Source organism: Halobacterium sp. KA-6, from assembly GCF_021029015.1.
Taxonomy (GTDB): domain Archaea; phylum Halobacteriota; class Halobacteria; order Halobacteriales; family Halobacteriaceae; genus Halobacterium.
This window is the reverse complement of sequence record NZ_JAJJZH010000001.1, coordinates 761,678-817,836: the sequence shown is the minus strand read 5'-3', so window position 1 is coordinate 817,836 and position 56,159 is coordinate 761,678. Positions and strand designations below refer to the sequence as shown.

General features: G+C 67.2%; 55 protein-coding genes (2 of these 55 running past the window's edge). 26 read left to right on the top strand and 29 right to left on the bottom strand.

Annotated features, from left to right (window positions below):
• From LPA46_RS04485 to LPA46_RS04455, 7 genes are all read left to right on the top strand, one after another.
• Positions 1–1,339 carry the 3' portion of a protein kinase gene (locus LPA46_RS04485; RefSeq protein WP_230891567.1) on the top strand. The gene continues 170 nt to the left of window position 1, outside the view, so the window shows 1,339 of its 1,509 coding nt (coding positions 171–1,509); its start codon lies off the left edge, out of view; it ends in the stop codon at positions 1,337–1,339.
• Positions 1,336–2,043, top strand: a complete 708-nt coding sequence (locus tag LPA46_RS04480; RefSeq protein ID WP_230891566.1) for a hypothetical protein — start codon at positions 1,336–1,338, stop codon at positions 2,041–2,043. Before LPA46_RS04485 ends, LPA46_RS04480 begins: the two co-directional genes overlap by 4 nt.
• A 64-nt stretch (positions 2,044–2,107) precedes the next feature.
• Positions 2,108–3,256: an alpha-1 4-glucan-protein synthase gene (locus LPA46_RS04475; RefSeq protein WP_230891565.1), complete on the top strand. Its 1,149-nt coding sequence runs from the start codon at positions 2,108–2,110 to the stop codon at positions 3,254–3,256.
• A 60-nt stretch (positions 3,257–3,316) separates the two neighbouring features.
• Positions 3,317–4,480: an extracellular solute-binding protein gene (locus tag LPA46_RS04470; RefSeq protein ID WP_230891564.1), complete on the top strand. Its 1,164-nt coding sequence runs from the start codon at positions 3,317–3,319 to the stop codon at positions 4,478–4,480.
• Positions 4,481–6,091 (top strand): ABC transporter permease, encoded by a 1,611-nt coding sequence (locus LPA46_RS04465; RefSeq protein ID WP_230891563.1) that lies wholly within the window; start codon positions 4,481–4,483, stop codon positions 6,089–6,091.
• Positions 6,084–7,214: an ABC transporter ATP-binding protein gene (locus LPA46_RS04460; protein WP_230891562.1), complete on the top strand. Its 1,131-nt coding sequence runs from the start codon at positions 6,084–6,086 to the stop codon at positions 7,212–7,214. The genes LPA46_RS04465 and LPA46_RS04460 overlap by 8 nt, the downstream gene beginning before the upstream one ends.
• Complete coding sequence (locus LPA46_RS04455; RefSeq protein WP_230891561.1) at positions 7,211–9,277, top strand: DUF7846 domain-containing protein; 2,067 nt, start codon at positions 7,211–7,213, stop codon at positions 9,275–9,277. Before LPA46_RS04460 ends, LPA46_RS04455 begins: the two co-directional genes overlap by 4 nt.
• A gap of 192 nt (positions 9,278–9,469) precedes the next feature.
• On the opposite strand, the gene LPA46_RS04450 is transcribed toward LPA46_RS04455, so the two are convergent.
• Entirely contained in the window at positions 9,470–10,177 is a 708-nt protein-coding gene (locus tag LPA46_RS04450; RefSeq protein ID WP_230891560.1) for a dolichyl-phosphate hexose transferase, read from the bottom strand.
• A gap of 162 nt (positions 10,178–10,339) precedes the next feature.
• On the opposite strand from LPA46_RS04450, the gene LPA46_RS04445 reads away from it, so the two are divergent.
• Both LPA46_RS04445 and LPA46_RS04440 read left to right on the top strand, forming a co-directional pair.
• Positions 10,340–10,936: a response regulator transcription factor gene (locus LPA46_RS04445; protein ID WP_230891559.1), complete on the top strand. Its 597-nt coding sequence runs from the start codon at positions 10,340–10,342 to the stop codon at positions 10,934–10,936.
• Positions 10,926–13,220 (top strand): GAF domain-containing protein, encoded by a 2,295-nt coding sequence (locus tag LPA46_RS04440; protein WP_230891558.1) that lies wholly within the window; start codon positions 10,926–10,928, stop codon positions 13,218–13,220. The genes LPA46_RS04445 and LPA46_RS04440 overlap by 11 nt, the downstream gene beginning before the upstream one ends.
• Before the next feature lie 71 nt (positions 13,221–13,291).
• On the opposite strand, the gene kynU is transcribed toward LPA46_RS04440, so the two are convergent.
• Positions 13,292–14,563 (bottom strand): kynureninase, encoded by a 1,272-nt coding sequence (gene kynU, locus LPA46_RS04435; RefSeq protein WP_230891557.1) that lies wholly within the window; start codon positions 14,561–14,563, stop codon positions 13,292–13,294.
• 81 nt (positions 14,564–14,644) lie between these two features.
• Here kynU and LPA46_RS04430 point away from each other — a divergent pair, with 81 nt between their 5' ends.
• Entirely contained in the window at positions 14,645–15,568 is a 924-nt protein-coding gene (locus LPA46_RS04430) for an alpha/beta hydrolase (RefSeq protein WP_230891556.1), read from the top strand.
• Positions 15,569–15,618: 50 nt separating this feature from the next.
• Positions 15,619–16,551 (top strand): DMT family transporter, encoded by a 933-nt coding sequence (locus LPA46_RS04425; protein ID WP_230891555.1) that lies wholly within the window; start codon positions 15,619–15,621, stop codon positions 16,549–16,551.
• Here LPA46_RS04425 and LPA46_RS04420 read toward each other — a convergent pair.
• The 9 genes from LPA46_RS04420 to LPA46_RS04380 all read right to left on the bottom strand — a co-directional run bounded on the left by LPA46_RS04420 (position 16,548) and on the right by LPA46_RS04380 (position 26,761).
• Positions 16,548–17,264: a hypothetical protein gene (locus LPA46_RS04420; RefSeq protein ID WP_230891554.1), complete on the bottom strand. Its 717-nt coding sequence runs from the start codon at positions 17,262–17,264 to the stop codon at positions 16,548–16,550. The genes LPA46_RS04425 and LPA46_RS04420 overlap by 4 nt on opposite strands.
• A gap of 70 nt (positions 17,265–17,334) precedes the next feature.
• Complete coding sequence (locus LPA46_RS04415; RefSeq protein WP_230891553.1) at positions 17,335–19,044, bottom strand: cytochrome c oxidase subunit I; 1,710 nt, start codon at positions 19,042–19,044, stop codon at positions 17,335–17,337.
• Between the two features lies 1 nt (position 19,045).
• Positions 19,046–20,023, bottom strand: coding sequence for a plastocyanin/azurin family copper-binding protein (locus LPA46_RS04410; protein WP_230891552.1), 978 nt, complete (start codon positions 20,021–20,023; stop codon positions 19,046–19,048).
• 4 nt (positions 20,024–20,027) lie between these two features.
• Complete coding sequence (locus tag LPA46_RS04405; RefSeq protein WP_230891551.1) at positions 20,028–20,177, bottom strand: hypothetical protein; 150 nt, start codon at positions 20,175–20,177, stop codon at positions 20,028–20,030.
• Between the two features lie 106 nt (positions 20,178–20,283).
• Positions 20,284–20,700 (bottom strand): SRPBCC family protein, encoded by a 417-nt coding sequence (locus tag LPA46_RS04400; RefSeq protein WP_230891550.1) that lies wholly within the window; start codon positions 20,698–20,700, stop codon positions 20,284–20,286.
• A 60-nt stretch (positions 20,701–20,760) separates the two neighbouring features.
• The gene (nasA, locus tag LPA46_RS04395; RefSeq protein WP_330166318.1) at positions 20,761–22,854 is read right to left on the bottom strand and encodes an assimilatory nitrate reductase NasA; all 2,094 of its coding nucleotides are present in this window, start codon (positions 22,852–22,854) and stop codon (positions 20,761–20,763) included.
• 87 nt (positions 22,855–22,941) lie between these two features.
• Complete coding sequence (locus LPA46_RS04390) at positions 22,942–24,714, bottom strand: nitrite/sulfite reductase (protein WP_230891549.1); 1,773 nt, start codon at positions 24,712–24,714, stop codon at positions 22,942–22,944.
• A 176-nt stretch (positions 24,715–24,890) separates the two neighbouring features.
• Positions 24,891–25,472: a molybdenum cofactor guanylyltransferase gene (gene mobA / locus LPA46_RS04385; RefSeq protein WP_230891548.1), complete on the bottom strand. Its 582-nt coding sequence runs from the start codon at positions 25,470–25,472 to the stop codon at positions 24,891–24,893.
• Complete coding sequence (locus LPA46_RS04380) at positions 25,472–26,761, bottom strand: MFS transporter (protein ID WP_230891547.1); 1,290 nt, start codon at positions 26,759–26,761, stop codon at positions 25,472–25,474. The genes mobA and LPA46_RS04380 overlap by 1 nt, the downstream gene beginning before the upstream one ends.
• Positions 26,762–28,279: 1,518 nt before the next feature.
• Here LPA46_RS04380 and LPA46_RS04375 point away from each other — a divergent pair.
• The 3 genes from LPA46_RS04375 (at position 28,280) to LPA46_RS04365 (ending at position 31,218) form a co-directional block, all read left to right on the top strand.
• Positions 28,280–28,657 (top strand): DUF5805 domain-containing protein, encoded by a 378-nt coding sequence (locus LPA46_RS04375; protein ID WP_230891546.1) that lies wholly within the window; start codon positions 28,280–28,282, stop codon positions 28,655–28,657.
• Positions 28,654–29,700, top strand: coding sequence for a tyrosine-type recombinase/integrase (locus LPA46_RS04370; protein ID WP_230891545.1), 1,047 nt, complete (start codon positions 28,654–28,656; stop codon positions 29,698–29,700). Before LPA46_RS04375 ends, LPA46_RS04370 begins: the two co-directional genes overlap by 4 nt.
• A gap of 234 nt (positions 29,701–29,934) precedes the next feature.
• Complete coding sequence (locus LPA46_RS04365) at positions 29,935–31,218, top strand: DUF7405 family protein (protein WP_230891544.1); 1,284 nt, start codon at positions 29,935–29,937, stop codon at positions 31,216–31,218.
• On the opposite strand, the gene LPA46_RS04360 is transcribed toward LPA46_RS04365, so the two are convergent.
• Positions 31,219–31,524, bottom strand: a complete 306-nt coding sequence (locus tag LPA46_RS04360; protein ID WP_230888343.1) for a putative quinol monooxygenase — start codon at positions 31,522–31,524, stop codon at positions 31,219–31,221.
• Between the two features lie 48 nt (positions 31,525–31,572).
• Positions 31,573–32,517 (bottom strand): DUF7282 domain-containing protein, encoded by a 945-nt coding sequence (locus tag LPA46_RS04355; protein ID WP_230891543.1) that lies wholly within the window; start codon positions 32,515–32,517, stop codon positions 31,573–31,575.
• A gap of 85 nt (positions 32,518–32,602) precedes the next feature.
• Between LPA46_RS04355 and LPA46_RS04350 the strand changes: the two genes are divergently transcribed.
• Positions 32,603–33,661 carry a DUF7350 domain-containing protein gene (locus tag LPA46_RS04350; protein ID WP_230891542.1) on the top strand — a complete coding sequence of 353 codons (1,059 nt, stop codon included), beginning with the start codon at positions 32,603–32,605 and terminating at the stop codon, positions 33,659–33,661.
• Between the two features lie 56 nt (positions 33,662–33,717).
• Positions 33,718–33,954 carry a hypothetical protein gene (locus LPA46_RS04345; RefSeq protein ID WP_230888346.1) on the top strand — a complete coding sequence of 79 codons (237 nt, stop codon included), beginning with the start codon at positions 33,718–33,720 and terminating at the stop codon, positions 33,952–33,954.
• Between the two features lies 1 nt (position 33,955).
• On the opposite strand, the gene LPA46_RS04340 is transcribed toward LPA46_RS04345, so the two are convergent.
• From LPA46_RS04340 to LPA46_RS04320, 5 genes are all read right to left on the bottom strand, one after another.
• Positions 33,956–34,945, bottom strand: a complete 990-nt coding sequence (locus LPA46_RS04340) for a CapA family protein (RefSeq protein ID WP_230891541.1) — start codon at positions 34,943–34,945, stop codon at positions 33,956–33,958.
• A gap of 43 nt (positions 34,946–34,988) precedes the next feature.
• Positions 34,989–35,897, bottom strand: a complete 909-nt coding sequence (locus LPA46_RS04335; RefSeq protein WP_230888348.1) for a hypothetical protein — start codon at positions 35,895–35,897, stop codon at positions 34,989–34,991.
• A 66-nt stretch (positions 35,898–35,963) separates the two neighbouring features.
• The gene (locus LPA46_RS04330; protein WP_230888349.1) at positions 35,964–37,316 is read right to left on the bottom strand and encodes a hypothetical protein; all 1,353 of its coding nucleotides are present in this window, start codon (positions 37,314–37,316) and stop codon (positions 35,964–35,966) included.
• A gap of 81 nt (positions 37,317–37,397) precedes the next feature.
• Positions 37,398–38,240 (bottom strand): MBL fold metallo-hydrolase, encoded by an 843-nt coding sequence (locus LPA46_RS04325; protein WP_230891540.1) that lies wholly within the window; start codon positions 38,238–38,240, stop codon positions 37,398–37,400.
• Positions 38,241–38,300: 60 nt separating this feature from the next.
• On the bottom strand, positions 38,301–38,699 hold the full coding sequence (locus LPA46_RS04320; protein ID WP_230891539.1) for a YlbF family regulator: 399 nt from the start codon (positions 38,697–38,699) through the stop codon (positions 38,301–38,303).
• A gap of 101 nt (positions 38,700–38,800) precedes the next feature.
• Here LPA46_RS04320 and dph2 point away from each other — a divergent pair, with 101 nt between their 5' ends.
• Positions 38,801–39,838, top strand: a complete 1,038-nt coding sequence (dph2, locus tag LPA46_RS04315; protein WP_230891538.1) for a diphthamide biosynthesis enzyme Dph2 — start codon at positions 38,801–38,803, stop codon at positions 39,836–39,838.
• A gap of 1 nt (position 39,839) precedes the next feature.
• Here the strand turns inward: dph2 and LPA46_RS04310 are convergent, their stop codons facing one another.
• Positions 39,840–42,053, bottom strand: coding sequence for a PAS domain S-box protein (locus LPA46_RS04310; protein ID WP_230891537.1), 2,214 nt, complete (start codon positions 42,051–42,053; stop codon positions 39,840–39,842).
• A gap of 112 nt (positions 42,054–42,165) precedes the next feature.
• Here LPA46_RS04310 and LPA46_RS04305 point away from each other — a divergent pair, with 112 nt between their 5' ends.
• Both LPA46_RS04305 and LPA46_RS04300 read left to right on the top strand, forming a co-directional pair.
• The gene (locus LPA46_RS04305; RefSeq protein ID WP_230891536.1) at positions 42,166–42,552 is read left to right on the top strand and encodes a hypothetical protein; all 387 of its coding nucleotides are present in this window, start codon (positions 42,166–42,168) and stop codon (positions 42,550–42,552) included.
• 51 nt (positions 42,553–42,603) lie between these two features.
• Positions 42,604–43,224, top strand: coding sequence for an METTL5 family protein (locus LPA46_RS04300; protein ID WP_230891535.1), 621 nt, complete (start codon positions 42,604–42,606; stop codon positions 43,222–43,224).
• On the opposite strand, the gene LPA46_RS04295 is transcribed toward LPA46_RS04300, so the two are convergent.
• The gene (locus LPA46_RS04295) at positions 43,215–44,984 is read right to left on the bottom strand and encodes a rhomboid family intramembrane serine protease (protein ID WP_230891534.1); all 1,770 of its coding nucleotides are present in this window, start codon (positions 44,982–44,984) and stop codon (positions 43,215–43,217) included. The two genes, LPA46_RS04300 and LPA46_RS04295, sit on opposite strands and share 10 nt — an antisense overlap.
• Before the next feature lie 92 nt (positions 44,985–45,076).
• Between LPA46_RS04295 and LPA46_RS04290 the strand changes: the two genes are divergently transcribed.
• Positions 45,077–45,361: a DNA-directed RNA polymerase subunit L gene (locus tag LPA46_RS04290; RefSeq protein ID WP_230888357.1), complete on the top strand. Its 285-nt coding sequence runs from the start codon at positions 45,077–45,079 to the stop codon at positions 45,359–45,361.
• Here the strand turns inward: LPA46_RS04290 and LPA46_RS04285 are convergent.
• The gene (locus LPA46_RS04285; protein WP_230891533.1) at positions 45,358–45,762 is read right to left on the bottom strand and encodes a hypothetical protein; all 405 of its coding nucleotides are present in this window, start codon (positions 45,760–45,762) and stop codon (positions 45,358–45,360) included. The two genes, LPA46_RS04290 and LPA46_RS04285, sit on opposite strands and share 4 nt — an antisense overlap.
• Positions 45,763–45,839: 77 nt before the next feature.
• Positions 45,840–46,649 (bottom strand): imidazole glycerol phosphate synthase subunit HisF, encoded by an 810-nt coding sequence (gene hisF / locus LPA46_RS04280; protein WP_230888359.1) that lies wholly within the window; start codon positions 46,647–46,649, stop codon positions 45,840–45,842.
• 74 nt (positions 46,650–46,723) lie between these two features.
• Between hisF and LPA46_RS04275 the strand changes: the two genes are divergently transcribed.
• Both LPA46_RS04275 and LPA46_RS04270 read left to right on the top strand, forming a co-directional pair.
• Positions 46,724–47,161, top strand: coding sequence for a universal stress protein (locus tag LPA46_RS04275; RefSeq protein ID WP_230891532.1), 438 nt, complete (start codon positions 46,724–46,726; stop codon positions 47,159–47,161).
• 48 nt (positions 47,162–47,209) lie between these two features.
• On the top strand, positions 47,210–47,350 hold the full coding sequence (locus LPA46_RS04270) for a DUF7550 family protein (protein ID WP_230888361.1): 141 nt from the start codon (positions 47,210–47,212) through the stop codon (positions 47,348–47,350).
• Here the strand turns inward: LPA46_RS04270 and purL are convergent.
• Positions 47,347–49,461, bottom strand: a complete 2,115-nt coding sequence (gene purL / locus LPA46_RS04265) for a phosphoribosylformylglycinamidine synthase subunit PurL (RefSeq protein ID WP_230891531.1) — start codon at positions 49,459–49,461, stop codon at positions 47,347–47,349. The genes LPA46_RS04270 and purL overlap by 4 nt on opposite strands.
• A gap of 130 nt (positions 49,462–49,591) precedes the next feature.
• Between purL and LPA46_RS04260 the strand changes: the two genes are divergently transcribed.
• Positions 49,592–50,275, top strand: coding sequence for a PHP domain-containing protein (locus tag LPA46_RS04260; RefSeq protein ID WP_230891530.1), 684 nt, complete (start codon positions 49,592–49,594; stop codon positions 50,273–50,275).
• A 3-nt stretch (positions 50,276–50,278) separates the two neighbouring features.
• The gene (locus LPA46_RS04255; protein WP_230891529.1) at positions 50,279–51,343 is read left to right on the top strand and encodes an asparagine synthase C-terminal domain-containing protein; all 1,065 of its coding nucleotides are present in this window, start codon (positions 50,279–50,281) and stop codon (positions 51,341–51,343) included.
• Here the strand turns inward: LPA46_RS04255 and LPA46_RS04250 are convergent, their stop codons facing one another.
• Both LPA46_RS04250 and LPA46_RS04245 read right to left on the bottom strand, forming a co-directional pair.
• Positions 51,344–51,814: an NUDIX hydrolase gene (locus tag LPA46_RS04250; protein ID WP_230891528.1), complete on the bottom strand. Its 471-nt coding sequence runs from the start codon at positions 51,812–51,814 to the stop codon at positions 51,344–51,346.
• A gap of 46 nt (positions 51,815–51,860) precedes the next feature.
• A complete protein-coding gene (locus LPA46_RS04245; RefSeq protein WP_230891527.1) occupies positions 51,861–52,850 on the bottom strand; it encodes a transcription initiation factor IIB in 990 nt (329 codons plus the stop codon).
• A 154-nt stretch (positions 52,851–53,004) separates the two neighbouring features.
• Between LPA46_RS04245 and gatC the strand changes: the two genes are divergently transcribed.
• The gene (gene gatC / locus LPA46_RS04240) at positions 53,005–53,280 is read left to right on the top strand and encodes an Asp-tRNA(Asn)/Glu-tRNA(Gln) amidotransferase subunit GatC (protein WP_230891526.1); all 276 of its coding nucleotides are present in this window, start codon (positions 53,005–53,007) and stop codon (positions 53,278–53,280) included.
• The gene (gene gatA, locus LPA46_RS04235) at positions 53,280–54,551 is read left to right on the top strand and encodes an Asp-tRNA(Asn)/Glu-tRNA(Gln) amidotransferase subunit GatA (RefSeq protein WP_230888369.1); all 1,272 of its coding nucleotides are present in this window, start codon (positions 53,280–53,282) and stop codon (positions 54,549–54,551) included. Before gatC ends, gatA begins: the two co-directional genes overlap by 1 nt.
• Before the next feature lie 156 nt (positions 54,552–54,707).
• On the opposite strand, the gene LPA46_RS04230 is transcribed toward gatA, so the two are convergent.
• The 4 genes from LPA46_RS04230 to LPA46_RS04215 form a co-directional block, all read right to left on the bottom strand.
• Positions 54,708–55,157, bottom strand: coding sequence for a hypothetical protein (locus LPA46_RS04230; RefSeq protein ID WP_230891525.1), 450 nt, complete (start codon positions 55,155–55,157; stop codon positions 54,708–54,710).
• A 48-nt stretch (positions 55,158–55,205) separates the two neighbouring features.
• Positions 55,206–55,511, bottom strand: a complete 306-nt coding sequence (locus tag LPA46_RS04225; RefSeq protein ID WP_230888371.1) for a hypothetical protein — start codon at positions 55,509–55,511, stop codon at positions 55,206–55,208.
• A gap of 15 nt (positions 55,512–55,526) precedes the next feature.
• Positions 55,527–55,718, bottom strand: coding sequence for a hypothetical protein (locus LPA46_RS04220; RefSeq protein WP_230888372.1), 192 nt, complete (start codon positions 55,716–55,718; stop codon positions 55,527–55,529).
• Positions 55,719–55,928: 210 nt separating this feature from the next.
• Positions 55,929–56,159, bottom strand: partial view of an acyl-CoA thioesterase gene (locus tag LPA46_RS04215; RefSeq protein ID WP_230891524.1) — the 3' portion only. Its footprint extends 225 nt past the window's final position; 231 of the gene's 456 nt are visible here — the last part of the coding sequence; its start codon lies beyond the right edge, outside the window; it ends in the stop codon at positions 55,929–55,931.

Sequence of the window (56,159 nt, the reverse complement as noted above, 5' to 3'; positions counted from 1 at the left end):
CGAGGTCCGCGCCGTCCTCGACGACATCCGCGACGCGGTTGAGGACGACGACGTGTGGGTGCGACGGGGCGCGACGTGGGTGCTCGCGGAACTCGCCGATCGCCAGCCCGACGCGCTCTCCGTGGAGTTCTCCGACCTCGTCTCGCTGACGCGAGCAGACGACCCGCTCGTCCGGCAGAACGGCGTGGTCGCGCTCGTAGGCGTCACGAAGTCCTACCCGGCGCGGGCGTCGACGGGCCTGTCGGCGATTGCGCCGCTCACGCAGTCCGAGGACGCGCTCGTGCAGCGGTACGCGAAGCAGGCGGTCGCCGAGGTGACCGCGGCCATCGCGGAGCGCGCGGAGGACGCCGGCTACCCGATGGTCGTGCGCTCGCACCCGGCGTACGCGGACCTGTTCCCCGACGGCGTCTCCGTAGTTACGGTGAACGCCGACGACGACCGCTCGCGACCGATTCACGTCTCCTTCGGGCAGAACGCGCCGGTCCGTAGCGAGGAGACCGAGGGCGACGAGCCCGAGGCAGGGCCGCCAGCTGAGATTCCGGACCCGCCGGACGTGACCCTCGACGCGGAGGACGTCTCGCCGAACCTGAAACTCCGCGAGGGCGTGCTGACGACGGACTACCGCGCGGACGTCGACGAGGACGTGCTCGAACACGGGCTGGCCACGGTGCGGCGACTGCACGCCGACGAGAGCGCGGTCACGTCGGCGTTCGCGGACGCCGTCGAACAGTGGGCGGGCGTAGACGACCACGACCACGTGGTCGCCGTGCTCGGCTACGGCGCGCGCTGGCTGGCGACGCGCTACGACGACGGCGAGGCGCTCGACGGCCGCGGCGCCCCGACGACGCTCGCGGAGGCTGTCTGGGACGCCAGCGCCCTCACGCGCGCGGTCAGTCACGCCCACTCGCGGGGCGTCGTCCACGGCGGCATCCACCCGGGCGCGGTGCGGTTCGTGGAGACGGGCGCGCGGACGTGGGACGCGCCGCTGCTCGGCGACTGGGGGTTCGCACACGCCGCCAGCGCAGGCCGGACGCCGCCGATTCCGCCCGCGTTCGCGGCCCCCGAGCACCACGACCCGGAGACGTACGGCCGCTTCGACCAGGCGACGGACGTCTACGGGCTGGGCGCGCTGACGTACTTCCTGCTGACCGGCGAGCCACCGGGTAGCGACGACGGGCGGATTCCGGCGTCCGAACAGAACCCGGCGCTGCCAGAGAGCGCCGACGACCTGTTCGCGCGGGCGCTGGCGCCGGAGAAGCGCGCGCGGTTCGCGACCGTGCTGGACTTCCAGCGCGCGCTCGACGACTTCGCCGCCGGCCTCGACGGGGTGGGCGGATGACCGCGGCGGAGACGTTGTCGGCGGTCGCGTTCGCGGGCTACGGCATCGTCGTCGTCGCCGGGCTGGCGTTCACGTACTACGCCATCCAAAACTACGCTTTCGACCGGCTGGAGGGGTACGACGACTTCTGGGGATACCTCACCTACTTCGGGCTTGCGTTCGCGGCGTTCGGCGTGCTCGGCCTCGTGCTGACCGTGTGGGACGCGAGCGTGGTGCGCGCGTTCGCGGACGTCTCGCTTTTGGTCGGCATCGCGTTCCTCACGTTCGCGCTGCGGGAGGTGTACTTCAACAGCGCGCTCGCGCCGTCGCCCGAGGAGCGCGCGGTCTCGCTGGACCGAGTCAGGCGGCTCGAATTCGGGTTCGTGGTCGTCATCGCCGCGGAGTGGCTGGTCGTGTTGCTCATCGACCAGCCGGCGGTGGCGGCGGGCGTGAAGGCGCTCGGCGCGCTCGGGTTCGCGGCGTACGGCGTGGCCTTCAGCGAGCGCCTGGAGACGCTGGCGCACGGGACCGCGTTGGACAGTCTGCGCCGCCACCTGCTGCTCGTGTTGGTGTGTGCGACCGGCGTGGCGGCCGCCGAGGCGCTGGCGCTGCTCGCGCCCGCTGCGGTCGCAGACGGCGTGTTCCACGTTTTTCTGGTGCTCTTGGGTGGGCTGCTGGTGCCGCCGACGGTGCGCCTCCAGCAGTCGGTCGCCGGCCTCACCTGAGTGTTTAGGACGGCCTAAACATCGACACACATTTTAGGGTGGCCTAAATAGACGCGACCAACCGATGACCCGAGACGTCTGCGTGGTCGTGCCGACGATTCGTGAGTACGAATGCATGCGGGAGTACTTCCAGAACGCCCGCGACCACGGCTTCGACCTGGACCGCCTGTTCGTCGTCCTCGTCACCGAGGACTTCTGTGACACCGACGGAATGCGCGAGATGCTCGACGAGGAGGGCGTCGCCGGCGCCGTCTTCGACGGGAGCGACCGCGAGGCGTGGTTCGACGAGCAGGGCCTCGAACAGTACAGCCACCTGATTCCCGCCGCCAGTCACGCCCAGACCTCGTTCGGCCTGCTGTACCTCTGGGCGAACGACTTCGAGTACGGCGTGTTCATCGACGACGACACGCTCCCTCACGACGAGTGGGACTTCTTCGGTACGCACCTCGACAATCTCGCCTACGAAGGCGAAGTCGAGGAAGTGTCCTCGGACGAGCACTGGGTGAACGTCCTCTACCAGTCCGACTCGGACCTCTACCCGCGCGGGTACCCCTACGCCGCGATGGACGAGGAAATCGAGACCGACACGACCGAGACGGACCACGTGGTCGCCTCGCAGGGGCTCTGGACGAACGTCCCGGACCTCGACGCGGTGCGCATCCTGATGGACGGCGACCTACAGGGGCAGGCTCAGACGCGCACGGACTTCGAGGACTTCGATCGCGACTTCGTCGCCGCCGAGGGCGACTACCTCACGGTGTGCTCGATGAACCTCGCGTTCCGCCGCGAGGTCGTGCCCGCGTTCTACCAGTTCCCGATGGACGACAACGCATGGGAGGTCGGGCGCTTCGACGACATCTGGAGCGGCGTGCTCCTGAAGCGCGCGGCCGACGTGGTGGGCGGCGAAATCTACAACGGTGCGCCGCTGTGCGAGCACAACAAGGCGCCGCGGTCGACGTTCGACGACCTCGCCAACGAGGTCGCGGGCCTCGAACTGAACGAGCACTTCTGGAAGGAGGTCGCGGCCGTTGAGCCCGACGAGGACTCCTACGAGGCAGTCGCCCGTGCGGTCGGCGAGCGCCTCGTAGAGGGCGACTATGAGGAGTACAACAACGGCGCATTCCTCGTGGAGTGCGGGGAGTACCTGCTGGACTGGGTGGACTGCTGTGCGGCGCTGGCGGACCAGCGTACGGCCGCGCCCGCCGACGACTGACCTGGCCGCGGGCACCGGAACCGGTAGTTATAAGAGTTTTAGGCCGACCTAATTCAACACATGAGAGACCGAAAGAGCCAGACGCGCCGGCGCTTCCTCGCGGCGGCAGGCGTAGCTTCGACGACCGCACTCGCAGGCTGTACGGGCATCCTCGGCGACGGGGGGAGCGGCAGCGGCGGTGACGGCGACCAGCCGACACTCGCGGACTTCCGCGGCTCCGGCGAACTCGTCTCTGACCGCCCCGCGCCCGGCGGCACCTCCATCGAAGACCTCCCCGACCTCGAAGGCGAACTCTCTATCTACCTCGGCGGCGGCGAGGGCGGCCGCTACACCACGCTCATCGACCTCCTCAACCAGTACTACGACGGCTTCGAGGCGTCGGCCCAGACGCAGCCGTCCTCGCAGCTCGCAAACGTCATCGTCGACGAGTACGAGAGCGGGACCACGCAGGCGGACGTCTTCTGGTCGGTCGACGCCGGCTCGCTGGCGTACGTCGCGGACAACAGCGCGACCCTCGACCTCTCCAGCGATGCCACCTCGATGGTCGCCGACGACCGATTCGTGACCGACCAGTGGGCCGGCGTCGCCGGCCGGTCGCGTGCGATTCCGTACAACACGAACCAATTCAGCGCGTCCGAGATTCCCACCAGCGTCGACGCGATTGCGACCGAGGACCGATTCACCGACACCATCGGCTGGGCGCCCACGTACGGCGCGTTCCACGGGTTCGTCACCGCGATGCGCCAGCTTCGCGGCGAGGACGGCACGCGCGAGTGGCTGAACAACATGCTCGACCAGAACCCCGCGCGCTATGACAGCGAGTACGCCACCGTCTCGCAGGGCATCACAAACGGCGAAGTCGGCCTCGGGCTGACGAATCACTACTACCCCATGCTCGTGTTCGCCAACACCCCCGACGCTCCCCTCGACCTAGCGTTCACCGAGAACGACGCCGGCGCCCTCGTCAACACCGCCGGCGCGAGCGTTCTCGACGGCGCCAGCGAACCCGACCTCGCGGACCTGTTCGTCCGCCACCTGCTCTCCGCGGAAGCCCAGGAGTTCCTGGCCACCCGCGGCTTCGCGTTCCCGATGATCGAGGGCGTCGAACCCGTCGGCCCGCTCCCCACCATCGAGGAGCTCTCGCCGCCGGACCTCGACCTCCAGTCGCTGTCGGACGTCCAGCCTACCATCCAACTCCTAGAGGACGTCGGCATCCTCTCATAGATGGCAGTTAGCGAGCGCCTCGCACGCCTCCGCGACGCCGTCGGCGGCGACGACGAGCCGGGGCTCTCGCTCGCAGTGCTGGCCGGTGCCGTCGCGGCGTTCGTCTCCCTGCCGCTGATCGGCCTACTCGTCCGCGCGTCGAACTACGGATTCGGCCACCTCGTCGGCCTGCTCACCGAGACCGGCAGCCTCGACGTGCTCGTCAACAGCCTCGTACTCGTGTTCTGGGTGACGCTGGGCTGCGTGCTCGTCGGCGTGCCGCTGGCCGTGCTCACCGTCCAAACCGACCTCCCGGGGCGGCGGTTCTGGACGGTTGTCGCAGCGCTCCCCCTGGTCGTCCCGAGCTATATTGGCGCGTTCACGTTTGTCTCCGCGTTCGGCCCGCAGGGCGACCTCGCGGACGCACTCGCCCCGTTGGGCGTCGAACGCATCCCCGCCATCTACGGGCTCCACGGCACCGCGCTCGTGCTGATTCTGTTCACGTACCCGTACGTCTTCCTCACCACGCGGGCCGCGCTGCTCTCCTTCGACGGCACGCTCGTCGAAGCAGCACGCACCCTCAACCACTCGCGGTGGGAAGCGTTCGAGCGCGTCACCGTCCCCCAGATTCTGCCCGGCGTCACGGCGGGCGCGCTGCTCGCCGCGCTGTACGCGCTCTCGGACTTCGGGACGCCCTCTATCATGCGCTACGAGGTGTTCACGCAGCAGATTTACGTCGCCCAGCGCAGTCTCGGCGTCCCGGAGGGCTACCCCGCGTTGCTCTCGCTCCAACTGCTCGCGGTGGTCGCGGTCGTGCTCGCGTTGGAATCCCGCATCGGGAGCGACGCCAACGCGTCGTACGTCTCCCGGGGCTCCCGCCAGCCCGGCCAAATCACGCTCGGCGCGTGGAAGTGGCCCGCGCTGGCGTTCTGTGCGGGCATCGCCGTGCTCTCGCTGGGCGTGCCGCTGGGCGTGCTCGCGTGGTGGTTCGAGCAGGCCGGCGCCGCGGTCTTCGAGTTCGAGCCAGCGGTCGCGTGGAACTCCCTGAAAGTCGCCGTCGCCGCCGCCGTCGCCGCCTCGCTGCTGGCGCTGCCCGTCGCCGGGTACGCCGCGCGCTCGACATCGCTGTTCTCCACGCTCGCGGACCGCCTCACGTACGTCGGCTACGCGGTTCCGGGCGTCGTCGTCGGCCTCGCGCTGCTGTACCTCTCCACGGAGTTCGCGCAGTCGCTGTACAAGACTGTGCCGCTGCTCGTGTTCGCGTACGTCGTGCGCTTCCTCCCGCAAGCGGTCGGCACCGTGCGCTCCTCGGTTCTACAGGTGGACCCGAAACTCACGGAAGCCGCGCGCACGCTCGGCCGGTCGCCGTTCGGCGCGTTCCGGAAGGTGACGCTACCGCTCATCGCGCCCGGCGTCGCCGCCGGCGCGGCGCTGGTCTTCCTCACGACGATGAAGGAGCTTCCAGCGACGCTAATGCTGAGTCCGATAGGCTTTGAAACCCTCGTCTCGTACATCTGGCTCGTTAGAGGGGCCGGCTCGTACGGCGCGGCCGCGATACCCGCGCTCGTGCTCGTGGGCGTGTCCGCGCTCTCGATGGTCGTCATCCTCGCACAGGAACGATACAATGGCTGACAGCGAACTCACGACGAACGCGGCGGTCGAGCCCGACACAGACGGACCGACCGACGCCGCCGACGCGGTCCTCGAACTCGACGGCGTGACCAAGGAGTACGGCTCCGAGACTGCGGTCACGGACCTCTCGCTGTCCGTCCGCGACGGTGAACTCCTCACACTTCTCGGGCCGTCGGGCTGCGGGAAGACGACGACGCTACGCATGCTCGCCGGCCTCGAACGCCCCAGCGAGGGCGTCATCTCGCTGGCGGACGAGGAAGTCGCCGGGCCGTCAACGTTCATAGAGGCCGAGTCCCGCGGCGTCGGCATCGTCTTCCAGGACTTCGCGCTATTCCCCCACCTCTCGGTCCGGGAGAACGTCGCGTTCGGGCTCACCGACCGCGACGGCGACGCCGCCGACGAGCGCGTCGACGACCTCCTCGACCTCGTGGACATGCCCGGGATGGGCGACCGCTCGCCCGACCAGCTCTCGGGCGGCCAACAGCAGCGTGTCGCACTCGCGCGCAGCCTTGCGCCCGAACCCGACATCCTGCTGCTCGACGAACCGTTCTCGAATCTGGACGTCCGGCTGCGCGTGGAAATGCGTGAGGAAGTCCGGCGCATCCTCAAGGAGGCCGGTGTCACGGCTGTCTCCGTCACCCACGACCAGGAGGAAGCGCTCTCCATCTCGGACCGCGTTGCAGTGCTCAACGACGGCCAACTCGAACAGATCGGCGACCCCGAGGAAGTGTTCGAACACCCCGAGTCGCGCTTCGTCGCGTCGTTCCTTGGACAGGCCGGGTTCCTCTCCGCGCGCGTTGGCAGCGACACCGTCGACACCTCTATAGGGAGCTACGACCGCACCCTCCTGAAGGGGCTCGCGGATGGCTACGCGGGCGCGATGGTTGACGTACTCGTGCGCCCGGACGACCTCCGCGCCGTCCCCGAGAACGAAGCCAACGCCAACGGCACAATCGTCCGCCGACAGTACACCGGCCCCTCGTTCATCTACCACGTCGAACTGGACAACGGCGATCTCGTACGTTGCCTCCACAACCACGCTGAGGACATGACAGTCGGCGAACCCGTCACCGTCGACCTCGTCGCCGACCACTCGCTGGCGTGGTACCCCAAGCAAGGATGACGGGCGGGCGCATCCGCCGACTCGTCGCTTGCGTCCGCGGCAGTCAGTTTCTCGCGCCCGCCGCGCTCGCGGTTGTCGCCGCGCTCGCGGCGTACGCACTCTCCGTTACCGTCTTTCCATACCACTCCACGAACCACGACGAAGCTGTCTACCTCCAGCAGGCAGCGATGCTGCTGGACGGCAAACTGTTCCTCCACCCGCCCGTCGAGGGCTCGTTCCGCCCGTGGTTCTTCGTCGACTCGCCCCGAGGCCTCTACTCGAAGTACTCACCCGTCGTCCCGGTTTTCTACGCGCTCGGCGAAATTGTGGGCGCGTATCGGTACGCGCTCCCCGCCGTCGCCGCCGCCAACGTCGCGCTCCTCTACGGCGTCGTCCGCGAGGCCTTCGACCACCGCACGGGGCTGCTCGCCGCCGTGGTGCTGTTGTGCTCGCCGCTGTTCCTCGTGCAGTCCGCCGTCTTCCTCCCGTACGCGCCCACGACGATGCTGAACCTCGCGTTCGCGCTCGCGTACTTCCGCGCCGAACGCACCGGGAGCACTCGCTGGGCTGCCGTCGCGGGGGCCGCGGTCGGCCTCGCGTTCTTCTCGCGCCCCTACACCGCAGTCCTGTTCGCGACGCCGTTCATCGTCCACGCCGTCTGGACACTCCGCGAACCGCTCCAGAATCGCCACCTCTCCCCGCTATTTCGGCGCCGCGTCGCGACTGCCAGCCTCGGTCTCTGCGGCGTCGCCGTCACGCTCGCGTACAACGCCGTCGTTACGGGTGACCCGCTGATGTTCCCATATCAGGCGTTCGCGCCGCTGGACGGCCTCGGCTTCGGCCGCCGCGAGATACTGAACCACGAAATCCAGTACACCCCCAGGCTCGCGCTGCGCGCGAACGCCAGCGTCCTCGAACAGTTCGTCACGGAGTGGGCGCCACTCGGCGTTCTCGGCGTGCCGCTGGCCGCCGTCGGCGCGCTCGTGACGCAACGGCGTGGGTGGTCGTGGCAGCAGGCCGTGCTCGCGGGCGTCGCCGTCACCGTCGTCGTTGGGAACATCTACTTCTGGGGGAACTTCAACGTCCTCGGAGACGTCGAGGACCCGAACGGCCTGATTACGACGCTCGGGCCGTACTACCACTTCGACCTGCTCGTACCCGTGAGCGCGTTCGCCGCGGCGGGCGTGCTCGCTGCCGCCGACGGTGTTCGCGACGCGGCTACGAACCGACTTTCGACGAGCCGCGCCGTCACAGTCACGCTCGCCGTCCTCCTCGTTTCGAGCGCGGCGCTCGGCGGCGTGGCGGCGTCGGCGACCGCCGAGCAGGTGCGGGACAACGCCGAACTCACCGACCACTACGAGGCCGCCTACGAGCCGTTCGAGCCGCGGCCGCCCGCGAACAGCGTCGTCTTCCTCCCGGACCCGTACGGTGACTGGCTGAACCACCCGTTCCAACCACTCCGCAACGGTCCGGGCTTCGACGGGCGCACTGTTTACGCGCTCGACGAGCGGCCGCTTGACATCGCCGCCGAATATCCGGACCGCGTACTCTACCGGTACGTCTACCGTGGGTCGTGGTCGCCGTACGGCGACGACCCCGTCGACTCCGACCTCCGGCGAATCCACGTCGCATCGGGCGACTCGCTGACCGTGAACGCGGAACTGGGGCTGCCGTCGTGGACGGAGACGGTGACGCTCACGCTATCGGCGGCCGATGAAGAGACGTACGTTACGCTCACGCCACAGAACGCGTCGCGCGCGAACGTCGACCTTGTGGTCGCGGACGGCCGAATGCGACTGTCGGCCGGCGATGAGACCACGTCGATACCGGTCGAGGACGGAGTAAGTGTCGTGCTGGACGCGCACGTCGACGGCGGCTACGGCGCGGGGTTCGCGTACCGCGTCCGGTTCCCCATTGAGCGAGCCGACGGGGAGTACCAGACGTTGACGCCGTACCGCGAACTCTGCACAGACCTGCGGAATTGCGAGGGTGGCGCCGCGTACGTGCCCGGCGTCGGGCCGGACGGCGCCTACGTGAACACGTCGGTGACTCCGAGTCCGTCGAAGTCTGGGGAACTCCCTTGAGGCAAAAACAACCCTGAGAGTCCCTATCTGACCGTGGATAGGAGTCCCCCGGGGGCTTGGCACTCCCAGTACTCCCACCCACTCAGTCCGTGAACCGTCAGTTAGATTCGCACTGACTGGCTGGTCGGTGAGACTGTCAAACCTGGCACTCCCACCGCTCGGGATTCCTCCCCGTGAACGCGGAGGAGGATATCAATGCAGCAGCCCGTGGAGCCGTTCCTCCACACACACTTTCAGAATAGATCCCATGATTTCGGCGCCGCCCGAGAGCGGGTCAAGTTTCGTCTCGCCGAGGCGCTCGTCGTACTCGATGGGGACCTCGATCACGTCGTAGTCCCGGCAGAGCGGTCGAATCAGCAGCTCCGCGGAGAGACCCGTGTTCTGCGTCCAGTCGATGTCCTGGATAACGTCGCGGCGGTACGCGCGCATCCCCGTGGTGGTGTCGTGAACGCGCTCGCCGACGAATAGCGACGCGATGGCGGCGAACGTGGCGTTACCAAGGCGGTTGACGGCGGGCATCTCGTCGGCACCCCAGTAGAGACGGTCGCCGCTGACGACGTCGTACCCCTCGTTGACGTACTCGAGGAAGTCCGGGATGCGCTCCATCGGGTAGGTGTCGTCGCAGTCGGTCGTGATCACGACCTCGGTGTCGGCCTCGTACAGCGCCGAGCGGACGGCGACGCCGTAGCCTAGCGGTTCCTGTTCGACGACGCGAGCGCCGTGATTGCGTGCGATTTCAGGCGTTCGGTCGGACGAGCTGTCGACGCAGACAACGGATGCGCGGCCGTCCGTGACGTTGTCGATGTCTTCGAGGACGGTCGCAATTGCGGCTTCCTCATTGTACGTTCCCATGACGACGGTAACGTCGTCGAGCGTGTACGGCGCCTCTGACTCGGACATGACAGCCGGTAGGACGCCCCGTTATTTTAGGCTTACCAAAAAGTCCGGTCGGCAACAAGCGTTGACATCCTCCCCTCCTTGAACGACGGAGATTTTCAACTTGCAACATCCATAAATAGGTACACGTCGAAGGTTCGCCAGACCCGCGGTACGCGGACAACTATGACAGGGGAAGGTTCGGACGACGCAAGCGCCGACGAAGCCACAGTGCTGGTCGTCGACGACGAGGAAGGACTCGCCGACCTCTACGCCATCTGGCTCCGCGACCGATACACCGTCGAGACCGCCTACGACGGCGAAGCCGCCCTCACCGCCCTCGACGAGGACGTCGACGTGGTCCTACTGGACCGACAGATGCCTGGCGTCTCCGGCGACGACGTCCTCGATACCATCCGTGAGCGCGGCCTCGACTGCCGCGTCGCGATGGTAACCGCCGTCGAGCCCGAACTCGACATCGTCGACCTCGGTTTCGACGACTACCTACGCAAACCCGTCGACCGCGAGACCCTCCGCGAGACCGTCGACCGCCTCCTCCGCCGCTCGGCCTACGACGAGACCGTCCAACGGTACTTCGCCGCCGCCCGGAAACACGCACTACTCACCGAGTCCAACGATCCGAGCGTCACCGAATCGACGGAGTTCGAAACGCTCGAAGACCGCCTCGACGACCTCCGGAGCCGGCTCGACGACGTTGTCGATGAGTTCGACGAGGACGACTACGAAGTCCTGTTCCGCCGGCTCTCAGCCGATGACGAGTGACCGCGACTACCGTAGCGACCTCCTCTCCTACGCCACTGAAGTTGCGAGCGCCGACGACGTGGAAGCGGTCTACGACGCGATGGCCGACGCCGCAGAGGCGGCGTTCGACTTCTCCTCGGCAGTCGTCGAAACCGAGGCCAACGGAATGCTGGCCGTGCGCTCGTGGAGCGGCCACGCGCCAAGCGTCGACGGCATCCCCACCGACGAGGGCATCGCCGGGGAGACTTACCGTACCGGCGAACCCCAGCTAGTCGCGGACATCCACGAGGACCCCCGCATCACGGACCCGCCAGTCGGTACGCCACAGTCCGTCGTCAGCGTCCCCATCGGCGACATCGGCGTCTTCCAAGCGGGCATGGACGAACCCGAGGGCTTCGATGAGGACGACGTCGAACTCGCGGAGCTGCTCGCCTCCCACGCCTATCAGGCCGTCCAGCGCATCCGCTCACAGCGCGACCTCCGTGAGAGCGAAGCGCGCTTCCGCGAACTGTTCGAACAGAACGACGACGCACTCGTACTCTACGATGTCACTGCCGACGGTGACACCGAAGTCCGCCTCGTCAACGACGCCGCGGAGCGCGTCGTCGGCACCGACGAAGCCGACCTCCAGGGGAAGTCGCTGGCCGCGTGCTTCGACGCGCACCCTGAGCAGTTCATCCCCGGAAACGGCGCAAAGACGTTCGAAGCCGGGTTCGCCGGTGACGGCCGCATCTTCGAGGTCACGGTCAAGCAGTTCCTCCACCAGGACGGCCCGGATGCGTTCGCGGTCGTCAGCGACGTCACCGAGCAGCGCCACCGCGAGCACACCCTCACCGGGCTCCACGACGCGACTCGGCGGATGCTCGTAGTGGACGACCGCGACGACATCGCCGCAGTCATCGTGGAGGCCGCCGACGACCTCCTTGAACTCCCGTACGTCGGCGTGTTCTACGCCGCGGCCGACGCCGGTGAACTCCGGCCGGCGTCCGTCTCCGACCCCGTCACCGGCGACACGCCGCCGACGTTCGAGGCCGGCGAGAGCCTCGCGTGGGACGTCTACGAATCCGGGGAACCAAAAACGTTCACGGACGTCCACAGGCAGCCCAACGTCCACAACCCCGAGACGGTCATCCGCGAGGAGATAATCCACCCGCTGGGCGACCACGGCGTCCTGATGATTGGCGCGACCGACGCCGGGAGCTTCGACAGTACCGACCACGACCTCGTGCGCGTGCTCGCAACGAACGCCGAAGCCGCCCTCGACCGCGCCGAGCGCGTCCGCCAACTCCGCCGCCGAGAAGCCGACCTGCGGCGCGAACACAGCCGACTCGCGGCGCTGTTCGAGAACGTCCCCAGCCCCACAGCGAGCTTCGTCGTGGAGAATAACGAACCACTCGTGCGCGCGGTCAACCCCGCCTTCGAGGACGTGTTTGGCTACAGCGAGGACGAGCTCGTCGGCGAGAACATCGACGACTACATTATTCCCGCCGAGGAGCAGGCCGAGGCCGACGAATACAACCAGAAGCTCTTCGACGGCCAGAACATCAACGTCGAAGTCCGCCGCGAGACCGCCGACGGGCCTCGGGACTTCCTACTTGACGTCGTGCCGTTCCGCCTTGACGAGCCAAACATCCACGGCTACGCGATGTACACGGATATCACCGACCGGAAAGAACACGAGCGCGAACTCGAACGCCAGAACGACCGCCTCGAGGAGTTCGCGAGCATCGTCAGTCACGACCTCCGCAACCCCCTCAACGTCGCCCGCGGCTACCTCGAACTTGCCGAGCAGACCGGCGACGACGAGTACTTCGAGCGCATGGACACATCGCTGGATCGCATGCACGAAATCATCGAGAGCGTGCTCGCGCTCGCGCGCCACGGCCGCAGCCTCGACGACGTCCGTGAGCTGTCACTCTCGGAGGCCGCCGACGACGCGTGGGCGAACGTCGACACCGCGGACGCCACCCTCAACGTCGCCGACGACGCCACGCTGGAAGCTGACCCCTCGCGGTTGGGTTCGCTCCTGGAGAACCTGTTTCGGAACGCCATCGAACACGGAGGCCGCGACGTAGCCGTGTCCGTCGGTTGCCTCGACGGCGTCCCAGGCTTCTTTGTCGAGGACGATGGCCGCGGCATCCCGTCCGAGCGCCGCGAGCGCGTCTTCGAAAACGGCGAAACCAGAAACGAGGACGGCACAGGGTTCGGGCTCGCCATCGTGAAGAACATCGCGGAGGCCCATGGCTGGACGGCCAGCGTTACCGACGGCGCGGACGGCGGCGCACGCTTCGAGTTCCGGGTGTAGGCGTAGATTGGTCTGCGATGCCTATCGCTTACATCCACCCCTGAAGAGGTGGGCTTCCGCTAACACCGCTGTCAAGTCACCTGTTCGTCGCCCTCGCCGTACGCGTGGTGGGCGTCCGCATCCAAAATCGCGCGGACTTCGTCAACGGCGTGCCAGATGTCATCGAAGCCGACGTAGTACGGGGAAGGCGCGACGCGGACGACGTTCGGTGGGCGGAAGTCCACAACGACGCCCCGATCACGGAGCGCACGGCTGAGCTTCCCGGCGTCGGGGTGTTCGACGGCGACGTGGCCGCCACGGCGCTCGGCCTCGCGGGGCGTCCCAATTTCACACTCGGGGAGACGTGCATCCACGAGGCTGACGAGGTAGCGCGTCAACTCGACGGAGCGCTCGCGAAGCGAGTCGACGCCCGCAGCCTCGGTGACGTCGAGCGTCCCGAACAGTGGCGCGGCGGCGAAGACAGGCACAGTCCCGATTTGGAACGCAGCAGCGCCGCGTGCGGGGTCGAACTCGGGAGCGAGATCGAACTGCGTCCCGTCCGCATTCCCCCACCAGCCCGCCATCGCAGGCGAGCGGTCGAAGTGGTCCTCGTGGACGTAGAGGCCGCCGATGGCACCGGGGCCGGCGTTGAGGTACTTGTAGCTACACCACACCGCGAAGTCCACGCCGTCGAAGTGGAGGTCGTGGTCGACGACTCCAACCGAGTGCGCGAGGTCGAACCCCGCGAACGCGTCGTGCTCGTGGGCGATGTCGGTGATGGCTTCGACATCGAGCAGTTGGCCGCTACGATAGAGCACCGACGGCATGAACACGATGGCGGTATCGTCGGTCACGGCATCCGCGATTGCGTCCGTCTCGATTATGCGGCCGTCGTCGCTCTCCACGATGACGAGGTGCTCGTCGGGGTCGAGGTGTCGCGCTCGCAGTTGGGAGCGAATCGCGTAGTGGTCGGTCGGGAAGTCCAGTTCGTTGACGACTACCTCGGTGCCATTGGCGGCATCAAGGAACGTCCCGACGAGTGCGTGGATGTTCACGGTGGTGGAGTTTGCGGCGACGCACTCGTCGGGCTTCGCGCCGACCACGTCGGCGAGCCGGTCGCCGAGACGCTCGCCGTACTCGAACCATGGCGGGTCCGCCTGTGTCCACCCCTCGATGCCGTACTCCTTCCACTGCGTGAGGGCGCGCTCCAGGGCAGCCTCGGCGTCCTGGCCGTGGACGCCGAGGCTGTTCCCGTCCATGTAGACGGTGTCCTCGGGCACGGAGAAGCGCTCGCGGAGCCCAGTCAGCGACGACTCGGCGTCCCGCATCCGGGCGGCCGACAGCGACGCGTCGAACTCGTCCATGTCTCGTCATCCCCGCCGAGCGCCGAGAACGTTGTGGACCGCGTCCCGAACGTTCAGGTGCCAGCGACGAGACGCTCACCCGTGACCGCACTCGACCCTGAACTCGCCGCGGCCATCGAGGACGTCGAGGCCGTCGGCGTCCCGGAGTGGCACCAGCTCTCGGTCGCGAACGCGCGCCGCGTCGAGGACGACGTGTTCACGCCCGACCAGCGCCGCGACGTGGCGTTCGTCCGCGACCTCGCGTTCGCCGGGCCGGACGGCGACATTCCGGTTCGCGTCTACCACGACGACCCCGACCGGCCCGCGCCCGTCGTCGTCTTCTACCACGGCGGCGGCTGGACGCTCGGCACGCTCGATTCCATCGGCGGCGTCTGCCGCGAAGTCGCGGCGCGCGCCGGCTGTGTCGTCGTCAGCGTGGACTACCGGCTCGCGCCCGAACACCCGTTCCCCGAGCCGCTTGACGACGCGTACGCGGCGCTGGAGTGGACCATCGAGACCGCCGACGCGTTCGGCGGCGACCCAGAGCGCGTCGCCGTCGCGGGGACGAGCGCGGGCGGGAACCTCGCGGCCGCCGTCGCGCTGCGCGCCCGGGACTTCGACGGCCCCGAAATCACATCCCAGCACCTCCTCTACCCGATGACGGACCGTGATACCACCCGCCCCTCCTACGGGGAACACGGCGACGGCCCGCTGTTGACGCGCGCGGACATCGAGTGGTTCTGGAAGAACCGCTTCCGGAGCCCTGTTGACGCCGCGAACCCGTACGCGAGCGTCCTACGCGCCAACCACGCTGACCTCCCGCCCGCGACGGTCGTCACGGCGGGTCACGACCCACTCCGCGACGAGGGCCGCGCGTACGCCGACGCACTCGACGACGCGGGGACACCAGTCGAACGCCTGCACTTCCCGACGATGGCCCACGGTTTCCTCAGTCTCAGCGACGACGTGGCAGTGGCCGACGACGGGCTCGACACGGTCGCTACGCACATCCGAGCGCTCGGGTGACCCGGTCGGTTCGACGCACATATCCACGTCGGGCGGCGACCTACTCGTGAATGAGTCGCTACCGGACCACGGGCAAGTACCTGCTATTAGCCTCCATCTGGGGGACCGCGTTCATGGCTACGGACGTCGGCCTCGCAGACCTCCCGGCCGTGCCGTTCGCGGCCGTGCGCTTCGACGTCGCCGCCGCGCTGTTGTTTGCAGCCGTCCTCGCCTCTGGCACCGAGTTCCGGCCACGCACCCGCGACGACTACGTCTACGTGCTCGTCGGCGGCGCGCTCATGATTGGCGTCCACCACGCGTTCCTGTTCGCCGGCCAGCAGTATGTCGCCGGCGGCGTCGCTGCCGTCCTCCTCGGCCTCATCCCGGTCGTGACGCCCGCGCTCACGCGAATCGTCTCCACCGACGAGGAGTTCACCGCCGCGACTGCGCTCGGCGTCGTGCTCGGGTTCGCCGGCGTCGTCGTCATCGCGAACCCCGACCCCGCGAACCTCGCGGACGGCGTGCTTGGCGTCGCGCTCGTGCTCGCTTCCGCGCTCGCGTTCGCGCTTGCCGCCGTCCTCACACACAGTCGGTCCCCGTCGCTGCCGTTCCTCGCGACGCAGGCGTGGATGATGGCCGTCGGCGCGCTCGTCCTCCACATCGCCGTGCTCGCGCTCCCCAGCCAGTCGTTCGCGGCCGCGACGTGGACGCCCTCCGCGCTGGGCGCTATCGCATACCTCGCCGTCGTTGCCGGCGCGGGCGGCTTCCTGCTGTACTTCACGCTCCTAGACGACCTCGGCCCCATCGAAATGAGCTTCATCGAGTACGTGATTCCGGTGTTCGCGGCGCTGGCAGGCTGGCTCGTCCTCGGCCAGGAAGTAACCGCCACCACCGCGACCGGCTTCGTGTTCATCCTCGCAGGCTTCCTCGCCGCGAAGTTTCGGGCCATCAGAACCGAACTCCGGCGCTTCGCCGACGGCAGGCCGTCTCAGCCCGCGGACTAGTTCAGCCCGATGGTTGATAACCGGCGCGTGTACTGTCGCACGAGGTTCCCGTTCTCGTCGTAGAGGACGACGCGGAACTGCTCGCGATCCATCGTCGATTGGACGTTCGCCGCCTCGACGGTGAAGTCGTAGGGCGGGTCGTCGACCGCGAGCAACTGCTCGCCCGCGCTCGTGACGACCACGCGGTCCACGCGCCCGGCGTTCGTGACCTCGCAGACAATAGTTTCGCCGCCGGACTCGGTCGTACACGCCAACTCCGGCTGGGCAGCAGTCGCGCTGTCGGAGGTTCCGATTGCCGACCCGAAGTCCACGGTCATTGCACCCGCCGGGAACGTCCCCGCAATCAGGACGACCGCGAGGAACACCGCCAGCATCGCCGTCGGCAAACGCTTCCCGAAACGCTGGCGCAGCCCCGACGACCGCCGCCACCGCAACGCCAGCGGAATCACGACGAGGTGGTGGACCGGCCCGTAGAGCAGCACGACGAACCCGTACGCCATCGTGTAGTCGAGCACGCGCCAGCCGACGTACGACTGGAGGACGTTCGACCCCGCCCAGAGGAAGCAACCGAGGAAGAGGAGCGCGCCGCTCTTCAGCACCCGCCAACTCACCGAATTCGCGTAGTAGACTGTTTTCGCGGTCCGCCAGCCGTTGCGGACGGCACTGGTGACGCCGGCGAGCGAGGACGGCGACGTTTCGGTCGGATTAGCCACGGCGCATCACCTTGAGTAGTGGTTGGCGGTCGCGGCCGGTGGGGGTTGTCCCGAATATATTTGCCTGCGGTCAGGGGCCGATTTCCCAGACCTGCGAGAGCAGGAACCAATTCAACGCGTACAGCACCACGAACACCGCGAAGAACACGAGCACGAGCACGAACGTCCCACGCATGCTCTGCTCGTGTGGCGGCGCGGCGTCCCCGCTGACCGGCGATATGGCACGGTCCTCGACAATTGGGGGTGTGAACGTGCCGCCAGCGAGGAGCGTGCCGACGGCGATGACGACGAACAGCGCGCCGCCGACGACGGAGAGAATGGCCGCGATGCCGAACACCACGAAGAACGGCTCCGACGGCGAGAAGTCGAACGCCGTCCCGGGAATGTCCATCACGGAGGGGTGGCGGCGTGGCACACCGAACAGCAGGCCGAGGTACATCATCATCAGGCAGACGACGGCCATCGCGCCGCCGTAGAAGAACGGCTGAATCGAGGCGATCCGGCTGGCGAACCAGTCGCGGCCGAAGACCAGCCGGAGCACGTAGTACGCCAGTCCCATGAACGCCAGCGTGGTGCCGGTGACGACGGTGGCGTGGAAGTGGCCGGGGACGGCGAGGTTGTTGTGCCAGCTCATGTTGAGTTGCATCTGCCCCATCATGACGCCGGTGATGCCGCCGAGGAAGCCGAAGAGGATGATGGAGAGAACCGTTGAGGAGAACCCGGGGTCCTTCCACGGTGCGGACCACAGCCAGCCGAACAGCCCGCCGCCCGCACCCTTCCGCCGGCGGCCGGCTTCCAGGCCAGCAGGGATGGCGAATGCGTGAATCATCGATGCGACGACCGCGCCGTAGGCGGCGTAGGAGGTGTTCCACATGCGCCACGACGAGGAGAGCGCGGGGTCGGACATCAGGTGGTGGGCGGCGCCGAGGTTGATGAAGAAGAGATAGAGCACGAAAGCGACGCGGGAAATCTTCTCGGAGGCGACTTCGGCGCCGCCGATGACGTGGGTCATGAAGTACCAGACCGTGATCATCGCCAGCAGGTTGATTTGCTGGCTGCCGTGGCCGATGGTCCAGAACATCTGGCGGTACCACGCCGCGTCGAGGTGTTCGAGGAACCCGATGCGCCAGAGGAACGCGGGCGTGAGTGCGGTGATGCCGCCGACGAGCGCCTCCAGCGCGATGACGCCCGTGATGAACGCGCCGAACGTGATGAGCGGTAGCGTTTTGCTGGGGTGTTCGCGCTTCTCGTGCCACAGTGTCACAAAGAACGGGACGGCGGCGACGAGCGCGCCCAAGAGGAAGAGCACGGCGCCCGCGAAGTACGGCGCTGGCGACGGTAGCGGGACGTACGACGTGTAGAATGGCGCCTGGTTCGGGAGGTCGTAGGTCGCGATGCTGAAGACGGCAAGCGCGCCGCCGGCCAGCATGATGCCGTAGCCCGCCCAACCGAGTCGTGGGAGGGAGAGTTTGCGGCCGAGGACGAACGGCCCGCCGACGTAGAGGATGGCGATTTCCATGAACACCATCCAGAATAGAATCATGAACCACGCGTGCAGGCTCGTGAACCGGTAGTACTGCCCGGGGTCGAGGAAGCCGATGGCCTCCCAGCGCGTCAGTGCGACCGTGAGCGCGAACGCGCCGCCAACCGCAAGTGAGACGATGGCGGTCACGCCGAACAGTTTCACGAGGTCTTCGGCCGACTTGTGGACCGTCAGGCCCGTAACGTCGCACTCCCGGAAGCCGTCCTCGTCGTAGTCGAACGTGCTCAAGCCGAACATCTCAGACCACCTCCACAACGCCCTTCATCCCCATGCCGACGTGGGGCTCGCAGTAGTACTCGTAGACGCCCTGCGCGTCGAACGTGAACGAGTGGCTGTACCCCTCATTCTCGAAGGCATCGACGCCCTCCCAGTCCGCGCCATCGGGCTGGGACTCCACGAGGACGTTGTGGTTGTCCGACACCCACTCGAAGGACACCGTCGTCCCCGACGACACCTGGACAGCGGTCGGCGCGAACGCGTACGGGCCGCCGTTGCCGTCCGCGCCGACCTCCACGGTCACCTCGCTCTGGTCGGTGGCGTCCGCCGGCTCGCCGTCGAACTCCGTCTCGCCGCCGCGCGCGTCGCTCGTGAACCAGCCGCCGTAGGCCGCATCGGAGGATTCGCTGCCGCCGCTGCCGGTCTCGACGGGTTCGTGGTCCTGCACGACGAACGTCCCGTGCATCGAGCGGTGGCCGACGCCGCAGAACTCGTTGCAGACGACGTGGTAGGTGCCCGTCTCGTCGAAGGACATCTCCACGACCCACTCGTAGCCCGGGAGAATCTGGAGGGAAATCTGCTTGCTGAGATTCCCCTCCGGGCGCACGCCGAAGCCGTGCTGGACGTCGTAGGAGCCGAGGTGGAAGTTGTACGTCTCGCCCGGCCGCAGGACGACCGGCAGGCCGTCCCACGCCCACTGGAGCGCGCCGACGTAAACGTCGTTGCCGTCCGGCACGAGCAACTCCTCGCCGTCTACTTCGAGCGTGCCCGCCGCCTCCTTGAACGACTGGACCTTCTGCCGGTAGCGCTCCGTGCTCACCTCGTAGGTCTGGCCGGTCTGGTTCTGCTCGCCGACCTGCGTCCAGCCGAGCATCCAGCCGAACATCGACACCGCCCACGCGCCCGAGATGCCCAGCCAGATTGACTCCCGGCGATTGACCGACTGGTTCCACCAGTGGCCCTCCGGCGACTCCAGCGGGGAGTGGTCGTCGTCGCTCATCGTGTCACCCCGCGGGAACCGTGAAAATGTCGATTACACCCCACAAGACGTACGAAACCACGAAGTAGAGGATGGCCGCGCCCGCCAGCAGCCACTCGCTGTCGAGCAGTTGTTGGGGCCACGGCGCGCTCCCGTCGTTCGCGTCACCCGACATAGTGGAGCGTCGTGACGCACCCTCGGAGGAAGTTGTCCCGAACGAGTTCGTCCGGATTCCCAGTAGTTGATAATGCGGCTTCCCCGTTCGGCGTCGGGAACGAAAGTTAGGCCTCTGCTTCCAGCCAGTCCAGTTGCGCGTTCAGTTCTTTGCGGCGCTGGCGCTGGATGACCGTCGCGTCGAGGACGTCGCCGACGAGCGGGACGTCGAGCGCGAACTCCGTGTGCGCCGTGACGTCGGACTCGTCGCCGCCCGCACGCGGTTCGACCGTGTACGTCGTCCACATCGCCTCGAAGATGCCCTCGCGTTGTTCGTGGGCGACGTCCGCGCCCTCGCGTTCGACGGCGACGAGTTCCAGTTCGATTTCCGCGAGACCCACTTGGTTGGCCACGCGAATCGTCTCCCCGTCGACTTCCACGTGGTCGAAGCCCGCGGACTCGACGAACGCTTCCACGTCCGCCATCGCGTCCCGGACGGATTCGGGTGGCGCTGCGACGCGCCGCGTCTCCGTGACTTCGTTCATAGAGTGGCGTTCGCGGCGCTGCCAAAAGCAGATTGCCCACGCTCCCAGCCCGCGGGAACGTCAGTCGTCGGCGGGCGCTTCCGCGTCGCCGAGCGTGCCAGCGGCCGCCTCGTCGGTGGCCGGCCGCACGCGCACCGCGCACTGCTTGAAGTTCGGCTCGTCCGAGCGCGGGTCGGTCTCGGGGAGCGTCAGCGCGTTCGTCTCCGGGTGGTGAATCGGCAGCCAGACGAGGCCCGTCGGCACGGCGTCGTCGACCTCCATGCGCACGGGGACGTTCGCGCGGCGGGACTCGACGACCGCGACGTCGGCGTCCGCCGCGATGTCGGCAGCCTCGACGGTCTCAGGGTTAATGCGTGCGAGCGGATTCGCTGGTGCGTCCTCGCCCCGGGAGCGCACGCCCGTGTTGTAACCGTCCGCCTCGCGAGCGGTCGTCAACGTCAGCGGGTACGTCTCGTTGGTCGGCTCGGGGAGTCCCTCGTGGCGTCCAGTCGAGAACCGAGCTTTCCCGGAGGGCGTCGGGAACGACCAGTCGCCGTCGTCGTAGTAGCGGTAGCCGCCCTCCGAGACGGCGTCCGGCGCGGGCCACCTGACTGCTTGCTGGTCGTCGAGGCGCGCGTAACTGATGCCCGAGAGGTCCGCCAACGTGCCCGCCGTCAGCGCCGCGAGTTCGTCGAAAACATCCCGGGGGTCGGGGTCGCCGAGGAGTCCGGGCACGAGCAGCTCGCCGATGGTCGTGATGATGTCGAGGTCAGTGCGCACGTCCGGCACGAGGTCCGACGCGGGCCGGATGCGGGAGACGCGGCGCTCCATGTTCACCGCCGTCCCCGAGGACTCGCCCCACGTCGCCGCCGGCAACACGATGTCCGCGAGTTCCGTCGTCTCCGTGTGGAAGGCGTCCTGCGCGACGAGGAACGCGTCTTCGAGGTGCTCGCGCGCCGCAGAGGCGTCCGGCAGGCCCGCAGCGGGGTTCGTCGCAACCGTCCAGACCGCCTCCACGGGGCCGTCGTCGATGGCGTTCACGAGGCCGACCGGCCCCGGCCCGGGGTCGTCGGGGAGCCGTTCGACCGGGACGTTCCACGCCTCTGCGACGACGTGGCGCTCGTCCGGGTCCGTGAACGACCGCATCCCCGGCCACGACCCCTTCGAAGAGCACACGCGCGTGCCCATCGAGTTCGCCTGCCCGGTCAGCGAGAACGGGCCCGTACCCGGGCCGAGGTTCCCGGTCGCGAGACAGAGGTCCACGAGCGCGCCCGCCGTCTCCGTCCCCTGCGTGCTCTGGTTGACGCCCATCCCCCAGTAGACGAGCGTCTGCTCCTGGAAGGCGTCCGCGAGTTTGTCTACCGTCTCTATATCGACGTCGGCGGTCGCCGCTGCGTCCTTCGGGTTCGGGAGGTCACCGCGTAACTCCTCGAAGCCCGTCGTCGCCTCCTCGACGAACTCCTCGTCGACGTCGCCGCGCTCGACGACGCGAGCAAGCACGGCCCGCGCGAGCGCGAGGTCCGTCCCCGGTTCGAGCGCGACGTGTTCGTCGGCCCCCTGGGCGGTCTTCGTGCCGACCGGGTCCACGACCACGAGTTCGCTGTCGTCTTCGGTCGCGCTCCCGGAGATCCAGCGGAACATCACCGGGTGGGCGACCGCCGGGTTCGCGCCCCAGACGACGTGCGTCTTCGCGTCCTCGATGTCGTCGTACGTGCACGGCGGCGCGTCGCTGCCGAACGCGTCGTAGTAGGCGGTCACCGCGCTCGCCATGCAGAGTGTCGTGTTGGCGTCGTAGTAGCGCGTGCCGAACCCGCCGCGTGCGAGTTTGCCGAGCGCGTACGCCGCCTCGTTGGTCTGCTGGCCGCTCCCGAGCACGGCGACGCTGTCGTGGTCGCGGTCGAGGGCGTTCCCGAACTCGTTGGCGATGCGCGAGAGCGCCACGTCCCACGTCGTCGGCTGGAGGTCGCCGTCCATCCGGACGAGCGGGCGCGTCAGCCACGTTCCCTCGGGGTCTTTCGTCTCCTCGACGCCGCGCGAGCACGCCAGCCCGCGGTTGACGGGGTGAGTCACGTCGCCGCGCACGGTCCCGATGCCGTAGCCGGCGTCCACGCGGTCGGTGAGGTGGCCGCAGCCGACCGCACACCGCATGCACGTGGTCTGGACCGGCTCACTCACGCGTCGTCCACCTCGGCGGAGCGGTCGGCGTTCGCCGGGAACAGTTCGGGCGCGACGTCCATCGGTGCCGTCGACACCGTCGCGTCGTCAGTCATCGCTCTCGGTGGCCAGCGGCGTGCCGTCGGCGGCGGTCGGTGCCGGGCTGTCCCCCTCCGCGAACGGGTACCACGACTGCTTGGCGTCGTAGAGGCAGGGGTCGGTGTACCCTTCGACCTCCTCGGGTTCCGCGAGTTCGACGATGGTCTCGTGGCCGGTCGCCTCCACCCACTCGCGGAACGTCTGGCCGTCCTCGCGGAGCGCGGCGTACGCCCGCACGAGGTTCGCGATCATCCCCGGGAGTTCGTCGGCGGGCACGCGCTGGCGGACCCAGTCGATGAATGTCGGCTCCTCGCCGACGCCGCCGCCGACGCCGACGTCGACGGCTTCGACCATCTCGCCGTCCTTGCGCGCGCGCATCCCCTGGAGGCCGATGTCCGCGGTCATCGCCTGCCCGCAGTCGGCGGTGCAGCCCGAGAAGTGCATCTTGATGCGGTCGACGTCGTCGGGGACCTCGACGTTGTCCCCGAGCCAGCGCAGCAGCCGCGCCATCCGCGCCTTCGTCTCCGTGAGCGCGAGCGAACAGAACTCCGTGCCAGTACAGGCCATCGCGCCCTGCTCGAAGGGGTTGGGCTCGGGCTGGTGTTTGTCCAGCAGCGGCTCTGCGAGCAGGTCGTCGAGGTCCTCGTCCGCGACGTCCGTGATGATGGGGTTCTGCCGGCGCGTCAGCCGGACTTCCCCGCTGCCGTACTCGTCGGCGAGGGCCGCGAGTTCGATTGCTTCGTCGGCACGCAGCCGCCCGAGGGCGACGCTGATGCCGACGTAGTTCTGCCCGTCTTTCTGATCGTAGACGCCGACGTGGTCGTGCGCGCCGCGCTCGGACGGCTTGCCGGCGTTGTACGTGTACTCTCCGCGGAAGTCCGTGCCCGCGGATTCGAGGTCGAAGTCCAGGCGCTCGTCGAGCGCGTCGCGAATCTCGTCGGTGCCCCACTCGTCGACGAAGAAGCGCCCGCGGTTCTTCGAGCGGTTCTCGCGGTTGCCCTCCTCGTGGTACAGTTCGACGAACGCGCGCACGGTGTCGTAGGCCTGGTCGCGCGTGACGAAGATGTCGAGTGGGCGTGCCGCGCGGGGCTCACGGCCACCGAGCCCGCCGCCGGCGCGGACGTTGAAGCCCTTGACTTCCTCCCTCTCGACGAATTTGTGCGCGGGTTCGAGGCCGATGTCGTTGAGCGCGTCCTGCGCGCAGCCCTCCCGGCAGCCCGTCACCGAGATGTTGAACTTCCGGGGCATGTTCGCGAGGTCGTCGTCCCCGCGGATGCCGTCCTGAATCTCGTCCAGGAGTTCGCGGCTCTCGACGTACTCGTCGGCCTTCCCGGCGACCGGACAGCCGGAGATGTTGCGCATCGTGTCCCCGCCCGCCGAGCGCGAGGAGACACCCACAGATTCGAGTTTCTCCCAGATTTCGGGGATGTCTTCGAGTTTGAGCCAGTGCAGTTGGATGGACTGGCGGGTCGTGAGGTCGATCCACCCGTTCCCGAATTCGGGGTTCTCGGCGGGCCCCTGCGCGTAGTCGCGGGCGACCTCGCCGATGGCCCGGAGTTGGTCGGGTTCGAGGACGCCACCGCAGTTGGTCAGCCGCATCATGAAGTAGCTCTCCTGGCCGCCGCGCTGGTGGAACACCCCCCAGAACTTGAACCGGGAGAACCACTCGTCGTGTTCCTCCTCGGGAATCGCCTCCCAGCCGCGCTCGGCGAACTCCTCGAGCTGTGATCTGACTTCGTCACCGTACTGCTCGGCCTTCCACTCTTCTTTCTTGTGTGGCATTGTGGTTTGTGTTTGGGCTCGTTTTCCGGATATATCCGGACGACCGTCGCGTCTAATACAGTTAGATGGGTCTCTAGTCTAGATAATAAAGGTCAGCGTTGAAAAAGTCGAATTACGGTACGCGTATACAGACGAACGTCAGAATCTAAAGGACCTTATACAGATATATTTGCCACCTACCCGACGAGTATGCCACGTACGACCACTAAATCGTCTTTTGTATTGACGTTCGTGAACGAATCTGCCGAGGCGACGTCGACGACCACTGGGTCGAGGCGCGCGAGCGCATCGGCCAGCCGACGCGACCCGTTCGCGAGCGTCCGGTCGCACGCGAACCGTGCCGCGTGGCGGCCGTAGACGGCGTGTAACGGCTGTAGGTGGCCGTCTGCGCGCGGGACCGCAGCGGTGTCCACCTGCTCGAAGAGCCGCTCGAATAACTCGGGGTCGGCCAGCGGCATGTCGCAGGCGACGACAGCGACCGCGTCGCCACGTGCAACTCGGAGTCCGGTCCGCATTCCCGCGACGGGGCCCTCGTCGGGAATCGGGTCGACTGCTAAACGATAGTCGAGCCCATCGAGGGCCTCTGTAATCGCCACGCGCTGGTCGTCCCGGCAATTCACGACGAGCTCGTCGGTGACACTGTCGACTCGCTCGGCGACGCGGCGCACCATCGGTTGTTCGTCGACGGCGGCGACGGACTTGTCCGCCTCGCCGAAGCGCGTCGAGTGGCCGCCCGCGAGCACGAGCCCCGTCCGCATCAGTCGTCACCCGGCGCTTCGACCGCCGACGGCGTCGAGTCGCCGAAGCCGGCCTCGTTGGCGACGCTCGCGATTCTCGGCTGGAACACCCACGCAGTCAGCACGAGGATGGGAATCATCGACGCCGCGACCACCGAGTAGCCCGTGTGGAGGCTCGGCATGAACTGCGCGGAGTACACCAGCGGGTAGACGATGCCCCCGATGGTGCCGACGCCGCCGACGACACCCGCGACCGCCCCCGAACTGTTCGGGAACATCGCGGGCACCTGCGCGAAGATGGCGCCCTCCGCGAACGCACAGCCCATCCCGACGAGGAACCCCGCGCCGACCGCGAGCAGCACCTCGCCCGACATTCCGGCGAGCGTCATTCCGAACATCGCGACGACGACGAACGACATCGCCGTGAACGTCCACTGCTCCCGGTAGTGGCCCGTGAAGATTGGGAGGATGTTGCGCTCGGCGCGCGCCAGCCGGTCGCTGACGTAGCCACCGATGGGGCGCAGCAGGCCCGCTGCGACGGAGAACGTCGCCGCGAACGTGCTCGCGAGCACGAGGTTGTTTGTGTCGAATCCCTCGCGGTAGTAGGTCGCGAGCCAGCCGTTCATCGACAGTTCGAGGCCGAACGTCATCACGTACGCGAGCGCGAGGACGAGCGTCCCGTACCGCGTGGCGGTGTGCACCCAGCCCGCGAAACTCGCGCTGTCCTTGGTCGCCTGGCGTTTCTCCTTGCTCTTGGCGGCCTCCCCGAGCGTGAAGTACGCCACCCCGAGCAGAATCGAGACGATGCCCGTGTAGAAGAACGCCGCCCGCCAGTTCGTCGAGAACAGCGGGCCGTTCCAGTTCGTCCCGAACACGCGCGGGAGGATGAGCGCGCCACCCGCAGCGCCGGCGTTCCCGACGCCCGCGTAGATGCCCTCGGCGAGCCCGAGGTTCTCCTCCTCGAACCACTCGGCGACGTGCTGGATACCGACGACGAACGTGATGCCCGCGGTCGCGACGATGAGGCGCTCGACGAAGAACACCTCGTAGGACTGCGCGAACGCCGACGCGATGGAGAACACCGACGGCGCGCCGAATTTGTCCGAGAGCCAGCCGGTCAGCGCGCGCCCGAACGGCGCCAGCCAGATGTTCGCGCTCGCGAGCAGGCCGATTTCCGCCAGCGACAGCCCGAACTCGCTGGCCATCGGCTCCGTGAACGGCGCGAACGAGAACCAGATGAGAAACGAGAAGTTGAACCCGATGGTCGCGAGCAACAGCGTCCGGTACTTGGTCATCCGTATCAGCGCCATGCTACCCCCGCAGTTCCATCCGAACGTCCAACAAATTCGATTTCGCTAAACCGGTCGTCCACTGATTTCACGCTATCCTGGATGTGAGGCCACATCGATACGCGAAAATCGAGCACTACCAACTACATTAACCTACGCGTTGACGTTTAGGCGATAATATCGTCTGCGGGCTAGTGTTCGGCCAGTATTAGGATGTATACAACCACATTAAGGATTTTGAACGGGCAGTTGTCGGCGGGAAAAGAGTACGAATGCCGAATAAGTTCGGCGCCCGTGGTTCGGGAACGGACGCGTTTTGGCGAACCGCTGCGTGGTCGCTGCGTGGACGTATCGAGCGCTGATTCGCGAGAACGACTGCGTTAGCGCTCGTACCAACTGGGTTCGGTGGCGTCTACGGGTTGCCGCTGCAGTCGCAATTAATATAGCGAAATAGAATTTATTCGTTCGCCGTGCGAGGGAACGAGAAACCAGCGCGTCGACGAGCGTGCTATCACGTAGCACGATAATCGCCGCTGAATAGACGTGAGGGCGCGTTCGGTCGTCGAAGACGTCACCGTAGCCAGTCATTTCGATAACCTCCGCTAACTCCAGGCTCAGCCGACGAAAGAAGGAGTTCCGGGTGGGCGCGCGTCCGTGCGAACTGGCCTGACGTTCGAGCAGTCGAAGGTATCACACGGCGATTCGAGGTCCCGGATTCCTCCTGCGTAGCTTCAGACCGTGCTTCGGTCTTCAAGGCGCTCGACGAATCTCGTAGGTCTCCGTCTTCGAGCCGCCGTGACGGCGGCTTTTCCATATCGCCAGTGAAATCGTTCCCCCTTACGGTCCCCCATCTCGTGAATCGGGCGACAGAGAAGCATCGAGGTCGCTGCTGGCGTGATGGAGGCTCGTCGTCGCTACTCGATGGGTTGCGCTTCACTCGTCGATGGTACCTTAGCGCGTCGAAAGCGGGATGGCGCGCACTCGTCGCAGGCTACCATCCAGAACGATTCACTCCTCGACCGAGGTTTCGAACGGCTGCACGAGGTTGGTGTAATTCTCGATGTGGGGAACCGAGCTCGTACAGACAGCTATAATCGCAGCAAACCCACGTCCTCGGAATGGTGCTATTCCGTCCTGAGCTAGATCGGATTCGTGACGGGATTCGTTCGGGCGGGTGGAACGGTCGTTCGAGAACGAGTTCCGACAGAGCGAACCGAGTGATTGTGAGCGAGTTCTTCAATCAGCACCGGCTGTATCGAGGCTGTTCGGTTCGACGACACGAGGGAAAACGACACTACTGCGAGCGGATTCGAATCGGTTGCTCGTGAGTGGTTAGAGAACCGATACGACGCTGGATTCTATATCACGGAAAAGGGCACTATCCAACAAAAGTACATATCGTTCTAACTAGTTCTTTGAGTCTACTAATCATTCAAAGTAGTACTGTATTTACCCTCGTTAGAGTGCTGTTTCAGACGATAAAGACCCTTATCAGTGTGTGGAGGAACACTGAAGTTACCAGGCGAAGATGCAGGGAGTATGGCTGGTGACGACCGCGCGGTCGTGAAGACGTACGTGCCGACCGAGCAGAAATCGGCGTGGAGCGAGCACGCCGACGAGCTCGACATGTCCCAGAGCGAGTACCTGCGGACGATGGTGCAAGCCGGGCGAAGAGGGTTTCTGGACGACCACGAGGAAGATGGTTCTGGGGACGCTACCCCTGGGGGGAGCGACCTCGAAGACCGGGTCCTCGAATCGGTGTCTGCGGCGGACGTCGTGTCGTGGGACCAACTCGTCTCGGAGCTCTCGGGTGACTTCGAGGACCGCCTCGACGAAGCGGTGCAGTCGCTGGTCGAGCGCGGGGAGATTCGCCACGACCCGCGGCAGGGCGGCTACGTCCGTCAGGAGGACCGATGAGCGAGCGCGCCGTCGACGCCGGGCGCGGCCACGACGCCGAAGACCCGATCGAGTACTTCCTCGAAGACATGGCCTACCACGGAAAATCCGAGCGTACGCGTGAGGCGTACGGGCGCGTCCTCCGGGAGTTCAAGGCGTTCCTCGCGGAGACGGGCACCGAGCCCGCGGAGGCCGACCGCCGGGACTGCCTCGCGTGGGTGCACGAACTCCGCGGCGACCACGCCGACAGCACAGTCGCGACGTACGCCTCGTATCTCAACCGATTCTACGGCTACATGACCCAGGTCGGAGAGTTCGACGGCAACCCGATGACGCTGGTCACTCAGGAAATGGACGAGGCCATCGACACGGACCCGACTCGCCGCGAGGTCTCGATGCCCCAGATGCGGTCGTTCGTCGACGGAATCACCCACCCGCTGGAGCGGGCAGTCGTCCTCACACTGCTGAAAACCGGGCTGCGCGTCGGCGAACTCTGCAATCTCGATATTCGTGACCTCGCACTGGACGCGCCGGCGGTCGAGTCCGCTTACGACCTCGGAACGCGCGCACAGCTGGACGGGCGGCCAGACACGCTGTTCGTCGACCCGGACGTGAGCCGTGGCGAAATGGCGAACGGCGAGGAACGCACCGCGTCGAACAAGCGCAAGCGCGCAACGCTCGTACCCGTTGATGGGGAGCTGAAGGCCGCATTTGTGCGCTGGCTGGCGATTCGCCCGGACACGCCGTCCTCAGCAGAGCCGCTGTTTGCGAGCACACGAGACGCGTGGGGCGAGCGGCTCACCCCGGAGATGGTGCGGTCGTTCGTCCGCGAACACGCCGAAGAAGCGGGCTGGTACCGTAGTGGCGCCGACGCCGCCGAGAACGTCACGCCCCACTACTTCCGGCACTTCTTCACGACGCACCTCCGGGACCGCACCGGCGACCGCGGCGTCGTGAAGTACCTCCGGGGCGACGTCGCCGACGACATCATCGACACGTACACCCACAACTGGGGGGACAGAGTCCGCGAGGTCTACCTCGCGAACGTGTACTCGCTGACGTGACGTTCGAACGCCAGTGCATAAATTGCATGCTGCTATATTGAATTGTGTCTCGCGACGATGGTCGTCTTCTCGACGAGATTGGGCGAAAGTAGCGCTCTAACGCCTGCTGCTGGAGTTTTCCGCGAACAGTCTATGACCGCCTCAGTTACGCTATCGACTGCCTGAGCCGCGCCTCCAGCTCGAATGCCCAGTAACGACAACACCCAAGCCGCGGCGGACCGAATCCACTGCCGAATGCCGCCCTACGACTGGTCGCGCCGCGACGTGCTGAAGGCCGCCGTCGCCACCGGCACGACAGCTGCTCTCTCTGCGTGTCTTGGCCTCGCACCCGACGACAGGCCACCACACGGCTCTCCCGCCTCGAAGCCGGCTCGTCAACACGCGTGGAACGACCACGTGCGCACCGACGAGTACGGGAACGTCGAACTGCCGCGCCACCAAACCTTGCTGTACCTCTCGCTGGACCGCGGCGGCCAGCCCACGGAATCCGACCGCGAGACCGTCGAGCGTGCGCTCGCCGTTCTTGACGAGGCATACGAGTGGTCGAACGACGGCCTGCTGTTCTCCGTGGCGTACTCGCCGGCGTATTTCGAGCGCTTCGACGCCGCGCCCACGGGCGTCGACCTTCCGCAACCGGAGCCGCTGTCGCCGTTCGAAGACCCGGTCTTCGACACGCAGGACGTGCTCGTCCACCTCGCCAGCGACCGCGCAGACGTGGTACTCGAAACCGAACACGCGCTCACCGGGAGAAGCGACGAAATGAACGGTATCAGTGTCGACGCGGCGCTAACCGACGTGCTGACGGTCGAATCGCGGCGGACGGGCTTCGTCGGCGCGGGGATGCCCGCCGAACGTCAGGACGCCGCCGGCATCCCCGACTCGAAGCCAGTCCCCGAGGAGTCACCGCTGTTCATGGGATTCACCGCCGGCTTCCGCGAGAATCAGGCGACGGAAGACGACGTCACCATCCAGTCGGGGCCGTTCGCGGGCGGCACCACGAAGGTCGTCTCGAACCTCCGCCAGCGCCTCGACGACTGGTACGGCGAACAGAACTACGACGAGCGCGTGATGGAGTTGTTCAGTCCTGGCCACGCTGCCGACGACCTCGTAGAAGGCGTCGGGAATAACCTCGGCTCGAACAGCCGCGTGGACGACTACGTCGACGACATCGAGGAGCACGTCCGCGAGTACGGCCGCGTGGGCCACGCGCAGAAAGCCGCTCGTGCTAATCGGGACAGCGATGGGAACGTACGCGTGCTCCGGCGACACTTCGAGTCCACGGACGACATCGGCTCCGACCGCGCCGTCGCCAGCCTCCACTTCCCGTCGCTGCAGCGCGAGATTTCGACGTTCAAGGACGTGCGTCGCGCGATGAACGGCACAGACGTGACCGAGGTGACGCCGGCGGTTCGCCAGCGCGTCAACAACGGGATTCTGGAGTACATCTTCGTGCGCCGGCGCGGCTACTTCCTCGTGCCGCCACGGGAGTTGCGCGCGCTGCCCGAACCCGACCGGTGACTACAGTTCGAGTTCAGTAGCGTCGCTGACGTCGAACTTCAGGACTTCGGGTTCGCCAGCGAGCAGGTCCGGGAGTTCTGCTTCGAGTCGCTGGAAGTGGTCGCTGTTCTCGTGGGCTTCCAGTGCGGCTTCGTCCTCGTACTGCTCGAAGAATCGAATCCGGTTCTCGTCCTGGACGTCGACAGCCGCGCGGTAGTCGATGACGCCGTCTTCGCGGTTCGACTCCTCGACGAGGTGGTCGGCGAGGTCGAGGGCGTCCTCGCGGCGCGCCGGGTCGATTGGGAAGGTCGCGTGGAGTACAATCATGCGTGCCCGGATAGCGGCCACCAGCCGAAGTAAGTCCGGGTAGCGACACTACCGACGGACGAGAACGATGGCGGCGAGCGCGAGCGCTGTGAGGGCGTGGACGACGCCGTATCCGCAGACCGACGTGCCGGATTCGCTGGTGGCCGCGTCGGCGGTTTCCGTGGGCGTGACGACGCTGTCGTCGTTCGACGGCGTCTGTACGACGAGTCCGCTGGTCGTCGCAGCAACCTCGTCGACCTGCCAGACGAGGAAGTACGTGCTCACGGGGCTGTCGCCGGCGCGCACGAGGCGGTCGCCCTCGGAGAACTCGCCATCCCCGCCGTCGGTGTACAACTGTGCGTACAGCCCGACAGTCGAACGATTCTCGGAGAACACGGACGAGTCGAAGTCGACGCCGACGTCCGCGTGAGCGCCGGCATCGAGTGCTTTCGTGCCGACAATGTGGCCTTCCGTGCCTGACTCCGTGCGGAGCACGAGGAACCCGTCGTCGGGGAGCACAGCGCTGTCGACGACCGCGGTCGCGGACGCCGTCTGCTGGGCCTGCGCGCGCTCGGCGACGACGCTGGCTGGCTGGTCACGTTTGGCGAGCGTCACCGACTGGCTGGTCGTCGCGCCGAACGCCGACGCGCGCTCGTCGACGCCGGGGTCGAACTCGCCATCATCGTCGCGGTCAGCGTGGAACACCACCCACAGCGACCCGTTGTCGGGCCAGTCGGCCCACGCATCGGCGTCCATCTCGACGGGGAGGTTCTGCTGGAAGCCGTCGTCGAAGTCGACGCTTCTGTGGCCGACGGGGTCGCCGATTTCGCCGTCGTCGGTTGCACGGTGGAGGACGACGAAGCCGTCCGTGAGTGGCCGAACGGCCTCTACGACGACCGTGCCGTCAGCGGAGTGCTGGCTGTCGACCTCGACGTGGTTGCCGTGGGCGGCGACGGGGCTGGCGGACGCCACGAGCGCGAGCGCGAGGAGGGCGGCGAGGACGGCGCGGCGCATGCCGGCGTCTACCCGGGACGCGAGGTTAATGCTTCTGGAGCGGGAGACCACAGCGGCTATGGGTTCGCCGACCCCTGTTCGCGGTATGCGCCGCCGACGGTTCCTCGCGCTCGGCTCCGTCTTCGCCGCTTCGACTCTCCTCGCTGGCTGCACGGGCGACGTGAGCACGGACGCGACAGAGACGACGCCCGCGGCAACAACCAACGAGAAGCCCGACGGCGTCTACGTGCAGTCGTTCGAGGAGCGGATGGCGATGCAGGGGACGACGACTGTCGGCGACTACACGGTCGCGCTGATGTTCACGGTACCGCACACGTTCTGGACGCTGACGAACACGGAGCGCTCGAAGACCGCGAAGACGAGTGAGGACTCCATTCACCTGATGGCGGTCGTCTGGGACGACGAAACCGGAGCTGTGCTGCCGGACGCGGGTGTCTCCGTCGAGTTGGAGCGCGGCGAGTTCCTCGCGCAGGAAGTGATGTATCCGATGCTCTCCCAGCCGATGGGGTTCCACTACGGCGGGAACTTCGGGCTCGACGGCGACGGCACGTACACCGCGAACGTCTCCATCGGCGGCATCTCGGCGCACACCACGGGCGCGTTCGAGGGGCGCTTCGAGAGCGCCGAAACCGCCGAGATGACCGTGGAGTTCACCGAGGAAACACGCGCACGAGTCGGGTCGACGCCCATCGAGCAGGCGAGGGAGCCGGGCGCACTCGCACCCCGAGAGACGAGTTATCCGAAGTCGATTGCGCCAGCACCCGAGGACCTGCCGGGGACAGTTCGCGGGACCGCGGCCATCGACGACGCGTACCTCGTCGTCACCGATCTCGCGTCCGCCGAGCGTGTCGGTCGGCCAGAGGACGCGTATCTCGCGGTGTCGGCGCGCACGCGGTACAACAGCTACGAGCTCTCGGGGATGGCGCTGGACGTGACGCTCGAACGAGACGGCGAGACGTTCTACGAGGGCGCGCTGACGCGGACGCTCAGCCCGGACCTCGGCTACCACTACGGCGTCGCGGTGCCGAGCGTCGAAACAGGTGACGACCTCACGCTCTCGGTGCGGACGCCACCGCAGGTCGCGCGCCACGAGGGCTACGAGACGGCGTTCCTCGAGACGGCATCGGTGACGCTGACGCTGTAGGCGTCCGCAGAGCACTCCGGCCACCGGACCTACGTGCTGGCCGTCGAAGACACGGCATGACCGGGCCACACCCGTCGAAGTACGAGTTAGAGGGTGCGAAGGTGTACGTTCACGAGGAGGGCGAGGCTGCCGAAGTCACGCACATCGACGTCGAACACCCCGACATCAACGAAATTATCGAGCCCGGGGAGAACACGTTCGTCGGCGGGAAAGAGGGCGGCGTCTTCGTGGGACTGAAAGACGAGATGCTGGAACGCGCCCGCGACTATCTCGCCAAGCGGAAAGAAGAGTGAGTCAGTCGAGGTCGACGAGGAGGTCGTCGCCGTCGCGCTCGAATTCGGTGTCGAAGGGGGCGGAGCGCTCGCGCATCGTCTCGCGGCACCACGCCGCGGCCTCCGCGTCGGCGTGGTAGACGCTGTAGTGGTCGATTTCTGTGGGGTGGAGGCGGAGTTCGGTCGGGTCGCCGTCGGCGGTCACGTCGAGTTCGAAGAGGAAGCCGCGGTCGTTGCGGAGGTCTTCGTCGATGGCGTAGTCGTCGACGAAGTCGCCGGTGTCGTAGAGAATCGGAGCGCCGTCACGGAGTTCGACGCCCTGGAAGACGTGGGCGCTGTGGCCGTGGACGACGTCGACGCCCTCGTCGACGAGCCAGCGGCCGAATTCGCGGTACTGCTCGGCCGGCGTCTCGACCATGTTCGGCCCCCAGTGAAGGGTCGCAACGAGCAGGTCGGGATCGTGGGCGGCCGCACGGTCCAGCGCCTCGCGGACGACCTCGCGGGTGTCCGCGTCGTCGACATCGCACTCTATGCGCGCCGTGCCAGGGCTGTCCGGGCCGGCGGCGTACTCGGGCGTGTTATCGGTGAACGCGACGAACGCGGCTGTGCAGTCGCCGACGGAGACGACGGCGGGGTCGAGCGCGTCGTCCCAGTCGCGGCCAGCTCCGGTGCGAGCGATACCCGCGTCGTCGAGTTCGTCGAGCGTGTCGCGGAGCGCGCGCTCGCCGTAGTCGAGGACGTGGTTGTTCGCGAGCGTGACGCCGTCAACGCCCGCGGCCCTCAGCGCGGGAATCGCCCACTCGGGGTCCGCGCGGAAGTGGAACGCACGGGTCGTGCGCGTCCACGGCTCGCCGCGCGTGGAGAGACAACACTCCAGGTTACAGAACAGTCCGTCGAGCCCGGCGAGCCGGTCTTCGAGGTCACCCCAGACAGCAGTGGCGTCGCGGGTGCGCTGGCGCTCGTCGACGGCGCGGCCCAGCATCACGTCGCCGGTGAATCCGAGCGTCGGCATGGCCGGCGCTACGCGCGAGCAACTGTTAGTCGTTCTCGCCGACCTACTGCGGGGGAATCGCGGTTTCGTCGGCGTTCGCGGCGAGCGCGCGCTTGACCGCCTGTACGTCCTCGCCGCCGGCTTCGGACTGGTTCTCCATCAGGACCGTCTCGCTGGGGAACAGGCGCTCGCCGACTTCGAGGCCGTGCTCGCGGGCGGTCGAGCCCGTAACCGTGAGGTAGACGCCGACGCCGACGTCCGCGATGGCGGCTTCCTCCTCGCGGCCCGCATCGGGGTAGACGAACTCGACGCCCTGCGTGGCGTCCGTGCCGAGGACCGCGCGGACGAGGCGCTCGTAGCGCGGGCTGATGCAGACTTCTCCCTCGTAGGCCGCGAGGAACGCGCGGTCGAGTTCCTCTGCGCCGACGGACTGCTTGGCCGCGGGCGTCGCCAGCAGCGTGTGGTAGACGGTGTCGCCGAGCCCCGAAATCACGCGGACGTCCGTGTCGTGGGGGTCGATGCGGTCGTTCAGGTCAGCAATGGTCGAGAGCGGTTCGGGCTCCAGTTGGACGACCTCTTCGAGCACGAGGTCAGCGCTGTCGAACCCGAGCGCGAATTCGTGGGTGCGGAGCGCGCGGAACGGCTCCTCGCGGCCGACCAGTTGGACGGGCGTCCCCTCGACGTCGAGGGTCAGCGAGTCGAAGACGACGCGCCGGGGCTTACCCGCGCGGGCGTCCCGCAGCAGCGTGAAGTCCGGTTGGTGTGGTTCAGCGGGCTCGCTGTACTCGGCCAGGCGCTCGTAAACGCCGCGCTCAGCGTCCTGCTCGTCTTTCGTGACGGCCTTCTCGTAGCGCAGCGTCGACACCACGTCGTCGGCGACCGCGGTCGCGTCGGCGCGAGCGGCGAATCTGTCGAGTACGGCTTCCAGCGGCCGTCCCTTCCGCGGAACGGCGACGCGCACCGGCGCAGTCATGATAGGAGAAGAGAGCCGGCGAGCGCCGAAAACGGTTGTGATTCCCCCGGATGGGCGGTCGCGGCGCTACGTGCCGAAGACGTCCGAGAGCTGGTCGCGCCACTCCTCGATTTCGTCGACGTGCTCCTCGACGTCCTCGAGGTCCTCAGCGACGTCTTCGAGGTCGTCCTCGATTTCGTCGACCTCCATGACGGCGTCCTCAGTGTCTGCGAGGCGCTCATCGATGGCGTCGACGTCACCGCGCAGGCGTTCGAGGTCCTCGCGGAGGTCCTCGACTGCGCCAACGTCGTCTTCGACCGCCGCGACGCGTTCGCGGAGCTGCTCGCGGTCGCCGGCGGCGTCCTCGACGCTCGCCTCCACTTCCGCGACTTCGTTCGAGAGGTCGCCGAGTTCCGCGGACAGCGAGGAGACCTCATTCTCGACGTCGCTGACGAGCTGCTGGGCGGTTCCTTCCTCGTCGAGGAACTCCTCAAGGGCGTCCGTGTACGCTTCCAGTTCGGAGACGCGGCTCTGGAGGTGTTCGATTTCGACCTGCGTACTGTTGGGGACGCCGCCGAAGGCGTCCTGCAGGGTCGCGAGGTCGTCGTCGCTGACCTCGTCGTTGCGGATGGCCTCCGCGAGCGTCGCGACGAGGTCGCTGGCGTCGAAGCCGATCGATTCGGGCGCGGACTCTGCTTCAGCTCCCGCCTCTGCCTCGGCTTCCTCCTCGCCGAATCCTTCAGCCTCGGGCTCCTCTATCTCTTCTTCCTCGGCTGCGGACGGCTCGGGCTGCTCTGCCCCGTACCCTTCGGCCTCCGGCTCGGTTGGCGGTTCCTCCTCGAACGTCTCGTCCTCGACGTCCACAGGCTCCTCGTTGGCTTCGACTGCGGACTCCTCGTCGCTGCCGAGGTCGACGTCGCCTTCGAGGATTTCGGCGTCCTCCTCTTCGAGGGACTCGATGCCGCCCTCGATGTCGGCTTCTAGGCCGACCTCCTCGCTCTCCTCCTCGAGGCCGGGGACCGTCTCGCGCTCGCCACCCGCGAGTTCGCGGACGACCGATGTGGACTCCGGCGGGACGACCTCGTCGATATCCTCGCCCTCCAGTTTGATGGTCGGCGCGGAGAGGAACGGCGTCTCGTCTTGGCCTTCTTCCATGCGCACGCCGTATACGGTGGTGAAGGATTCGCCGGGCTCGATTTCGCGCTCGAAGCGGACGACGCCGTCGCCGCTGGCCGTCCAGTGCTCGCTGCCGTACTCGGGGTGGAAGCCGATTTGGTCGATGCCGAACTCGTCGGGGATCTCGTCGACGATGCGGAGCGTGACCGCGTCGTCTCGGTCGGAGTCGATGTCGAAGGCGACCGCCGGGACTGGGAAGTCCTCGGCGTTGAAGAACTTGCTGACGGTGACGCCGTCGGTCTCGACGACCGTTTCGTCACTCATCGGAACCACCCGCGGGTTGGTCGTGCATACCACCACCTACGCGGACGAGGACTTAAATTACCCGCCGACTCTCGGCGTCAGTTACTCGTCTGTCACGTCCACGCGGTCGCCGATTTCTACGAGATCAAGGCGGCGCGGGAACGCGAAACTCCGGACGTGGTGGTGCAGCGCCTTCGGGTCCGCCGTCAGCCCCTTCCACATGTCCCAGTGGGAGGGCAGCAGGCGGTCGACGCGGAGGTCGCTGGCGGCCTTCACGACCTGATTCTCGTCGTTGTACCAGCGCGTGCGCTTGGGCTCGCGGCTCTGCTTGTCGGGGACGTTGCCGACCGCGCCGAACGCCAGAATTCCTAGGTCGACATCGTACTCGCGACCAAGGCGCTCGAACTCGTCGCTTGGCTTGGTGTCGCCGCCGTGGAAGATGGTGGCCGCATCGTGCTCAATGACGTACGAGACGGGATGGGTGGCGTCCGGGTCGTGGGCGGGTTCGACGTGAATCGTGAATTCGCCGACCTCGAACGTGTCGCCCTCCGAAATCTCGTTGTACTGGTCGGTGTCGACGGCGTAGTTGTCGTCCCACGCCTCCTCACCGCGCGCGACCGCCAGCGAATCGTCGGGCGCGTAGAACTCTGCCCCGGTTTCGGCGAGAATCGGTGCCTGACTCGGTCCATGCACGTGATCGGTGTGTTCGTGGGTGGCGAGCACGGCGTCGGCCTCGGTGACGTCCCGCGGGTCGAACGGCACCGGAATCATCCGGATGGTGCGCGGCGGGGACCCAGTCCCGAGGTAGGGGTCGATGAACAGCGTCGTCCCGTCCTCGCCCTTGAGGACGAAGCCGTTGCAGCCGAGATACCAGACCGCGACGCCAGCGGGCGTGGACTGCTCGACGGCCGTCGGCAGCCAGTCGCCCCAATCGGAGTGGACCATACCGTCGGGTCACTCGCGTCGCCCCCTAAGCGTTCCGGGGTTAGGTTGTGTAGAAAACAGTTAGTCCTGACAGCACGCGCCGGACTCGCCGACGAAATCGACGTCCAGCGGCTCCGAAATCAGGTCGTTGAGGAACTCGAATTTGGCTTCCAGTTCGTCCTGCGCGTCGAGGTACTCCGCCATCACGGGGTGCTCGTGGAGGCGCTTCTGGGCGTCCTCGACGTTCTTGGCGTCCTCCTGAGTGGCGTCGCCGGTCTGTCTCGCGAGCATGAACTCCTGGCGGAGGTCCTCGAACTCGCTGATGCGCTGCTGGACTTCCTCGCTGTTCTCGACGGCGGCCTTCGTCTCCTCGTAGCGCTGGTACTCGGGGGACTCCTCGATGGCTTCGCCGAGCTGGCGCGCGATATCGTCGGCCTTCGTAGTGCCGGTCGTGGCCGCGGAGTCGGAGTCGACGCTCATGCCTGGCGGTTGGCGCTCGGTCGGTTTGAAGGTGCCGGAAGCGGGGGCGGTCGCCCCCGGAACCGCCGAGGTTAAACGAACGAAGCCTGTATCGCGGTGTAATGAGCCACGAAGAGACCCGTTCGGCAGGAGACCTCCGGAACACCGGACTCTCCCTGAAACACGACCGAACGTGGGACTACGAACTCGACCGCATCGTGGAGGCGGTCGAGGAGCGCGACGCGGAGAAGGTCGGCCTGCAGTTCCCCGAGGGGCTGAAGCGCAGCGCGCCCGGGGTCGCCGATGACCTCCGCAAGCTGCTCCCCGACGACACGCGCGTGATGATTTCGGGGCAGCCGTGCTACGGTGCCTGCGACCTCGACACGTACATGATGCGGCGGACGGACGTCTTCGTCCACTTCGGCCACTCCCCGATGAAGGAGTCCGAGAAAATCATCTACGTGCCGCTGTTCTCGAACGTCGACGTCGAACCCATCATGGAGCAGTCCCTCGAGGAACTTGACGAGGAGGACGTCGGGCTCGTCACGACCGCCCAGCACATGAACCTCTTCCCGGAGATGAAAGAGTGGCTGACCGAGCGCGGCTTTGAGGTCCACACCCGGAAGGGCGACGACCGCCTCACCCACGAGGGACAGGTCCTAGGCTGCAACTACGCGAGCGCGGACATCGACGCCGACCAGGTGCTGTACGTCGGCGGCGGGAAGTTCCACCCGCTCGGCCTCGCGATGGAGCACCCCGAGAAGAAGGTCGTCATCGCCGACCCCGTCAACAACTCCGTCTCCGTCGCGGACACGGAGAAGTTCCTCAAGCAGCGCTACGCCACCGTCCACAAGGCGATGAGCGCCGAGAAGTGGGGCGTCATCTTCTGCACGAAGATTGGCCAGGGTCGCTGGGACCAGGCCAACGAAATCGTGGAGAACAACGACAACGCCTACCTCATCACGATGGACGAAGTCACGCCGGACCGCCTCCGGAACTTCGACATGGACGCGTTCGTGAACACGGGCTGTCCGCGCATCACCACCGACGACGGTCCGCAGTTCCACAAGCCGATGGTGACCCCCGGCGAGTACGAGATTGCGGTGGGCAACAAGCCCCTCGAGGACCTCTCCTTCGACACGTTCCACGGCACCTGGTAAGCTACGCTGCCGTTTCGACGCCCGTAATTTCGAAGCGCGCGCCGCCGTCCTCGCCGTCAGTGACCTCGATTTCCCAGCCGTGGGCGTCCACGAGCTCCGCGACGATGCTGAGCCCGATGCCGGTTCCGCGGTCGTTCGTCGAGTAGCCGTACTCGAAGACGCGCTCGCGGTCCCCCGCGGGGACGCCGGAGCCGTCGTCCTCGACGTAGAAGCCGTCGTCGAGGTCGCCGACCCGGACCGTGACGCAGTCGTCGGCCGAGTTTTTCGAGTGTTCGACGGAATTGCGGAACAGATTCTCCAGTAGTTGGCCGAGGCGGCCTTCGTCGGCGCGCACCGTCAGCGCCGAGTCCGCGACGAGCGTCGCAGTCTCTGTCTCCACGGTCGCCCACGCGCGTTCGGCTGCGGCGTCGAGTGCGACGTCGTCGAGGTCGGTCGCCGTGCGCCCCTGCCGGGCGAGCGCGAGAACGTCGTCGATGAGCGTGCGCATCCGCTCGTGGGCGCTGGCGACCGTTTCGAGGCGGTCGCTGTCGTACTGTTCGCGGGCGAGTTCGAGGTTCCCCTCCGCGACGTTGAGGGGGTTGCGGAGGTCGTGGCTGAGGATGTCCGCGAATTTGTCGAGTTTGTCGCGTTCGCGGCGGAGCGCGCGTTCGCGCTCCTTGAATTCCGTGACGTCCCGCGTGACGCCCACGAGGTGTGTGACCTCGCCGTCGACGACGACCGGCGAGATGGTGCCGGAGACGACGACGTCGCCGGCGGGGAACTCGAACACCTCCTCGAATTCGACGGGTTCGCGTCGCTCGTAGCACTGGCGGTGGTGCGAGACCGTCTGGTCGCCGAGCGCCGAGTGGAACGCCTCGTGCTCGGTCTTGCCGACGATGTCGTCGGCCGACAGCCCGCTCATCTCCTCGTGGGCGCGGTTGAGTTGCCGGTAGACGAACTCGACGTCGTCGCCGTCTTCGACGACCTCCAGCAGGAACAGGCCGTCCTGGGCGTTCTCGAAGACCGTCTCGTACTGGCGTTTCAGTCGGCGGAGTTCGGCTTCGCGCGCCTCGCGCTCGCTGATGTCGCGGCTGATGGCGAGGAACTGGCGCTCGCCGTCGACCTCCAGCTCCGTGAGGTGGACCTCGACGGGGAACGTCGAGCCGTCCGCGCGCTCGAACTCCGCCTCGAAGCGCCGGAGGCCGCCGTGCTCCATCCCGGCTTCCATCGCCATCACCGACTCGCGGTCGGTCGTCGTGTCCACGTCCCAGACGGACCGACCGACGAGTTCGTGGGCGGCGTAGCCGAGTTCCTCGCAGATGCGTTCGTTGACGTCGACGACGACGCCGTCGGCGTCGTGGATGTTCACCATGTCCGGGGAGTTCTCGAAGAGGGCTTCGAGGCGTTCGTAGTCGCGTTCGAGGCGGTGCTGGCGCTCGCGCTGCTGGGTGATGTCCGTGATGAACCCCTCGATGCCGCGCAGGTCGCCGGCGGCGTCGTAGATGCCGCGGCCGCGCTCCCAGACGTGCTTGCGGTTGCCGTCCCGCGTCTCGATGCGGTACGTGACCTCGAAGGGCTCGCGGTCGTCGATGGCGTCCTGGACGGCGGTCCACATCGCCTCGCGGTCGTCGGGGTGGATGATTTCCTCGCCCCAGACCACGTCGTCGCCTTCGAGCGCGGCCGCGGTGTAGCCCGTGAGTTGCTCGCACTCGCCGCCGACGTACTCCATCGGCCAGTCGGGTTCGTTCCGGCAGCGGTACACCATCCCGGGGAGGTTGCTGACGAGGGTTTCGAGGCGGCGGTTGCGCTCGTCGAGGGCGCGCTCTGAGCGGCGCTTCTCGACGGCGTTCTGCACGCGGTTCGCGAGCACGGTGTACTGCTCGGTGCTGCTCTCCTTCTGGAGGTAGTCGGTGACGCCAGCGGAGATGGCGTCGCTGGCGACCTCCTCGCTGCCCTTCCCCGTGAACAGCACGAACGGCAACTCGGGGTAGTCCTCACGCACGACTTCGAGGAATTCGATGCCGTCCATCTCCGGCATGTCGTAGTCGCTGACGACGCAGTCGACGTCGTGTTCGGCGAGGTGGGCGAGTGCGTCCGTCGTGGTGCTCACGGCGGTCACGTCGAGTCGGGACTCGACGCGCTCGAGGTACGTGCTGGCGAGGTCGCCAAAGGCCTCGTCGTCGTCCACGTGGAGGGCGTGAATCGACCCGGCCGTCGCACTCGTCCCGGCGTCCATGGGCGCACATCGGGCCGTCTCAGCAAATAACGACGGGGTCCGGTCGCACAGGCTAATTACTACTGCGCATTAGAAAACCTTTTTGTATTTCCCCCATGTATGTGTGAGTAGCATGAGCACGTCACGCCGAACCAGCCCCATAGAGGGCTGTCGTCCCACCGACTCCACCCCCGTGACCGTCGACGCAGACACCATCGCTGACTCGTCCCGCGAGGACCTCCGCACGCTCGCCGACGATCTCGCCGACGAGGGCTACGTCCCCGCGGAAGTCGCCGTCGACGCCGCCTTCGACGAGGACTGCTCGCTGGCCACCCAGCGCGAGGCCGACCGCCTCCGCGAAGTCGTCGAGAACGCCTCCTTCCTCGGCGCGAACCGTCTCACAGTCGACGTACGCGAGGCCGCCGCCCCCGAAAAAGTCCGCCCCGCGCTCTCCGCGGTCGCCGAGCGCGCGCGCCGCGACGGGCTCGCAATCGACGTCGACGGCCTCTCCCTGAACTGACGCTCTCTTCGTGACGGAGCTTTCTTCGCCCCCGGAGCCCTCGGCTCGGGCATGAAGCGCGCGCTCGAACAGCGCCTCTCGGCGGTCGAAGGGTTCCGCGACCCGAGCGCCGCGCTCGAACAGTACCCGACACCCGCGGACCTCGCCGCCCACCTCCTCCACCTCGCGGACCTCCACGGCGACCTCGCCGGCCGCACAGTCGCCGACCTCGGCACCGGAACGGGCATGCTCGCGCTCGGTGCCGCCACCCGGAACCCCGAGCGCGTCCTCGCGGTCGAACGCGACCCGGACGCACTCGCCGTCGCCCGCGAGAACGAACCGCGCGTCGACCCCGCGGTCGGCGTCGACTGGCTGCTCGGCGACGCGACGCGGCCGCCGCTGGCGAGCGTGGATACGGTCGTGATGAACCCGCCGTTCGGCGCGCAGCGCGGCAGCGAGCACGCCGACCGCGCGTTCCTCGCCGCGACCGCCGAGATTGCCGGCGTCTCTTACTCGATTCACAACGCCGGCAGCGAGTCGTTCGTGGAGTCGTTCACGGCCGACGAGGGCGGCGAGGTCACGCACGCGTTCGCCGCGGAGCTCGACGTCGCGCGCCAGTTCGAGTTCCACACGAGCGAGCGCGAGCGCCTCGACGTCGAAGCCTTCCGCATCGAGTGGGCGGGCTACTCGTAGGACTCCCTGCTCGCGATACTGATAGTCGTGTTCTCGTGTTCGGCGAGCACCCGGCTCCCGTTTCGCACGAACGTCAACCCGCCGGCCTCGTTTGTCTCGTTCTGTCTCGGAATCCCCGTCGAGCCGATAACCGTCTTGTTGCGCAGGACGTTGAGGTCGATACCGCCGCTCGACGACGTCACGCGCACCTGTCGCCCGGCGACGACCGGATCCGCGGTAGCGTTCTCGGAACTATAGACGTGCCGCGTCTCGTCCTCGGGCGGCGTGACGTAGACGTTGTAGACGGCGCTCGCACCCGCGGGGACCCAGCCGCGTCGGTGGACGCCGACGGACTCCTTCCAGCCGACGCCACCGACGGTGACGGACTGGTCACCGTAGAACCCGAGTCTACTCGCGCTCACCTCCTGTGTCCAGATGTCGCGCTCGGGGTTGGCGACGATGACGCCGCTCGCGGAGACGTTCGTCGCCTGCGAGAAGTACGGGATATCCACGCCGGAGACGCGTTCGTTGGTGACGTCTTCTGCGTAAGTCACCTCGTAGCCGCGGACCTCCACGGGATCGCCGGGGAGGTCAGCGTCCGCGACGGTGGTGAAGTTCACCGGCACAGCAACCATCGACATTGTCACGACGGGCAACAGCAACACGACGAACGCGGCCTTCCGCGTGGAGACGTCGCCGAACAGTGTGCTCGTGTCGGCGCGCACGGCGGCGGTCAGCAGGACGGCGAGCGCGGCGACGAGCAGCACACCGAGGGCGCGGAAGAGCACGTACTCGTCGGTAGCTCCATACCACCACACCGCCCACAGCGACATCGACGCCGCGAGCACGACCGCGCCGAACCAAATGCGGGCGGCGGAGGGCCGATTCTCGCGTCGGACGACGAGCGCAGCGGCGAGCACCGCACCGACGAGGAAACCAAAGAGGTGGCCCTGTACGGAGATACCCGCCCACCACGGCGTCGAAAAGGACGGCGAGGCGGAGGCGTACGTAATCGGATCGTGGACAACCGTCCACAAGAGGGACAGCACCTCGCGGACCGACACGGCGAGCACGGTCGCCAGCGGGAAGCGAACGAGCGCGAACCCTGCGAACGCGTAGACGACGCCGGAGAAGCCGATAGTTGCGCCCCACGAGAACACGCCGGTTAGCAGGCCGACGCCGAAGACGGCCGCCGGGAAGACGACGAGCGCGCGGACGTAGGGGTTGGTGCGCCACGAGCCGAACGAGGACTCGCCACGCTCGGTCGGGTAGTGCGAGAAAGCGTACTCTGCCAGCGGCGCGAGCGCAACCGTCGCGAGGAGGTTCCCCGTGACGTGGCCGAGGCTGGCGTGAGCGAACGCCGACGTGACGGTCCCGAGTGGGTAGAAGTACGACCACGAGACGAACGGCACGACCAGTGGCGCGCCCGCCGCGCCGAACTGGACGACCAGGTAGAATGCGGCGACCGCGACGACAACCAAGAGCGTACCCCACGGAATCCCGAACAGGAGTCGGCTGCGGATGCGGCGCACAGCGGCACGACCTTCCCCTACGGAGAGCACGCCCACGCCAGTTGCGACGAACGTGACGACGGCCGCGTACGCGGCGGCGGTCCAGACGTCGACCGTTTCCAGCGCCGCCGCGGCGGCGATGCCGACGAGCACGGCGACGGGGGCGGCACGCGCGAGCGAGGAAAACCGACGGAACCGCGGCGCCACGGCGGTCACCGCAAGGAGGGCAAGCGTCGTCGCAACGACGACGACCACCGGCGAGACGTTCATACCACTACGTGGCTGGCCCCGGCTGCATAAACAGTCCGCCCGCGAGCCAACGGTTCGAAACGTTGAAACGCGCCACGAGCGAACCCATATACATGGACCTGCGGGTTATCGAGAAGGGAGACGCGGAACTCACTATCGAGATTGCCGGGGAAGACCACACGTTCATGAACGGGCTGAAGGGCTCGCTCATCGAGACCGAGGGCGTCGCGGCGTCCTCGTACGACATGAACCCCGAGCAGTCCGGCGGCCAGACTGAACCGGTGCTCACTATCAAGACCGAGGACGGCACCGACCCCCTCGACGCGCTGCAGTCGGCGGCAGAACGGATGGGCGACGAACTCCGGGACTTCGCGGACGCGTTCGAAGCGGCCGCTTAACCGACGACGACCGATAGTTCGAATGTCCGTCCGCCGAACTCGAAGGCGGACGCCGCGTTGCGCTCGGCGAGTGCATCCACGTATTCTTCGAGGGCGACACGACGACCGGGCTGCGTGCGCACGCGGACGCTGTCGGTGTCCGCACCAAAGTACGCGACCGCGTTCTGTATCTCGGGCATCGATAGCACGTCCGTGAGTGATAACTGCGTGGCGTCGGCGTCGCTGTCGGTCAACACGAGGTATATCGGTTGAATACCTCCGGAGGCGTGCGCGAGGTTCACGAACCGCGCGGAATCGCACTCGACGGCCTCCACCGCCGAGCGCCCCGGGTCGAGCGGTCCATCAGGGGAACACTGGGCAGTCCCCGGGTCCCCCGACCCGGGTGCACCAGAGTGAGACATACTACCGCTATATTGGACTTTGGTGATAAATCATTCGCAGTGTCCACTCCGGAATATCGATGCCCCGGCCGTCGCGCCTACAACCGAACCGGAACGCCGTGTTCGTCGAGGTACTGCTTTGTCTCCTCGATGGTGTACTCGCCGTAGTGGAAAATCGAGGCCGCGAGTGCGGCGTCCGCGCCCGCGTCGAAGGCGTCGGCCATATCCTGGGGCGACCCACAGCCAGAGGACGCGATGACTGGCGTCGAGACCGCGTCACAGACTGCGCCCGTTAGCGGCAGGTCGTAGCCGTCCTTCGTGCCATCGGCGTCGATGGAATTCACGAACAGTTCGCCCGCGCCCCGCTCCTCTGCTTCGCGCGCCCACTCGACGACGTCCCGGCCAGTTCCCTCACGGCCGCCCTTCACGGTTGCCTCGAACCAGCATGACTCGCCGTCGACTTGCTCGTAGTGTTCGCCCTGTTCGTCGTAGCGCCGCCGCGCGTCCACGCTGATGACGATGCACTGGTTGCCGAACGCCTTCGCACCCTCCGTGATGAGTTCGGGGCGTTCGAGCGCGCCCGTGTTGATGGAGACCTTGTCGGCGCCCGCGCGCAGCGTCTCCTTGATATCGTCCTTCTCGCGGATGCCACCGCCGACGGTCAGCGGGATGAACACCTCGTCGGCGACGCGCTCCACGGTCTCCAGCATCGTCGCGCGGCCCTCCGCGCTCGCGGTGATGTCGAGGAAGACGAACTCGTCGGCGCCCGCTTCGTTGTACCGTTTCGCCATCTCCACGGGGTCGCCCGTGTACTCGAGGTCCTCGAAATTCACGCCCGTGTAGACGGCGGCGTTCCCGTCGTCGTCTAAGTCGACGTCGACGCACGGGATGACGCGCTTGGTCAGCATAGTTTGCAGTTCGAGGGAACCGCCGATAGTGGTTTCGTCTCCGGCATCCAACGACCAGACGTGAGGGATACGCCATGACCTACGTCGTCGCGTTCGACGACTCACCGCTCTCGCAGGCCGCGCTCGGCCGCGCGGTCGCGTTCGCGAAGGCGACCAACGAGTCGGTCGTCGCTGTCGCCGCGATTCCGCGGGACTCCGCGGCGGCGCGCGAGCGCGGCTGGCTGAGCGGCGACGAGACGTTCAGCGTCGAACGGGTCGCAGAGAATCTCACCGACCACGTTACCGACGTCGATCCGGACGTCGAGTTCGACTATCGGGTCGTGGATAAGTACGCGCCCCGCGGTCGTGTGAGCCGCGAGGTCCGCGAACTCGCCGTCGAACACGATGCGACCGTGGTTTTCATCGGCAGCGACAACGCCGGCCGGATGGTCGGCGGCATCACCTCCATCGGCCAGAACGTCTCCGCGGACGACCGCTACGACGTCCACATCGTCCGCCACGTCGCCGACTGACCGCGCGGGTTCGGTACTGCCAAGTAGGCCCCCACCCAATCGCCGCGCATGTCAGACGACCACGCTCACGACGACTCGGGCCGCGTCACGTCACCGATGCAGGAGTACACCACGAGCCAGGTCGGCGTCGGCCTCCTCGTGTTGCTCGTCGGCGTCGCAGTGGCGTACCTCTTCCCGGCGTTCTTCTAGTCGAGTTCGCGTTCGAGGACGCGCCGCGCGTCCACGATTGCCTCAAAGTCATAGTCGACGGACTCGCCAGCCACAGCGAGGGATAGCACGCCGTCGCCAGTCGTCTCGCCGAGGTCGACGACGGGCGCGTCCACCGCGTCGCGGAGCGCGTCGGCGTCGGTCGTCTCCACGACCGCCCGTCCTGGTGCCTCCGAGAACAGCGCGCCGACGCTCGGAACGGCTACCTCGACGCCCGCGTCCTCGCCGACCATCTCGGCGAGCGTGACCGCGAGGCCGCCGTCGCTGACGTCGTGGACGGCGAGCGTCGCGTCGTGCGTCGCGGCCGCTCGGACAGCGTCGACGCTGCTGTCATCCACGTCGGGGAACGGCGCGCTGCCGTCGAACTGCGCGAGGTACTCGCTCCCGCCGAGCGTCTCGTCGTGCCCGCCGACGAGCATGAGGTCGCCCTCGCCCGCGGCCGCCATCCCGGGCGCGTCGTAGTCCTGCCGGACGCCGAGCATCGCGAGCGTCGGCGTCGGCGGCACGGGACCGGCATTCGAGTCGTTATAGAGGCTGACGTTCCCGCCGACGACCGGCGCGTCAACCGCACGGCAGCCGTCCGCGAGGCCGTCGACCGCCGCTGCGAACCCACCGTAGACGTCGGGCTTCTCGGGGTTCCCGCCGTTCAGGCAGTCCACCGCGGCCAGCGGCTCCGCGCCGACGGCCGCGAGGTTCGTCGCGTTCTCCACGGCCGTCGCGTACGCGCCGCGGTACGGCGAGGCGTCGGCCCAGTTCGGGTTCGTGCCCGCGGAGAACGCGAGTGCGGTCTCCTCGCCACCTGCTTCGGCCACTTCGTGGAGCGCCAACTCGGCGGCGTCGTCGCCGGGCCGCCGGAGCGTGCGGTTGCCGACCTCGTGGTCGTACTGGCGGTACACCCAGCGCTTGCTCGCCGTATTCGGACTCGACAACACCGCGTCGAACGCTTCCGTCAGGTCTGCGTCCGGCAGGTCCGTCTCGGGCTCGCTGGGTTCCTCGCGTTCGAGGTCGTTCATCGGCGCGCCGTCCGCGAGGAACTCCGCGGGGGCGTCGACGACTGTCTCGCCCTCGAACTCGCAGACGTAGTTCCCGTCGGTGACTTCCCCGATGACGGAGCAGCCGAGGTCGAAGCGCTCGGCGATTTCCCGCACGCGCTCAACGTCCGCCGGCCGGACCTCGTAGCACATGCGCTCCTGGGACTCGGCGAGCAGGATTTCGAGCGCGTTCATGTTCGGCTCGCGCTGGTGGACCTTCGCGAGGTCGATGCGCGCGCCGAGGCCGCCCAGCGCGACCAGTTCCGAGGACGCGCCGCCGAGCCCCGCTGCGCCGAGGTCGCGGGCGGCCTGCAGGAGGTCCTCGTCTACGAGCGCCTCGTTGGCTTCCACGAGGAGTTTCTCCGTGTACGGGTCGCCGACCTGCACCGCGGGCCGGTCCTCCGTCTCGGCGTCCTCCGCGAGGTCCTCGCTGGCGAAACTCGCGCCGCCGAGGCCGTCCCGGCCGGTCGCGTTCCCGACGAGCATGAGCTTGTTTCCGGGTTCTTTCGCGGCGGCGGTGACGAGGCGGTCCTCGGTGACGAGGCCGACGCACGCGACGTTCACGAGCGGGTTCCCCTCGTAGCCGTCGTGGAACTGCGTGCTGCCCGTGACCGTGGGGACGCCGATGGCGTTCCCGTAGTCGCTGATGCCCTCGACGACGCCGTCGAGGAGGTAGCGGGAGTGGTCGCGGTCGAAACCGCCGAAGTACAGGGCGTCCGCGAGCGCGATGGGGTACGCGCCCATCGAGAGCGTGTCGCGGACGATGCCGCCGACGCCTGTCGCCGCGCCGTCGTAGGGGTCGACGTAGGAGGGGTGGTTGTGGCTCTCGACGCCGAACGTCACCAACTGGTCCGTGCCGGGGACCGACACCACGGCGGCGTCGTCGCCCGGCCCGACGACGACGTCGTCGCTGTCGGTGGTGAACGCGGACAACAGCGGGCGCGAGGAGCGGTACGCGCAGTGCTCGCTCCAGAGGTTCTCGAACAGCGCGGCCTCCGCCCGCGTCGGGTCCCGTCCCAGTTCCGCTTCGACGAGGCGTCGGTCCGATTCGGCGAGTGGCATTCACCTTCGTGGTCCTTCCGCGAGCGTTTAGTCGTTTCCATGTGCACGGACGTGAACAGTCCTGTCGATCTCTCCCGCTCGACGTTTCCACACCGGGGCGCTTTTGCCCACCCCTACGTAACCTCCACGCGTGCTTTCCGTCGAACTCCATACGCACTCCGAGCTCTCCTACGACGGCCGCGACCCCGTCGAGATGCTCTTAGAGCAGGCGCAGGCGGTGGGGCTCGACGCGCTCGCTGTCACCGACCACGACGAAATCGAGGCGAGCCTGCGGGCCGCCGACCTCGCCGAGGAGTACGGTCTCGTCGGCATCCCCGGGATGGAGGTGACCAGCGCCGACGGCCACGTACTCGCCATCGGCGTCGAAGAAGCGGTGCCGTCGGGCGAGCCGTTCGTGGACACGCTCGACGCGATTCGCAACCGCGGCGGCATCGCTATCGTCCCCCACCCGTTCCAGTCCTCGCGCAGCGGCGTCGCGCCGAACATCTCGACGGCGACGTTGGCGTCCGCGGACGCCATCGAGGTGTACAACTCGCGGCTGCTCACGGGCCGCGCGAACCGGAAGGCCGAGCGGTTCGCGCGCGCTCACAACCTCCCGATGACCGCGGGCAGCGACGCCCACATCGCGGAGATGGTCGGGCAGGCAGTGACGCGCGTCGGCGCCGACGAACGCTCGCTGGACAGCATCCTCGACGCCATCCGGGACGGCCGGACGAGCGTCGAGGGCAAACGCACGCCGTGGCACATCAGCTTCCGGCAGGCGGCGGGCGGCGCGAAGCGCCGCGTGAAGAACCGCATCGCGGAGTTCTTCTAAGGGATGGACGACGCCCTCGCGGCGACCGTCCGTGAATCGCTCGCGAGTGGCGTCCCGCTCCCCGGTACGTACGGTTTCGCCGGCCAACTTCCGGACGGCCGGCTCGTCCGGGACGTGCTCGGACGCAACCTCTGTTACTACGACGGCGACGCATGGAGCCGCGACCCCAGCGACCTCGACGACCCGACGCTGCTACCCGCCGGCCACGTCCGCGAGGACGGCGAGACGCGGCGCGCGTGGCGACTGCCGGACCCACCAGTCAGTCGCGACAACCCGGTCGGGAGCGTCCGCGACGCGCTGGACGGCGCGCTCGACGTGCCGAGCGACGACCTCGCAGTCGCGTTCTCGGGCGGCGTGGACTCCGCGCTCGTCGCCGCCGACCTCGACGCGCCGCTGTACGTCGTCGGCTACGAGGGCTGTGCGGACATCGAAGCAGCCCGCGAGTCCGCGGCCGCGATGGGGCGCAGCGACGACCTCCGCGTGCACGAGGTGAGCATAGAGGATATCGAGGCCGCGATTCCGGAGACGGCGCGCGCCATCGGTCGTACGAGCGCGATGGCCGTCCAGATTGCGCTTCCCCTCTACCTCGTCGCCGAGCGCATCGCTGGCGACGGTTTCTCGCGACTCGCGCTCGGACAGGGCGCGGACGAACTGTTCGGCGGCTACGCGAAGGTCGCAGCCGCGCCCGACGACCCGCGGACGGACGCTGACACGATTCGCGGCGCACACCGCGAAGTTCTGGAGACGCTCCCCGAGCAACTGGCGCGCGACGTGCGCGCCGTTCGCGCGGCAGACGTCGAACCGGTGACGCCGCTGCTCCACGACGACGTGGTGCGCGCGGCGCTCGAACTCCCCGAGGAGTGGCTGGTGTCGGGGGACGTCCGGAAGCGCGCGCTTCGGGAGGCGGCGCGCGAGCGGCTTCCAGATGTGGTCTGTGACCGCGAGAAGAAGGCGGTCCAGTACGGCAGCCTCGTCGCCCGCGAGGTTGACCGCCTCGCGCGGCAGGCGGGGTTCAAACGCCGGATGGACGACCACGTCACGAAGTACATCCGGAACCGGCTAGGCTGACTACGCGTCGCTGGCGGCGTCGATGGCCTCCAGCGAGATTTGGACGGTATCGCCGTCGAGGTGGCTCTCGCGGAGGTCGTCGGGGTCGTACCACGTCCACGCGTCGACGCCCGCTTCGCCGTCCGCGGGGTCGATGTCCCGCGAGGGAACGGTCGCGAAGTAGACGTGGTCGATGTGCTGGTGGCCGACCGTGCCATCCTCGTGGACGTTGATGTCGTAGCACAGCTGGTAGCGCGGCGACGGCAGCGCGAAGCCGTCGGGCGCGGGTACGTCCGGAGCCTCGCCGAGCAGCGTCGGCTCCAGCCCGGTCTCCTCCTCGACTTCGCGTTTGCCCGCTTCGTGCGGGAGTTCGTCGCGGTCCACGTGGCCGCCCGGCGGAATCGTGAGGCCGAGGCGGTCGTGTTCGTGGAGCGCAGTGGCGCCGTCGTTGACGACGTAGACGGTGGCGGTGAAGTGACGCGTCGTCTCCATAGCGGAGGTTCGCGACGCGGCAGATAGGGGTTACGCTCCGGGGGCGTCAGGCTTCGACGTTCGCCTCGCCGCCGGCCTCCAGAATCTCGTGGTAGCGGTTGCGGATGGTGACCTCGCTGACGTTCGCGACGTCGCTGACCTGGCTCTGCGTGATGCGCTCGTCCACGAGGAGGCTGGCGGCGTAGACGGCCGCAGCCGCGAGCCCTACGGGGGACTTCCCGGAGTAGAGCCCTTCCTTTTCGGCGCTTTCCAAGAGGTCGCGGGCGCGGCGCTCGACCGCGTCGGAGAGCCCGAGTTCCGAGCAGAACCGCGGGACGTAGCTGGCAGGGTCCGTCGGCGCGACTTCGAGGCCGAGTTCGCGGGCGACGTAGCGGTACGTGCGCGCGATTTCGTCGCGTTCGACGCGGCTGACGTTCGCCACTTCGTCCAGACTGCGTGGTGCGCCCGCCTGCCGTGCGGCGGCGTATAGCGCGCTCGTGGCGACGCCCTCGATGCTGCGTCCCGGCAGGAGGTCATCGTTGAGCGCGCGGCGATAGATGACCGACGCCGTCTCGCGGACGTTCTTCGGGAGGCCGAGCGCGGACGCCATCCGCTCGATTTCGCCCAGGGCTTGCTTCAGGTTGCGTTCCTTGGAGGTGCGCGTGCGGAAGCGCTCGTTCCACTTGCGGAGGCGCTGCATCTTCTGGCGCTGCCGGCTGGAGAGGCTGTTCCCGTAGGCGTCCTTGTCTTGCCAACCGATGTTCGTCGACAGCCCCTTGTCGTGCATCAGATTCGTGGTCGGGGCGCCGACGCGGGACTTCTGGTCGCTCTCCTCGCTGCCGAACGCGCGCCACTCCGGCCCGCGGTCGATGGTCTCCTCCTCGACGACGAGCCCGCAGTCCGCACAGACGGTCTCCCCGCGCTCCTCGTCGATGACGAGGCGGCCGCCACACTCGGGGCAGTGGAGGTCGGCGTCGACCTCCTCGGTGGACTCCTCGCTCTCGCTCTCGCTCTCGGCTTCCTCGCGCTTCTCGCGGGTTCGCGTGGTGTCACTCATGGGGGCTGTGGCGGGTTCTGTGGTCGCGAAAACGTCTAATACGTGTAACAGAGTGGGGGCGGCCGCACAAAAGGACTGTGGCAGAAATCCACACACAGAACGGGTGCCGTGGGGCATCGAAACGCTTACCGACGGCACGCGCAATTCCGGAGACATGAGCGATTCTGTGGACGCCGACGAGGTCGAGCACGTCGCGGACCTCGCGCGCGTTGACCTCGACAACGAGGAGCGCGCGCGGTTCGCCGACCAGTTCGGCGACATCCTCGAACACTTCGAAGCACTCGAGGAGGTGCCCGAAGTCGAGGCCGAACCCGACCTCGTGAACGTGATGCGTAGCGACGAGGTCGAACAGAGCCTGAGCCAGGAGGAGGCGCTGCGGAACGCCGAAGACAGCGAGGACGGCCGCTTCAAGGGCCCGAAGGTGTCGTAATGAGTCTGAACGCGTACATCACCGAAGACGAAATCGAGGGCAGCGAGGACGGCCCGCTCGCCGGGAAGACCGTCGCCGTCAAGGACAATATCTCCACGGCGGGCGTCCGCACGACCTGCGGGTCGAAGATGCTCGAAGAGTACGTGCCGCCATACGACGCCACCGTTGTCGAGCGTCTCAAAGAGGCGGGCGCGACCATCCCCGGGAAGACGAACATGGACGAGTTCGGGATGGGGACGACCACGGAGACGTCGTACTTCGGTGCGACGAAGAACCCGGTCGACGAGGACTACGTGCCCGGCGGCTCCTCGGGCGGCAGCGCGGCGGCGGTCGCGGCGGGCGACGCCGACCTCGCGCTCGGCACGGACACCGGCGGCTCGATTCGATGCCCGGCAGCGTTCTGTGGCGTCGTCGGCATCAAGCCGACGTACGGCCTCGTCTCCCGGTACGGGCTGGTTGCGTACGCGAACAGCCTCGAACAGATCGGCCCCATCGCGCCAACCGTTGAGGACGCCGCTGCGCTGCTGGACGTCGTCGCGGGCCCAGACGAGAACGACGGCACCACCCGAGAGGAGGGCGCGGACACGGACTTCGCGAACGCTGCCGACGGCGACGTCGACGGCCTCACCATCGGCGTCCCCACGGAACTCGTGGAAGGTGCCGAGGATGCGGTCGTGGAGACGTTCGACGCGACAATCGATGACCTCCGCGAACAGGGCGCGACCATCGAGGAAGTCAGTCTCCCCTCGGCGGAGTACGCGGTCGCGGCGTACTACGTCATCGCCATGTCGGAGGCCTCCTCGAACCTCGCGCGCTTCGACGGCGTGCGCTACGGCAACTCCGGTGGCTACGAGGGCAACTGGAACGAGTCCTTCTCGGACGCGCGCTCGGAGGGGTTCGGCGACGAGGTCAAGCGCCGCATCCTCCTCGGGACGTACGCGCTCTCCGCCGGCTACCACGACAAGTACTACAAGCAGGCCCAGGAGGCCCGCGCGTGGGTGAAACAGGACTTCGACGAGGCGTTCGAAGATGTCGACGTGCTCGCGTCCCCGACGATGCCGATTCTCCCGCCCGAACTGGGTGAGAGCCTCGACGACCCGCTGAAGATGTATCTCGCGGACGCGAACACGACGCCCGTAAACCTCGCGAACCTCCCCGCCATCTCGGTGCCAGCGGGCGAAGCCGACGGTCTCCCGATCGGCCTCCAGCTCGTCGGCCCGGCGTTCGGCGAGGAGACGATTATCAACGCTGCCGCGGCGGTCGAGAACTGAAACACAAAGCGGGTAGTAGTTAGCGTAAGTCGCGACGCGAGTGCGTGTAGCGCGCGAGCGGCGGGGCGAGAACGACTGCAGGGAGGACGAAGCGCTTTTTCCGCGAGTTTTTGCAAGCCGAGCGGCCGCAGGCCGCGAGCACAGCAAAAAGTGCGTTTAGAAGTCCGGCAGGTCGTCGGGCGCGTCGTACTCGGCCTCCCAGTCGACGTACTCCGCTTTGAGCAGACGGGAGGCTTCCGCGCCAAGTTCCGCCAGCGACGCGTTGATAGCTGAGACGGTCTCCCAGGAGTTCAACTTGGGGTGAATGTTGCGCTCGCGCCAGTTCTCCGGGAGCCCGGGCGCGTGATACCCCACGCGGTCCGCGAAGTCGTCCCAGAAGAAGTCGAAGCGGTCGAACATCCCGAGGTCGACGGCGATGTCGAACGCGTCGCGGGTCAACTCCGTCTCCGCCGCCCACGTCTCGAAGGCTTCCTCCCACGCGCCGGCCTCCAGAAACTCCTGGAGGTCGTCGCGGTGGTAGTCGGTGCCCTGGACGGTGACGTCGTCGTACTCGTCGGGGTCGCCCTCCAACTCCGGCGGGTCGGGCGCAGGCGCGTCGAGAGCCATAGCCGGAGGTAAGCAGTCGGCGGGGAAAAGCCTGCGCGTCGCCGACCGTTACGCGCCCAACCAGTCGTTCGTCGAGACGTCGTGGCCGCTCTTCCGGCAGATTTGCGCGCCGTGGTTGCGGACTTCGCGGGCGGAGGGGAACGTCTCGCGCTCCTGTATCTGGTCCTGAATCCACTCCGCGAGTTCGCGGGCCTGTGCTCGCCCGGCGATGCGTTCGACCTCGTTCAGTCCCTTCTTGTAGGCCTCGCGCTGGGAGCCAGCCTTCTCCTTGGCTTGCTCGCGGTCCGCGACATCAAGGACCTCCACCGCGGTCTCGTCGATCTTCCGCAGGAGGTTCTTCGCGTGTTCAGTCATTTCTCGCCTCCACAGTCACTCCTCCTCGCGGTCGCGTTTGCGGAGTTTCGCCACGCGATCTTCGAGTCGATCCAACGTCTCGCGGACCTCCTCGGTTGCCTTCCCGCTGGCTTGCTTGGTCTCCTCGACGGCCTCGTCGAGTTCCTCACGCACGCGGTCGACTGCCTTCTCGACCCCCTCGAATCGGTCTTGTTTGCCGTCTGTCATCGTTGCAGGTGAAAGGACGCCGACAGCGCGGATAAGCTTGTGGGCCACCTTATTTTAGTATCGGTATATAATGAAATCAATGTAATACTACACCATCCTATATGGTCGGGTTCAACGTCAGACTGGCGGATCAATATCGCCGGCTGAGGCCCGAACGATATCACAGAAATACGACCGTGGGGAAACTCAGCCCGGCGACTCAACGACTGACTACTGCTGTTCGGCGTGGGCCTTAAGCGCGTCCTGCCGGAGTGCTTCCTCCGCTTCCGTGTCGCAGGCCAGCCGTGGTACTTCCGTGGGTTTGCCGTCGTCGTCAAGCGCAACGAACGTGAAAAACGACGTCGTGGTCTTGCGCTCCGTGCCCTCCACGGGGTCCTCGGCACGGACTTCGACTTTCACCTCAATACTGGACTGGCCGACGTCGAAGACGAACGCCTCCAC

Coding starts and splice junctions, on each gene's coding strand:
- LPA46_RS04445 (WP_230891559.1), top strand. CDS start 10,340: ATGACAGGGGAAGGTTCGGACGACGCAAGCGCCGACGAAGCCACAGTG.
- LPA46_RS04375 (WP_230891546.1), top strand. CDS start 28,280: ATGGCTGGTGACGACCGCGCGGTCGTGAAGACGTACGTGCCGACCGAG.
- LPA46_RS04325 (WP_230891540.1), bottom strand. CDS start 38,240: ATGGTCCACTCCGATTGGGGCGACTGGCTGCCGACGGCCGTCGAGCAG.
- LPA46_RS04230 (WP_230891525.1), bottom strand. CDS start 55,157: ATGGCTCTCGACGCGCCTGCGCCCGACCCGCCGGAGTTGGAGGGCGAC.
- purL (WP_230891531.1), bottom strand. CDS start 49,461: ATGCCACTCGCCGAATCGGACCGACGCCTCGTCGAAGCGGAACTGGGA.
- LPA46_RS04405 (WP_230891551.1), bottom strand. CDS start 20,177: ATGTCGGGTGACGCGAACGACGGGAGCGCGCCGTGGCCCCAACAACTG.
- LPA46_RS04440 (WP_230891558.1), top strand. CDS start 10,926: ATGACGAGTGACCGCGACTACCGTAGCGACCTCCTCTCCTACGCCACT.
- LPA46_RS04290 (WP_230888357.1), top strand. CDS start 45,077: ATGGACCTGCGGGTTATCGAGAAGGGAGACGCGGAACTCACTATCGAG.
- LPA46_RS04220 (WP_230888372.1), bottom strand. CDS start 55,718: ATGACAGACGGCAAACAAGACCGATTCGAGGGGGTCGAGAAGGCAGTC.
- LPA46_RS04365 (WP_230891544.1), top strand. CDS start 29,935: ATGCCGCCCTACGACTGGTCGCGCCGCGACGTGCTGAAGGCCGCCGTC.
- LPA46_RS04425 (WP_230891555.1), top strand. CDS start 15,619: ATGAGTCGCTACCGGACCACGGGCAAGTACCTGCTATTAGCCTCCATC.
- LPA46_RS04270 (WP_230888361.1), top strand. CDS start 47,210: ATGTCAGACGACCACGCTCACGACGACTCGGGCCGCGTCACGTCACCG.
- LPA46_RS04480 (WP_230891566.1), top strand. CDS start 1,336: ATGACCGCGGCGGAGACGTTGTCGGCGGTCGCGTTCGCGGGCTACGGC.
- LPA46_RS04295 (WP_230891534.1), bottom strand. CDS start 44,984: ATGAACGTCTCGCCGGTGGTCGTCGTCGTTGCGACGACGCTTGCCCTC.
- LPA46_RS04285 (WP_230891533.1), bottom strand. CDS start 45,762: ATGTCTCACTCTGGTGCACCCGGGTCGGGGGACCCGGGGACTGCCCAG.
- LPA46_RS04400 (WP_230891550.1), bottom strand. CDS start 20,700: ATGAACGAAGTCACGGAGACGCGGCGCGTCGCAGCGCCACCCGAATCC.
- LPA46_RS04345 (WP_230888346.1), top strand. CDS start 33,718: ATGACCGGGCCACACCCGTCGAAGTACGAGTTAGAGGGTGCGAAGGTG.
- LPA46_RS04340 (WP_230891541.1), bottom strand. CDS start 34,945: ATGCCGACGCTCGGATTCACCGGCGACGTGATGCTGGGCCGCGCCGTC.
- dph2 (WP_230891538.1), top strand. CDS start 38,801: ATGAGCCACGAAGAGACCCGTTCGGCAGGAGACCTCCGGAACACCGGA.
- mobA (WP_230891548.1), bottom strand. CDS start 25,472: ATGCGGACGGGGCTCGTGCTCGCGGGCGGCCACTCGACGCGCTTCGGC.
- LPA46_RS04410 (WP_230891552.1), bottom strand. CDS start 20,023: ATGAGCGACGACGACCACTCCCCGCTGGAGTCGCCGGAGGGCCACTGG.
- LPA46_RS04225 (WP_230888371.1), bottom strand. CDS start 55,511: ATGACTGAACACGCGAAGAACCTCCTGCGGAAGATCGACGAGACCGCG.
- kynU (WP_230891557.1), bottom strand. CDS start 14,563: ATGGACGAGTTCGACGCGTCGCTGTCGGCCGCCCGGATGCGGGACGCC.
- LPA46_RS04310 (WP_230891537.1), bottom strand. CDS start 42,053: ATGGACGCCGGGACGAGTGCGACGGCCGGGTCGATTCACGCCCTCCAC.
- gatA (WP_230888369.1), top strand. CDS start 53,280: ATGAGTCTGAACGCGTACATCACCGAAGACGAAATCGAGGGCAGCGAG.
- LPA46_RS04245 (WP_230891527.1), bottom strand. CDS start 52,850: ATGAGTGACACCACGCGAACCCGCGAGAAGCGCGAGGAAGCCGAGAGC.
- LPA46_RS04305 (WP_230891536.1), top strand. CDS start 42,166: ATGAGCACGTCACGCCGAACCAGCCCCATAGAGGGCTGTCGTCCCACC.
- LPA46_RS04390 (WP_230891549.1), bottom strand. CDS start 24,714: ATGCCACACAAGAAAGAAGAGTGGAAGGCCGAGCAGTACGGTGACGAA.
- LPA46_RS04380 (WP_230891547.1), bottom strand. CDS start 26,761: ATGGCGCTGATACGGATGACCAAGTACCGGACGCTGTTGCTCGCGACC.
- LPA46_RS04370 (WP_230891545.1), top strand. CDS start 28,654: ATGAGCGAGCGCGCCGTCGACGCCGGGCGCGGCCACGACGCCGAAGAC.
- LPA46_RS04470 (WP_230891564.1), top strand. CDS start 3,317: ATGAGAGACCGAAAGAGCCAGACGCGCCGGCGCTTCCTCGCGGCGGCA.
- LPA46_RS04450 (WP_230891560.1), bottom strand. CDS start 10,177: ATGTCCGAGTCAGAGGCGCCGTACACGCTCGACGACGTTACCGTCGTC.
- LPA46_RS04475 (WP_230891565.1), top strand. CDS start 2,108: ATGACCCGAGACGTCTGCGTGGTCGTGCCGACGATTCGTGAGTACGAA.
- LPA46_RS04250 (WP_230891528.1), bottom strand. CDS start 51,814: ATGGAGACGACGCGTCACTTCACCGCCACCGTCTACGTCGTCAACGAC.
- LPA46_RS04255 (WP_230891529.1), top strand. CDS start 50,279: ATGGACGACGCCCTCGCGGCGACCGTCCGTGAATCGCTCGCGAGTGGC.
- LPA46_RS04275 (WP_230891532.1), top strand. CDS start 46,724: ATGACCTACGTCGTCGCGTTCGACGACTCACCGCTCTCGCAGGCCGCG.
- hisF (WP_230888359.1), bottom strand. CDS start 46,649: ATGCTGACCAAGCGCGTCATCCCGTGCGTCGACGTCGACTTAGACGAC.
- LPA46_RS04350 (WP_230891542.1), top strand. CDS start 32,603: ATGCGCCGCCGACGGTTCCTCGCGCTCGGCTCCGTCTTCGCCGCTTCG.
- LPA46_RS04300 (WP_230891535.1), top strand. CDS start 42,604: ATGAAGCGCGCGCTCGAACAGCGCCTCTCGGCGGTCGAAGGGTTCCGC.
- LPA46_RS04465 (WP_230891563.1), top strand. CDS start 4,481: ATGGCAGTTAGCGAGCGCCTCGCACGCCTCCGCGACGCCGTCGGCGGC.
- LPA46_RS04335 (WP_230888348.1), bottom strand. CDS start 35,897: ATGACTGCGCCGGTGCGCGTCGCCGTTCCGCGGAAGGGACGGCCGCTG.
- LPA46_RS04455 (WP_230891561.1), top strand. CDS start 7,211: ATGACGGGCGGGCGCATCCGCCGACTCGTCGCTTGCGTCCGCGGCAGT.
- LPA46_RS04360 (WP_230888343.1), bottom strand. CDS start 31,524: ATGATTGTACTCCACGCGACCTTCCCAATCGACCCGGCGCGCCGCGAG.
- gatC (WP_230891526.1), top strand. CDS start 53,005: ATGAGCGATTCTGTGGACGCCGACGAGGTCGAGCACGTCGCGGACCTC.
- LPA46_RS04415 (WP_230891553.1), bottom strand. CDS start 19,044: ATGTTCGGCTTGAGCACGTTCGACTACGACGAGGACGGCTTCCGGGAG.
- LPA46_RS04330 (WP_230888349.1), bottom strand. CDS start 37,316: ATGAGTGACGAAACGGTCGTCGAGACCGACGGCGTCACCGTCAGCAAG.
- LPA46_RS04320 (WP_230891539.1), bottom strand. CDS start 38,699: ATGAGCGTCGACTCCGACTCCGCGGCCACGACCGGCACTACGAAGGCC.
- LPA46_RS04460 (WP_230891562.1), top strand. CDS start 6,084: ATGGCTGACAGCGAACTCACGACGAACGCGGCGGTCGAGCCCGACACA.
- LPA46_RS04355 (WP_230891543.1), bottom strand. CDS start 32,517: ATGCGCCGCGCCGTCCTCGCCGCCCTCCTCGCGCTCGCGCTCGTGGCG.